The organism is Streptomyces varsoviensis (assembly GCF_000718635.1).
In the GTDB taxonomy this organism is placed as follows: Bacteria; Actinomycetota; Actinomycetes; order Streptomycetales; family Streptomycetaceae; genus Streptomyces; species Streptomyces varsoviensis.
The window spans coordinates 167,553-225,223 of sequence record NZ_JOBF01000006.1; the positions used below are offsets into that span (position 1 = coordinate 167,553).

The following is a 57,671-nucleotide window of genomic DNA, read 5'->3' on the forward strand; positions in this document are numbered from 1 at the left end:
GCATGTGCGAGGAGATGGCGCCGATGCGCCCGCCACGGACCGTTGCCGCCCGGAGGGCCTCCCGCTCCCAACGAACACGGGACAGGTCCTTGGGCCGGGTCAGCGCCGTCATGGAACGGGGAACGAGAAGCAGGTCCATGGTCGGCGACGTGTAGGGCGCCAGCCCAAGGAACGGGATGTCGAGGCCGATGAGGAGGCACCGGCTCGCTCGCTCAGCGATGCGTACGGCCGCCTCGCCCGCCAAGTCGCACAACTGAATGGAACCTTGGATCGACTCCGGCGCCGCCTGGACCTCCGGGGACGTGATGACGTCGGCCTCCGCCTGCCGAAGCATCTGCTGGACCTCGGCGGCCCACCGCCGGTCGTGCGCTCCCGCTGTCTCCGGCACGTGCGGGGTGATGACGGAGAGGCGGCCTGGCGGCAGGATGCGGGCGAGCGCCGTAAGGAAGGAACGGTTACTGAATCCAGTGCCCGACGCTGCGCCGTAGAAGCCCTCGTGGAGGGCGACGATGACGCGGGGCCGCCGGACAGCCTCCGACACGACCGTGGGCGGGGGTGGTGAAGTTGCATGGTGCATGCGCACTGGGTGGTGCCTCCTTCGAAGAGGGGTGTCACGGGCGAGGGCATCAGGCGCTGGCAGTCGAGGTCCGAACCTCACGGGTGAGCCGACACCAGGCGCGGGTGCCGCAGGTGCCGGTCGTCAGCGACCAGGCGTCGGCCAGGGCCTCGACGATGACCAGACCTCGTCCCGATTCGGCCTCCTCGCCCGGAGCCTGAGGGGAAGACGACGCCCGTTGAGAGCAGCCGCCGTCGGTGACGGTGATCTCGACCTCCAGACTGCCGGTGGTCGGGTTTGCGCGATCGACGCACAGGACCAGGGGCGGGCTGCCCGAGGCGAAAGCGTTCGTCGCGAGCTCCGACGTGATGAGACGTGCGTCATCGAGGAGGGTCTCCTCGGCTCCGTGGAGCGCAACGGCCACAGCCTCCCTGGCGACTTCGGCCGCCTTCGGCCCGTACGGCAGATCCGTGATCAGCGTGGTCCCGCCGGCGCCGTCGGTATGTCCGGACGCCGGGCCGCACGCCGGACGCTCGGTGTCGTGGTCCAGCACACCGCCGAGACGGCTTCGCGCGGCGCTCGTGCGGTATCTCAAGGCCCACCTCTTTCCGTCGGCACCGAGGACGGCGCCTTCCGCCGGGGTCCAAGAACACCGGAGGAGCGGGGTCGTGCAGGACCCGATCAACGGGTCAACTCGGTCAACTTCGTTAAGAGGCAGGTGAACCAGCGGCCCGAGGGCGGCACCATGAGGGAGCGCGAGAAGTGATGGACGAACCACTGGGGCAAGAGGTGGTCGCACGTGGCACTGCAGGCAGGGGAGCCCAACGCCGTACTGGCGGGGTGCCTCGACGAACTCGGGTGGAGCCCGAAGGCTCTCGCTCGCAAGCTCAACAGGGTGTTCGGAGCTGGGACGGTTGCTGAGTCGGCGCCTTACCACTGGCGGGACGCTGGCTCGTTGCCGCGCTCGCCAATACCGATGATGACGGCCTACGTGCTCTCCCAGGAGCTGGGTAGACCTATGTCGGTGGTCGAACTCTGGCAGGGCCGCGTGGGCGACTCTTCGGCGCTCGTTCCGGCCGACACGGATCTCGCACGGCCCTGGACCGTGCAGGGCATGGAGGCGACCGTGGAGGATTGGGTGATGGGAGGGCTCGTCGACCGACGCCGGTTCCTCGCGATCTCAGGTGCGGGGCTCCTCGCGATCGTCGCCCAGTACCTCGTCGGCACCGCGGGGCGCGGCCAGTACACGCATCGGATCACACCGTCCGTGGGTGCCGATCCGCTCGTGGACCAAGTCGAACAGCACCTGCCTATGCTCTCCGCGCTCGATGACGAGCACGGTGGGGCACGGCACCTCCCTTACGTAGGTGCCCAGTTCCGTGCGGTCGGCCTCCTGATCCGCGAAGGCGGTCACGCTCCCGCCGTCGCGAGCCGTCTCATTCGCGCGCTCGCGGAGATCGGCCAGCTGGCCGGCTGGATGGCGTTCGACGCTGCCGATCACGGTCTGGCGCAGCGCTACTTCGCCACGGCGCTACGCGCGGCGCATCAGGTCAACGACCTGCCCCTGTGCGCCCACATCCTCGGCGACCTCTCGTTCCAGGCCGCGAGCCGGGGCCACCCGGCCGACGCCATCGCACTCGGCGAAGCCGCCCGCCGCGCCAGCGACGCCGCACCGCCGGCCGTACGGGCATCCGTCCTGTCCCGGCTCGCGTACGCGTACGCCACCGCCGACCGTGACAACGACTTCGCCCACACCCGTGGGGCCGCACGCGAACTGATCACCAGCCGGGGCGGCGCCCAGGAGGAACCCCGCTGGATGTACTTCCTCACCGACAACCACCTCGACTGCCAGGCCGGCTACGGCCTTGTCCAGATGGGCCGCGCCCAGCTGAAGACGGACGGTGGTACGCGGTGCCGACGCTTCCTCGCCCAGGGTGCGGAGATGCTCCGGTCCGGGGCGTACGACGTCCCGCGCGGTGACCCCAGCCAGCGCAGGGCCATGTTCGAGGGGGCCTGGCTGGCCCTGGGCTACAGCGCCCATGGTGATCTGGAGGCCGCCTGCGAGGTCGGCCAGATCGTCACCGACCGCCTCGACGTCGTGCGCTCGCCACGCAGCGCGGCCCTGCTCCACCAGCTCGCCGCAGACCTGCGCCGCCGACAGCGCAACGCCCACGTGCGCAGCTTCCTGCCGACCCTGGAGCACGCCCTCGCTCAACATGCTCCATCGACACCGCCCGGCCGTTAGGGTCAGGATCATGGCCGCAGGGGAGCGTGTTGTCGTTGTCGGGGCTGGGGTGGCAGGGCTCACCACCGCCGTCGTTCTCGCCGAGGCCGGCGTTTCGGTGCGTGTCATCGCCGAGGACGTGCCGGGCGTCACGTCGCTGGCGGCTGGAGCGATGTGGGGTCCGTACTTGGTCGAACCGAAAGACAAGGTCGACCAGTGGGGACAACGGTCGCTGGAGATCTTCCGGAGGCTGGCCGAGGTTCCGGCCACGGGCGTCCGGCTCACCAGCGGCATCGAGGCATCCCGCACAGCCGAGGCGCCACCGGCCTGGGCAACCGCCCTACCCGGCTTCCGGCCGTGCGGGCCGGCTGAACTACCGGCCAGTTTCTCGGCCGGCTACCGGTTCACCGTGCCGCTGATCGACATGCCCACCTACCTCAACTACCTTCTGCATCGGCTTGGTGCCGCTGGTGGAACAGTCGAGCGGCGACGCCTGGCGTCACTCTCGGACGCCGGCCCGGCCACCGTGATCGTCAACTGCACGGGCCTCGGTGCCAAGGATCTACTCCCTGACCCTGACCTGCGGCCCATCCGCGGCCAGCACCTCGTCGTCACCAACCCAGGGTTGACCGAGTTCTTTTCCGAGGACACCGGCCTCTCACCGGACCTGCTGTGCTTCTACCCACACGGCGACACCGTCGTCCTGGGCGGCACGGCCATCGACGGTGAGGGTGGCCTAGCCTCCGACGACACGGCGGCGGCCAGCATCCTGGCCCGCTGCGCCGAGGTCGAACCCCGTCTCGCCACAGCCCGCGTTCTGGAGCATCGGATCGGTGCCCGGCCCACCCGGGCTACGGTCCGGGTGGGCGCTGACCGACAGGAGGACGGCACCTTGGTCGTGCACAACTATGGGCACGGAGGCGCTGGCGTCACGCTGTCATGGGGTTGTGCCGGGGAAGCTTATGAGCTGCTCGCAAGCGAGTGAGGCACAGCTTCCAGGACCCAAGTCCGAATCCCTGCCCTCGGATACTCCCAACCGGGCTGCGATAGGAGCCCGCTCCTTCTGAAGTGGGTTCGCTATCAGTTGGCGTCCTTCGAGCGCAGACGCTCGTTCTCCATCTCCGTAACGGCCACCCGTTTTCCCAGCTCACGGCCGGGTTCGGCATCGGGTCCACGAACTCGTACCGGTACATCACCTCAGCCGTCGAGATTCTGGCCGCCCTTGACCGCGACTTCCCTCGACGACTCGATGACCACATGGAGGCTTACGTCTCGCCTGAGACGTAAGCGACCCCGGTCGCTCCTGCAAGGCCCTGGCCGAGGAGGTACCCAGTGAGTCACCCCGCCAGGTGAAAGGGCGCATTCTACGCACCAATTACGCGAAGAGGACCTAGTCCGGCCTGGTCCCCTCGAACGGGACAGCTCCCTCGACCACCGTTCGGCAGGGCGCGTATCACCAAAGCAAGGGTCCCGGCCGACGGGTTCGACACCGGAGGTGGGGCCATAGCCCGACTCCCGTAACGGAGGAGACAAAGCATGAAAGACACGCCAACGGCCACCAGTGGCGACGGCCACGAGGGCCACACCAGCCAGCCCCTCGGGAGTGCTGGCCAGGCTGCCCGGCTCCAGCCCGTCCCCGCAGCCCCGTCCGACAGCGAGCCCGCCGTGGGAGGGTCCCCTGTCCAGCGGACATTCACCTTCACCAGCACCGTCACGGGCGAAAAAGTGACCGTGACCTGCATGCCCGGCTGCATGGTCGACCACAAGGCAGACAGCGACACGCCCACGCACCCACACGACATCTACTGCGATATACCCGGCACAGCCGACGAACTGCCCCTCTACGGCCCGCTGTGCACCACGCGAGGCCCGGAGGACTTCCGCTTCCTCAGCTGGCAGATCCAGTCCCACCCCTTCTCGGGCCGGCCAGCGGAGAGGCTGCCCTTCGTGGCCATTGAGGTCTTCGATGACCACTACATCGAGTACCTCAAACCGGACACACTGCAGGTGATCATCGGCTGCCTGCAGAAGCGGGTCGATTCCCTGCGCGAGGCCCACGCCCAGCTCGTCAACCTCCGCACCGAGTACGTCAACCTTCCGGGGGTGGCAGCATGAAGGACACGTCCGTCACCGAACGCGCCATCGCCGAGGTGGAAGCGTTCCGTACCAAGATGCGGGAAATCGGCTCGTGCTCTCCTGCCGTGGAGAAGTTCGCCGACGACGTGATCGTCCGCATCATCGTCTGCGGATCCCCGAGGGCCGCCGTCGAAGCGGCGATGCGTAACGTCCTCAGCGAGTCGACGGAGGTGACGGTATGACGACGTTGGCCACACGTGCTGGCTTCGACGCCTTCCGTAACCGCATGTGCGACCACTTCGGACGGCTGCCCAACGGGCTCGGCAGCCAGCACCTCCACATCGAGCAGGCCCCGCTCGGCCCGGATGAGTATTTCACTCACCGGCTCGACAACGACGGCCACCACGTCGTCTACGACCCGCGGCAGACCAGCGGGCTCGTGACGCGCCAGTTCCTCGGTATTTACGCGACCTTCACCGAGGACTCGATCCGCGAGGGCGTCCGGGACGCCTACTACAAGGAAGATGTGGCGGGCGTTCGGGAAATTTGGGAGATCGTCCTCAGCGAAATCGACCGCACCCAGGATTCTGCGGGTGTGATGAGCTGGCTACTGGAGCTGCTGCAACAGGCCCGCACGAAAACCAAGCCAACGGCCGCGTGAGCGCGACCGCGAAGACCGCGGTGGTCGGGGGTGTGCAGTTCCTGGACAGCCCCGGCCGCGTCGCCCAGCCCGCACCTGACAGCAAGCCTCTCAGGGAAAAGTGCGCGGACCGGGCTTGATGGCTGAGCCCGCGCCCTCACCGCCGTGGACGGTTGTTCGGGTGCACGGACTTCCGCCGATCCGTCTGCACGACCTCCGCCACGGCGCCGCCACCCTGATGCTCGCCGCGGACATCGACATCAAGATCGTGTCGGACACCCTCGGTCACAGTGATACCCGGATCACTCGGGACATCTACCAGAGCGTCCTGCCCCAGGTCGGCAGGAGCGCCGCCGAGGCGACCGCGAAGCTGGTCCCCCTTCAGCGCAAGGCCGAGGCCGAGAAGGCGGCACGCAAGGCCGCGAAGAAGGATAAGGCCAAGAAGGCTGCGGCCAAGAACGCCGGCAAGGCGAAAGGCGACAAGCCGAAGACCAAGGCGAACGCCCCAGGCAAGGGCGCCAAGAAGCCCAAGCACGGCAAGTCCCAGAAGTAGGTTCCCGGGCGGCTCCGCTCACGCATCGCTCACGCAGGCAAAGTCACGGCAACCCGGCCGTGAGACCCGTCATGCCCCGAGCAACAAAAAACCCCAGGTCACGGGCTATATGACCTGGGGTTCAATGGAGCCGCCTTCGGGATTCGAACCCGAGACCTACGCATTACGAGTGCGTTGCTCTGGCCAACTGAGCTAAGGCGGCGCGCCGCGTCGCCGGAGGGCGTTTGCGGCGTTTCTAAGTCTACACAGGTCCGAGGGGTGCTCTGTACGGGGGCCGGGGCGGGGTCAGGTGCAGGTTTTGTGGGGGGTGGGGGGTGTGGCTTTGAGGAGGTAGGTGTTGATGGCGGTGTCGATGCAGGCGCTGCCGCGGCCGTAGGCGGTGTGGCCGTCGCCGTTGTAGGTGAGGAGGCGGCCGGAGGTGAGCTGGGCGGCGAGGCCACGGGCCCAGCGGTAGGGGGTGGCGGGGTCGCGGGTGGTGCCGACCACGACGATGGGGGCGGCGCCCTTGGCCTCGATGCGGTGGGGGCGGCCGGTGGCGGGGCGGGGCCAGTAGGCGCAGTTCAGGGCGGACCAGGCCAGGCCCCGGCCGAAGACGGGGGATGCCTTCTCGAAGGCGGGGACCGCCTCGCGGACGTCGGCCGGGCCGTGGAAGGCGGCGGGGAGGTCCAGGCAGTTGACGGCGGGGTTGGCGTACATGAGGTTCTGGTAGCCGCCCTTGCTGTTCCGTTCGTAGTAGCGGTCCGAGAGGGCCAGCAGGGCACTGCCGTCGCCCTTGCGCGCGGATTTCAGGGCCGTACGGAGCTGGGGCCAGCCGCTCTGGTCGTACATGACGGCGATCACGCCCGTCGTCGCCAGGCTCTCGGTGAGGCGGCGGGGGCCGGGGGTGCGCAGGGGGTGCTGGTCGATGCGGTTGAAGAGCGCTTTGAGGCGGCGGCCCGCGTCCGCCGGGTTCTTGGTGCCCAGGGGGCAGTCCTTGCGGCCCACGCAGTCCTTGGCGAAGGAGGTGAAGGCGGTCTCGAAGCCCGCGGTCTGCTCGCGGTTCATGCGCTTGGCGTCCAGCGAGGGGTCCATCGCCCCGTCGAGGACCACGCGGCCGACGCGGCTCGGGTACAGGCCGGCGTAGGTGGCGCCGAGGAGCGTGCCGTACGACGCGCCGACGTAGTTGAGCTTCCCGTCGCCGAGTACGGCCCGCAGTACGTCCATGTCGCGGGCGGCCTCGATGGTGGAGACGTGGCCCAGGATGCGGCCGGAGCGGGACGCGCAGCCGCGGCCGAACTTCTTGTACGCCGCCACCAGGCGCCCGACCTCCGCCTCGTCGTCCGGGGTCTGGTCGGTCGCCGTGAATTCGTCCATCTGCCGGTTGGACAGGCAAGTGACGGGTTCGCTGGCCGCCACTCCGCGCGGGTCCACCGCGACCATGTCGTAGCGGGCCCGGACGGCCGCCGGGTAGCCGATGCCCGCGTACTGCTGGAGGTAGCCGATGGCCGAGCCGCCGGGGCCGCCCGGGTTGACCAGCAGCGACCCGATCCGCTTCGTCGAATCCCCTGCGGCCCCTGTGGCTCCCGCGGTCCCTGCGGCCCTTGCGCCCCCTGTGGCTCCCGCGGTCCCTGCGTCCCCCGCCCCCGAGCCTGTCGCCTTCTTACGAGCCACAGCGAGCTTCACGTCCTCGCCGGCGTCCGGGCGGGCGTAGTCGAGCGGAACCTTCATCGTGGCGCACTCGAACCCGCGCGCCCGGCACGCGTGCCAGGTCAGCCGCTGCCCGTAATACGGCTTCAGGGCGGCCGGCGGGCTCGCCGGCAGCGGCTGGAGCGACTGGGGCGGCGCGGCCTCGTCCCGCGCGTAGCCGACGTCCTTGCTGTGCTGGAACGCGGAGCTGCCCGCCGCGCAGCCGGAGATCAGGAGGGCGGCGGCGACCACCGCGGCGGTACCGGAGGTGCGGAGCAGGCGGCTGCTGGTCATCGGCTGATCCCTTGCCCTAGCCATGATCGATTCGAACGCGAATGGTGACCAAACGCATTCGGAGCGTATCGGGATAAGTGCGGTGCCCCTCTACTCCTGCGGCGTTTACGCCTCGTTCGAGTGAGGCTCGGAGGCTCGCAGGAATGGCAGGAACGGCAGGGACGGCAGGGACGGCAGGAATCTTCAGCCGGCTCGCAACGCCATCGTCATGGACTCCACCGCCAGGAGCGGCGCCACGTTGCGGTCCAGGGCCTGGCGGCACGCGATCACCGACTCGATACGGCGCAGCGTCTGCTCCGGCTTCGTGCCCGACGCTATGCGCTCGACCGCGGCCCGTACGTCCGCATTGGCCAAGGCCACCCGCGAACCGAGCTGCAGCGCCAGCACATCGCGGTAGAAGCTCATGAGGTCGATCAGCGCGAGATCGAGGCTGTCGCGCTGGGTACGGGTCGACCGGCGCTTCTGGCGGTCCTGCAGCTCCTTCATCGCGCCCGCCGTGCCACGCGGGAGGCGGCCGCCGGTACCCGCCGCCGCGCCGAGGGCCGCGCGCAGCTCTTCCGTCTCCTTCGCGTCGACCTCCTCGGCCACCTGCTTGGCGTCCTCCCCCGCCGCGTCCAGCAGCTCCTGCGCGGCCTTGAGGCAGCCGCCGACGTCGTCCACCCGCATCGGCAGTTTCAGCACGGCCGCGCGGCGGGCGCGGGCCCGCTCGTCCGTGGCCAGGCGACGGGCGCGGCCGATGTGGCCCTGGGTGGCACGGGCCGACTGCGCCGCCAGCTCGGGCTCGATGCCATCGCGCCGCACCAGGACGTCCGCCACCGCGTCGACCGGCGGCGTACGGAGGGTGAGGAGGCGGCAGCGGGAGCGGATGGTGGGCAGCACGTCCTCCAGGGAGGGCGCGCACAGCAGCCATACGGTGCGGGGCGCGGGCTCCTCGATGGCCTTCAGGAGTACGTTGCCGGCGCCCTCGGTCAGCCGGTCCGCGTCCTCCAGGACGATGACCTGCCAGCGTCCGCCGGCGGGCGACAACTGGGCACGGCGCACCAGGTCACGGGTCTCCTTGACGCCGATGGACAGGAGGTCCGTACGGACGATCTCGACATCGGCGTGCGTGCCCACGGTCGTGGTGTGGCAGCCGTCGCAGAACCCGCAGCCCGGCGCCCCGCCCAGCTTCCGGTCAGGGCTCACACACTGCAGCGACGCCGCGAAGGCGCGGGCCGCGGTGGAGCGCCCGGAGCCCGGCGGGCCGGTGAAGAGCCACGCATGGGTCATCTTGGACGCCGTGATCTCCTCCGCGGAACCCTCGGCCGCGGCGGTGACGAACCGGTCCGCGTCGCGGGAGGCATCGACGAGCTGCGCCGTCACTTGGTCCTGGCCGACCAGGTCGTCCCACACCGCCATGCTGTCCTCCGCGCTGTTTGCCCTGCGGCTCCCCATTGTGGGTCATGGGTCCGACAATCCCGTCCGCGACGACGTGAGCGGCGAGGGGGCGGCGGGGCGGGATGAGCAGCGGGGCGGAGCGGCGCGGAACGGGCAGCGGGGCGGGGCGACCAGCGGAGCGGAACGGGCAGCGGAGCGGAACGGGCAGCGGGGCATACGTAAGGGGCGAAGCTCCATGGGCTCCGCCCCTTACACCCATCACCGGCCTACCAGCGCACCACCGACTCAGCCGTACAAGACCGACTCAACGGCACCTCTCAGCTCACTGGCCCCTGCGCCGGTCCTCGTCCTGCCTGCCCAGGAGTTCGTCCGCGAGGGTGGGCAGGTCGTCGAGCGGGGTCTCCTCCGCCCACTCCGGCCGCCGCCGCTTCCGGCCACCGGCATGCTCCTCCTGCGACGACCGGTCCCCCTGCCCCTGCGGCTGCCCCTGCCAGCCCCAGCCCTGCTGCCTCTGCTGCGGCTGCGGGTGCTGCTGGGCCAGCCTGGCCGGGTCCACCTGCGGAAGCTCACGCGTCCGCTCGTTCTCCGACTCCGACGACGGGGCAGCGGGCCGCGTCTTGTCCTCCTCCGGCCGGAAGAGCCACGGCGGCACCCGGTCGGCAGGGTCCGCCGGCCGCTCCGCGCGGATCGGCGGGAGCACCGCCGTCTCGTCCATCGCCCCCTGCGGCACCTGCGGCATCTGCGGCATCTGCGGCATCTGCGGCAGAACCGCCGTCTCCTCCGAATCCGACGCAGCGTCGGAAGTACGCGCACCAGAGGTACCGCCAGAAGCACCGGAGGAGCCCGAAGCCCCGCCTTCCTCCGGGCGTACGGGCGGCAGCACCGCCGTCTCGTCCATCGACCGCGCGTCGTCACGGGAGCCCGAGTCCGTACGGCCACCAGCGCCCGCGTCCGTACGGGACCCCGTACGCGAACCCGCCCGCGGGTCCACCCGTGGGTCCACGCGCGGGTCCATCCGCGGCGTTTCCACCGTCTGCGTCTTCTCGGAATCCGAGCCCGCGTCAGCCTCCGAGCCAGAGCCAGAGCGCGAAGCCGAACCCGAACCCGGACCCGAGCCGGAATCCGCTCGCGAGCCCGAATCCGGCCCAGGCCCCGCGCCCGCCCCCGACCCGGAATCCGAGCCCCACGTCACCCGCACAGCCGGCGTCTCAACAGTCGGAGCATCCGTCCCCGAAGCGGCCCCCTCCGAAGCACCCGACCCCGCCGAAGCCTCCGGCACCTTCCGAGCCGCCGCCTCCGCGGCAGCCACCCGGGCCTGCTCCGCCCGGAGCAGCGCTTCCTCGGCCCGGCGCTGCTTCTCCAGCCGCCGCGCCTCCGCCTCGGCGCGCAGCCGCGCCTCTTCCTCGTGCTGTTTGCGCAGCCGCTCCTGCTCGGCGGCGCGGGCGCGCTCCTCCGCCTCGCGGCGCTTGCGCTCCTCCTCGGCCTTGCGGGCGGCCTCTTCCTCGGCCTTCCGGGCCTCCTCGGCCTTGCGCTCGGCTTCGAGGCGGCGGGCCTCTTCGAGTTCGCGGCGCTTGCGCTCTTCCTCCTCGGCACGGAGCTTGGCGAGCTGCTCCTGGCGCTCGCGCTCCAGCCGTTCTTCCTCTGCCTTGCGGGCCGCCTCTTCCTCCGCCTTGCGCCGGGCCTCCTCCTCCGCGGCCTTCCTGGCCTCTTCCTGGGCCTTGAGCTCGGACTCGGAGAGCGGGAGGAGGTGGTCGAGCCGGTGCCGTACGACCGTGGTGACGGCCTCCGGTTCCTGCCCGGCGTCCACGACGAGGTACCGCGTGGGGTCGGCGGCGGCCAGGGTGAGGAATCCGGCCCGTACCCGCTGGTGGAACTCGGGCGGCTCGGACTCCAGCCGGTCCGGCGCCTCCGTGAACCGCTCGCGCGCCGTCTCCGGCGACACGTCCAGCAGCACGGTCAGGTGCGGCACGAGCCCGTCGGTGGCCCAGCGGGAGATGCGGGCGATCTCCGTCGGGGACAGGTCGCGCCCGGCGCCCTGGTAGGCGACGGAGGAGTCGATGTAGCGGTCGGTGATGACGACGGCGCCGCGCTCCAGGGCGGGCCGGACGAGGCTGTCGACGTGTTCGGCGCGGTCGGCCGCGTACAGGAGCGCTTCGGCCCGGTCCGAGATGCCGGCGGAGGAGACGTCGAGGAGGATCGAACGCAGCCGCTTGCCCATCGCGGTCGCGCCCGGCTCGCGCGTGACGACCACCTCGTGGCCCTTGCCGCGGATCCACTCGGCGAGCGCCTCGACCTGCGTGGACTTGCCCGCGCCGTCGCCGCCTTCGAGGGCGAGGAAGAAACCGGTGCCGGACGGGGCCTGCACCGGGTCGCCGCCGCGCAGCACGTCGAGCAGGTCGCGCCGGAACCGTACGCCGTGCCGGTCGTCGGTCTTGCCGAGCACCAGCGCGGCCACGGGCAGCAGCAGCGCGCCCACGAGCATCAGCGTGAACGCGGCGCCGCCGTGCGCGAAGACGAAGTTGCCGCTGATGAGCCGGTGCGGGCCGATGGCGGCGGCCAGCACGGGGGCGATGACGGCGCTGAGCGCCATGGCCACCCGGACCACGGCCTGCAGGTGCTCGGTCGTACGGGCCCGCCGCGCCTCCTCGGTCTCCTGGTCGAGGAGGGCGTGGCCGGTGGCGGCGGCGACGCCGGACGCGATGCCCGCCAGCAGGATCAGCAGCAGGACCGTCGTCGTGTCGGGCACCAGGCCCGCGACGAGCATGGCGAGGCCGGTCAGCGCGACGGCGAGCGCCAGCAGCCGGCGGCGGGAGAAGCCCGGCAGGATCTTCGTCGCGCCCCGGATGCCGATGACGGGGCCGCCGGAGAGCGCGAGGATGAGCAGCCCGTACGCGACAGGGCCGCCGCCGAGGTCGATGGCCTGGAGCGCGGCGACGGCGACGGCCGCGGCGACCGCGCCCGCGATGGCCGCGCACGCCAGCACCAGCACCGGGATCGCGCCCGTACGCCCCCGGTCGGGGCCCTCGGGCGTCTTGGGGCGGCGCATCCCCTCCAGCGGGGAGCGCGCGCGGGGGGTCTGCGCGCCGGGGAGGTGCAGGAGGTAGAGGATCGATACGGAGGCCGCGAAGAGCCCCGCGGCCACGTACGAGCTGATGGCCGCCTGATGGGTGTCGAACCAGTCGACGCCCGTACCAATCAGCTTCCCGATGAGCGAGACGACGGCGAGCGCCACCGCGGCGACGGGCAGCGAGACGAAGGTCGTACGGAGCGACAGCCGCCGCAGCGCGTCGTAGTGGTCCGGCAGCGGGCGTACCGCCGCGCCCTCGGGGGGCGGGGCCGGCAGCAGCGCGGGGGCCGCGCCGTCCTTGGCGACGGTCCAGAAGCGCTCGGCGACTCCGGCGAGGAAGGCCGTGACCAGCAGCCACGCGAACGCGCTGTTCGGGGTCAGATCGGCCCACAGGGGCGCGACGATCAGCAGGGCGAGCCGGACGCCGTCGGCGCCGATCATGGTCCAGCGGCGATCGAGCGGGCCGCTCGGGGAGATCAGCGCGGAGAGCGGTCCGAGCAGGACCGCGCCGAAGAGCAGCGTCGCGAGCAGCCGCGCGCCGAAGACGGCGGCGACCGCGAACGCCGCGCCCCGATAGCCGCCTCCGAAGGAACCGTTGGTGACGGCCGCCTGGAGCGACAGAAGAACAAGGACGAGAAGGGCGAGTGAGTCCCCGACACCGCCGACGAACTGGGCGCTCCACAACCGCTTCAGCGGGGGGATGCGCAGCAGTGCCCGCACGGCCCGCTCGCGGGAGTCCGCTGCTAGGGCGCCGGATGTGGGGGTCACGACCGTTGGCTGCTCGGCACGCGTCATCCTGCCAGCCTATCCGCAGGACGCGGATCTACACGGCTCACCCGAACAAATGACCGAGATAGGTGAACCGGCCAGTTTGACGAGCATGAGGCCGAAACCACCCGCTTATCCCCGCCTCAAGACCCCCACCCGCCTCACGCCCCACCCGCCCAGCTCAGCCCCCGCCTCGGCGGTGACACCCGCCCCAAGCGGCGGCACACCCGCCTCGCGCGGCGACACACCGCCCCAAGCGGCGGCCACCCGCCCACAGCGGCCCACTCGCCCCCCGCGGCGACACACCCGCCCCACGCGGCACACCCGGCGAAGCGGACCTCACTCCTCCGCAGCCGCCGCCTTGACCGTGGCCTTCGACGCGGCGGCCTTCGTGGCGGTCGCCTTCTTCGCGGGGGCCTTCTTCGCGCTCGCCGCCGTCTTCGCGGCCGTCGTCTTCTTGGCGGCCGTCTTCTTCGCCGGAGAGGCCGCCTTCTTCGCCGGAGCCGCCTTCTTCGCGGTCGTCGCCTTCTTGGCCGGGGCCTTCTTCGCCGTCTTCTTGGCGGCCTTCTTCGCGGTCTTCTTGGCCGGGCCCTTGGCGCGCTTCTCCGCCAGCAGCTCGTACCCGCGCTCGGGCGTGATCGTCTCGACGTCGTCGTCGCGGCGCAGCGTCGCGTTCGTCTCGCCGTCCGTCACGTACGCGCCGAAGCGGCCGTCCTTGACCACCACCGGCTTCTCGCTGACCGGGTCGGTGCCCAGCTCCTTGAGCGGCGGCTTGGCGGCGGCCCGCCCGCGCTGCTTGGGCTGCGCGTAGATCGCGAGCGCCTCTTCGATGGTGATGGTGAAGATCTGCTCCTCGCGCTCCAGGGACCGCGAGTCCGTGCCCTTCTTCAGGTACGGGCCGTAGCGGCCGTTCTGCGCGGTGACCTCCACGCCCTCGGCGTCCTTGCCGACGACGCGCGGCAGCGACATCAGCTTGAGCGCGTCGTCCAGGGTCACCGTGTCGAGTGACATGGACTTGAAGAGCGAGGCGGTGCGCGGCTTGACCGCGTTCTTGCCGGTCTTCGGCGTGCCCTCGGGCAGCACCTCGGTCACATACGGACCGTACCGGCCGTCCTTGGCGATGATCTGACGCCCCGTCTCCGGGTCCGTGCCCAGCTCGAAGTCGCCGCTCGGCTTCGCCAGCAGCTCCTCCGCGTACTCGACGCTCAGCTCGTCGGGCGCCAGGTCCTCGGGGACATCCGCCCGCTGGTGGCCCTCGGCGTCCTTCTCACCGCGCTCCACGTACGGGCCGTACCGCCCGACGCGCAGCATGATGCCGTCGCCGACCGGGAAGGAGGAGATCCCCCGGGCGTCGATCGCCCCGAGGTCGCTGACGAGTTCCTTGAGGCCGCCGAGGTGGTCGCCGTCGCCGTTGCCCGCGTCGGCCGCGCCGCCCCGGCCGGTGTCCTCGCCCTCGCCCTCGCCGAAGTAGAAGCGCTTGAGCCACGGCACGGCCTGCGCCTCGCCGCGCGCGATGCGGTCGAGGTCGTCCTCCATGGAGGCGGTGAAGTCGTAGTCGACGAGCCGGCCGAAGTGCTTCTCCAGCAGGTTGACCACGGCGAAGCTCAGGAAGGACGGGACGAGCGCCGTGCCCTTCTTGAAGACGTAGCCGCGGTCGAGGATGGTCCCGATGATCGAGGCGTACGTGGAGGGGCGGCCGATCTCCCGCTCCTCCAGCTCCTTGACGAGCGACGCCTCGGTGTAGCGGGCCGGGGGCTTGGTGGCGTGGCCGTCGGCCGTGATCTCCTCGGCGCTCAGCGCGTCGCCCTCGGCGACCTGCGGCAGCCGGCGCTCGCGGTCGTCGAGTTCGGCGTTGGGGTCGTCGGCGCCTTCGACGTAGGCCTTCATGAAGCCGTGGAAGGTGATCGTCTTGCCGGAGGCGCTGAACTCGGCGTCCCGGCCGTCGGAGCTGGTGCCGCCGATCCGCACGGTGACGGAGTCACCGACCGCGTCCTTCATCTGGGAGGCCACGGTCCGCTTCCAGATCAGTTCGTACAGCTTGAACTGATCACCGGTCAGGCCCGTCTCGGCCGGGGTGCGGAAACGATCACCCGAAGGGCGGATCGCCTCGTGCGCCTCCTGGGCGTTCTTGACCTTCCCGGCGTACGTGCGCGGCTTGTCCGGCAGGTAAGAGGAGCCGTACAACTGCGTGACCTGGGCCCGCGCGGCCTGCACGGCTGTGTCGGAGAGGGTGGTGGAGTCCGTACGCATATAGGTGATGAAGCCGTTCTCGTACAGCTTCTGGGCCACCTGCATGGTGGACTTCGCGCCGAAGCCGAGCTTGCGCGACGCCTCCTGCTGGAGGGTCGTCGTGCGGAACGGCGCGTACGGCGAGCGGCGGTACGGCTTCGACTCGACGGACCGCACCGTGAACGAGGTGTCCGCGAGGGCCGCGGCCAGCGCGCGGGCGTTCGCCTCGTCGAGGTGCAGGACCTGCGAGCCGTCCTTGAGCGCGCCGGTCGACCCGAAGTCGCGGCCCTGGGCGACGCGCCGGCCGTCGACGGTGGCGAGGCGGGCGGCCAGGGTGCTCGGGTCGCTCGCGTCGCCGGGCCGGCCGGTGGCGAACGTACCGGTCAGGTCCCAGTACTCGGCGGAGCGGAAGGCGATGCGCTCGCGCTCCCGCTCGACGACGAGTCTCGTGGCGACCGACTGGACGCGGCCCGCGGAGAGCCGCGGCATGACCTTCTTCCACAGGACCGGGGAGACCTCGTAGCCGTAGAGGCGGTCGAGGATGCGGCGGGTCTCCTGGGCGTCGACGAGCTTCTTGTTGAGCTCGCGCGGGTGGGCGACGGCGTCGCGGATCGCGTCCTTGGTGATCTCGTGGAAGACCATCCGGCGGACGGGAACCTTGGGCTTGAGCACCTCCTGGAGGTGCCAGGCGATGGCCTCGCCCTCCCGGTCCTCATCGGTGGCGAGGAAGAGTTCGTCGGACTCGGCCAGCAGCTCCTTGAGCTTCTTGACCTGGTCCTTTTTGTCGTGGTTCACGACATAGATGGGCTGGAACTCGGCGTCCACGTTCACACCGAGGCGCGCCCATGACTCGCCCTTGTACTTGGCCGGGACCTCGGCGGCCCCGTTCGGCAGGTCGCGGATGTGCCCGACGCTCGCCTCGACGACATAGCCGGGGCCGAGGTAACCCTTGATCGTCTTCGCCTTGGCAGGCGACTCGACGATGACGAGTCGGCGGCCGCCGTGTGCGGTCTCGCTGGTCGGGGACAACTTCGCTCTTCTCTCCGGTCGACACTCGGTGTAGGCGCTGCGGTGACGCTGCGGAGTGTGACGGTACATCCCGCCCCCGTGTCAAACGGAAAAAGCCCGCAACGCCACTCGAACGGTAACCCGACAAGCGTCCTGTCTGCCGCCCGGACCGGCACACGGCTGACGAGACGGGTCCGGCGGCAGCGGCCCGTATCGGCCAGGGCCCGGAGCCCCCGCCTGACCAGGCATCGCGGACCGGCCCCCTCCGGTTCGGCCGGCGGCGACGACCGGGCGGCCGGGCGTACGGCCAGGTCAGCCCGTACGGCCGTAGGTACGGCCAGGCGTACGAGCGGAGGCCCGGCCGGGGCTCCGGCCGGCGGGTGGCCCGCCCTCTCCGGGGCCGCGCCCGGGCCGCTCCCAACCGGCGAACGTTCGCGTCCGTACGTGTTCATGTCCGTACGCGCGTCCGCCGGGACCCGGCCGACGCGCGAGCGGCAGGCGGCATCGCGCGCTGGCTGGATCAGCCGGACCGAAATGCCCGGCGAACCGTCGACCGCGCGTCCACACCTCCCGGCACGGTGGCGTAACTCATATCGCCCACCGGCGATACCCGCCCTTCCCGGGCTTCCGCCGGGCGCTCGGGACTTCCGCCGGGCACCCCGCGCTCGCCGCCTCGCGGAGCGGAGCACCCGCCCGCAGGCTCAGTCCGACGAGTCGGCCGGCGTCAAGAACCCCTGTTCGACCAGGAGTCGGATGGATTCCGGCGTACGGTCCCGGAGCAACACCGGATCCTCCTCCATGAGTTGCGCGATGGCATCGAGAATGCGCCCCGCGGTGAGTGTTCCGTCACACACCCCCGCGAACCCGGCGCCCACCGTGTCCACCTTCGTCGCCCGCCGCATACCGCGGTTCTGACGGAGCACCACATGCTCGGGGTCCTCCGCGCCGGGCGCGCCGACCTGCTCCTGAGCGACCTCCGCCGCGAGGTGGAACCGCGCGGCGAGCAGCGCCGCGTCGTCGTGCGAGCGCAGGAAGTCCTGCCGCTCGAAATGCGCCCGCACGGCGTCCCCGAGCGGCTGCTCGACCGGGTGCGGCCACTCCTCGGCGACGATGGACGGCTGGTCGGCGCCCGACTTGCGCAGCGTGATCCAGCCGAAGCCGACCGCCTTGGTCTTACGGGACTCGAACTCGTCCAGCCAGGCGTCGTACCGCGCGGCGTACTCGGCGGGGTCCGCGCGGTGGTCGCCCCCGTCCCGCAGCCACAGCTCCGCGTACTGCGTGACGTCCTGCACCTCGCGCTGCACGATCCACGCGTCGCAGCCCCGCGGCACCCAGGAGGACAGCCGCTCGCGCCAGTCCTCCCCCTCCACGTGCTGCCAGTTGGCGAGCAGTTGGCAGTAGCCGCCGTCGTTGAGGTGGTCGGCCGACCACTGCACGAGCGTGCGGCACAGATCGTCCCCGGCCATGCCGCCGTCGCGGTAGGTGAGCCGCGCCCCGGGCGAGATGACGAAGGGCGGGTTGGAGACGATCAGGTCGAACGACTCGTCGGCGACCGGCTCGAACAGCGAGCCCGCGCGCAGGTCGGCGGCGGCCACGCCGGACAGCGCGAGGGTGAGCCGCGCCACGTGCAGGGCACGGGGGTTGAGATCCGTGGCGGTGACCCGGGTGGCGTGCCGGGCGGCGTGCAGGGCCTGGATGCCGGAGCCCGTGCCGAGGTCGAGGGCGCTCTCGACGGGCGTACGGACCGTGATCCCGGCGAGCGTGGTGGACGCGCCGCCCACGCCCAGCACCAGTCGCGGACGGTCCACACCGGACGTCCCGGCGAGCCCGCCGGCCCCGCCCACCGCGCACCCCAGGTCGGCGACGACCCACCAGTCCTGCCCCTCCGGCCCGCCGTACGGACGCACGTCGACCGTCGCCCGTACCTCGGCGCCCTCGCGGACCAGCCAGCCATCGGCCAGGCAGTCCTCGACGGGGAGGGACGCGGCGGCCCGCTCGTACGGCACGGGGCGCTGCAGGAGGAAGAGTCTGACCAGCGTCTCCAGCGGGCTCTCGCCTCGGGTGGCCCGCAGCGCGGGCACGGTCTCGCTGCGGGCGAGCGCGGCGTAGGCGGGCGCGCCGAGCAGGTCGAGGAGGCCGTCGGCGGTGAAGGCGGCGGCGAGAAGCGCCTCGCGCAGGCGGTCGGTGCGCGCGAGGTCGGCGGCGGGAAGGCGGTGCGTACTCACGGAACCCATTGTCGGGGGCGGCACTGACAATTGGCGACAGCCCGGCGCCACGCCCGCGCGGAGCGGTGCGGCCGGGCCGCCGACGGCCGGCCGCACGGGGGGTGAGGCGTCTCCGCAGCGGGGCGCGAGGGGCACGTCCGCACCAGGCACCGAGACGCCGCCCCGCGCCCGCGCGGCCCGCCGCTACTTCTGCGAACCGGAGGGCGATACGGAACCGGAGGGCGTCGCGGACGTCGACGTCCTGCGGCAGCCGGGCTGCTTCTTCATGGACTCGCCCACGTTGCCCGCCTGGAGCTTCTTCAGCGCGTTCTCGCTCTTGCTGTTGAGCTTGTTCAGGCCCGCGACGATGTTGTTGAGGCCGTCGGAGAACTTCTGCTTGTCCGACGTGTTCATACCGTCTATCTGCTTCTTCAGCCCCTCGTAGGCCCCGGAGAGGTCGTTGAGCGCCTTGACGGCGTTCTTCTGGGTGGTCTCGCCCTCCTTGACGGGCGGCGCCCCCGCGCTGTCGATCGACGTGGCGAGCGACTTGTAGGCGTCGGCGTTGTCCTGGAAGGCGGCCGAGTCCGTCTGCTGGACCTTCTTGGAGTCCTGCTCCAGTTGCACGGAGGCGATGGCGCTGTTGGCGTCCAGGACCTTCTTGACCTGGGGCTGCATCTGACCGCAGACCTTCTTGGCCCAGTCGTCGAGCTTCTTGTCCCCGTCATCGCCGCCGCAGCCGGTCAGCATCAGTACGAGTGCCGCACCGCCGGACAGCGCGGCCACAAGTTTCTTGTTCACCGGATCGGTCCCTTCCATGGCCTTCGGCCCCGGAACTTACACGTCCCAGGTGTGCGGGCCATGAGGCGGCCATCCGTTGTGACGCCTTTTGTAGCCATTTGCATCAAGCTGGCCGTGGCGTTCGCCGCACCTGACGAGCCGGCGTGTCCGCCGCACCAGCCGGTCGACGAGGCGGACAGCCGAACATACAGACGGACAATCGGACGGACAGGCAACCGGACAGACGGGCGGTCAGGGCGACAGGCGGACGGGCGGACAGGCAACCGGACAGACGGACGATCAGGCTGACAGGCGGACGGGCGGACGGTGCGCCCGCGCGCACCACCCGCCCGTCCCCCCGCGAGGAGATTCCGCCGTCAGGAGACCACCGCGGGGTCGGCCGCGTTCGCCACCCGTCCGGCGCCGTCCTCCTCCTCGCCCACGGTGATGCTGCGCCGCTTGGACACATACACCGCGGCGACGATCACCACGATGGCCAGCACCGCGACGCCGGCCCGCAGCCCCGCGTTGGCGTCGGCGCCGTAGCTGAACTTCACCACCGCCGGCGCGATCAGCAGCGCCACCAGGTTCATCACCTTCAGCAGCGGGTTGATCGCCGGTCCGGCCGTGTCCTTGAACGGGTCACCGACCGTGTCGCCGATCACCGTCGCCGCATGCGCCTCGCTGCCCTTGCCGCCGTGGTGACCGTCCTCGACCAGCTTCTTGGCGTTGTCCCACGCGCCGCCGGAGTTGGCGAGGAAGACCGCCATCAGCGTGCCGGTGCCGATCGCGCCCGCGAGGTACGAGCCGAGCGCGCCGACGCCGAGCGAGAAGCCGACGGCGATCGGGGCCATCACGGCGAGCAGTCCGGGCGTGGCGAGCTCGCGCAGCGCGTCCTTGGTACAGATGTCGACGACGCGCCCGTACTCCGGCTTCTCGGTGTAGTCCATGATCCCGGGATGCTCGCGGAACTGCCGCCGCACCTCGTAGACCACGGAGCCCGCCGACCGCGACACCGCGTTGATCGCCAGCCCCGAGAACAGGAAGACGACCGCGGCCCCGAGCACCAGGCCGACAAGGTTGTTGGGCTGCGAGATGTCCAGGCTCAGGCCCATCGAGTCGGCCTTCGCGTGCACGTCGCCGACGGCCGTGGCGATCGCGTCCCGGTACGAGCCGAAGAGCGCGGAGGCCGCGAGCACCGCCGTGGCGATCGCGATGCCCTTGGTGATCGCCTTGGTGGTGTTGCCCACCGCGTCGAGGTCGGTCAGCACCTGCGCGCCCGCGCCCTCGACGTCGCCGGACATCTCGGCGATGCCCTGCGCGTTGTCGGCGACCGGGCCGAAGGTGTCCATCGCGACGATGACGCCGACGGTGGTCAGCAGGCCTGTACCGGCGAGCGCGACCGCGAACAGCGCCAGCATGATCGAGGTACCGCCCAGCAGGAACGCGCCGTACACGCTCAGGCCGATCAGCAGCGCCGTGTAGACCGCGGACTCCAGGCCCAGCGAGATCCCGGAGAGCACGACGGTGGCGGGCCCGGTCAGCGAGGACTTGCCGATGTCCCGCACGGGACGCCGGCTGGTCTCGGTGAAGTACCCCGTGAGCTGCTGGATGAGGGCCGCGAGCACGATGCCGATGGCGACGGCCACGAGCGCCAGGATGCGCGGGTTGCCCTCATGGGAGCGGATCGCGGCATCGGAGATGCCCTTGAGGTCCGCGTAGGTGGACGGCAGATAGGCGAAGACCGCGACCGCCACCAGCACCAGGGAGACGACGGCCGAGATGAAGAAGCCACGGTTGATCGCCGTCATGCCGCTGCGGTCGGTGCGGCGCGGCGCCACCGCGAAGATCCCGATCATCGCGGTGAGCACGCCGATCGCGGGGACCAGCAGCGGGAAGGCGAGACCGGCGTCGCCGAAGGCGACCTTGCCGAGGATGAGGGCGGCCACGAGGGTCACGGCGTAGGACTCGAAGAGGTCCGCCGCCATGCCCGCGCAGTCGCCGACGTTGTCGCCCACGTTGTCCGCGATGGTCGCGGCGTTGCGCGGGTCGTCCTCGGGGATGCCCTGTTCGACCTTGCCCACGAGGTCCGCGCCGACGTCCGCGGCCTTGGTGAAGATGCCGCCGCCGACGCGCATGAACATCGCCAGCAGCGCCGCGCCGAAGCCGAAGCCCTCCAGGACCTTGGGCGCGTCGGCCGCGTAGACGAGCACGACGCAGGACGCGCCGAGCAGGCCCAGCCCCACGGTGAACATGCCGACGACGCCGCCCGTGCGGAAAGCGATCTTCGTGGCCTTGTGCGCGACCTGGGTGAGGTCCTTGGCCGGCTCGCCCTCGGCGGGCGTCGCCTCACGGGCGGCCGCCGCGACTCGCACATTGCTGCGCACCGCGAGCCACATGCCGATATAACCGGTGGCCGCCGAGAAGAGCGCGCCGATCAGGAAAAAGACCGAGCGCCCGATGCGCTGTGACCAGTTGTCCGCCGGCAACAGCATGAGCAGGAAGAACACGGCCACGGCGAAAATGCCGAGGGTGCGCAACTGCCGGGCCAGATAGGCATTGGCGCCTTCCTGCACGGCCGCGGCGATCTTCTTCATGCTGTCCGTGCCCTGACCGGCGGCGAGCACTTGGCGCACCAGCACCACCGCGAGCGCCAGCGCCGCGATCGCGACCGCCGCGATCACCATCACCAGCGTGCGATTGTCGTCGGTCAGTTCCGCGGCCAGTTGGGTGGTGAAGCCGAGCTGATGAGGGGTGATAGGCCCCGCCATTCGTCCTCCTTGACGTTTGGCACATGGGCGCGCGACTGTTCCGCGACCGTAGAGAACGACCGCAGAACAGCCGCCACGCTCAGGCGTCCTGAGCTCAAGATGTGGACGGATTGTAGGGAGCCGGGCGAGATCAAAACAGAGCGCCGTGGAGGGAAGTGGAGGAAATTAGCCTGCACCAGCGAAGATCAAAAGGAGTACGCCCGCGAATTCGCCCGGACGAAGGAGATCACGTAATTCACTGACGCACCGAAAATGATCTATAAAAGGATCTCAGAATCCTATGAACGCCCCAGATCAGAGGGGGCGAGCAACACCCGGGCCAAGGGGCTCACCCACCTGCCGCGCGGCTACGGTCACCCCGCCGGCCCGGCTCCCGGGCGGGGACGGATTCCGGACACCCGCCGCTGTCGGGCACGTACAACTACCGGACCCGCTCAGCCGCCGCACAAGTACGGCCGCCGGGCACCCACGACCACCGCACGGCCCCGTCGGCCCTTGCCCCGGCGTACGGCCCTCGCTCCGGCGCGCTACGGGCGTACGGGCGCGCCCAGCGGCTCTCGGTGGCCACGGCAGGAGTACGGGACGTAGTGGTGGGACGGCTTACCGTGGCGCACCCAGTAGGCGCGCCGCACCGGACGCGCACCGCCGCCACGGCGGTTCTACGGCAGCTCTACGGAAGTACGGAAGCCGGCGTCGTCGGCCAGGTCATCCGAATGAGGCCGCCGTTCTCGTCCGACGTCACCTCGACGTCATCGACGAGACCGCTGATCACGGCCAGACCCATCTCGTCGTCGGCCTCGGCGCCAGGCTCCTCCGGCGCCCCGGAGGGCGGCAGCGCACCGGCATCGGCGCTCTCCCCGCGGGCCCCCGGCACGAGACCGGCGGAGGCACGGGGCGCGTCATCGCCGACCTCGATGGAGAACTTCTTCTCATCCTCGATGAGCACGACCCGGACCGGACTGGCCACCCCATAGGCGACATGCAGCCCGACCGCTCGCGTGCACGCCTCGCCGACCGCGAGGCGCACCTCGTCCAGCACGGCCTCGTCGACCCCGGCCCGGCGCGCCACCGCGGCCGCCACGAGACGGGCGGTGCGGACGTGCTCGGGCAGGGCACTGAAGAGCAGTTCGACGGTGGCCATGCCATCCCCCTCGGTCGTACGTGCCCTCTTCCCGCCTACCGGAACAGGGCGAACTCGCAGGGGCACCGGGCCTCAGCCCGGAACCCCGGCGCGGCGGTCTTCCTACGGCAACCGTCAGTCGGTCGCCGACACCGCGTCATCCACCGAGGTGTGAATCGGGAACACCTTGGTCAGACCGGTGATACGGAAGATCTTCAGAATGCGCTCCTGATTGCACACCAGGCGCAGCGAGCCCTCATGGGCACGCACTCGCTTCAAGCCACCGACCAGCACGCCGAGCCCGGTGGAGTCGAGGAAGTCGACGCCCTCCATGTCCACGACCAGGTGGTAACTACCGTCGTTGACAAGCTCGACCAGCTGCTCACGCAGCTTGGGCGCGGTGTATACATCAATCTCGCCACCGACCCGGACAACCGTGCGGTCGCCTACGGTCTCGGTCGACAGGGACAGGTCCACGGATCCTCCAGCACCTTGCATCGAGCGGTCGCCCCCCATGGATCGGCAGCCGCGATGGCATTCAATCACTTACCGGCAGGCGAGCACGACGCCTTGGCACCATTGTCCGTCATGCCGGTGACACACTCGATGTCGATGGCCGCCGACCAACTCCCGCCGCGCGCGGGCGCACGCCCCTCTCCCCGCACGGTCCTGGACCGCCTCGCCGCCGGGGCGGGCCGTGCTGCACGCATCACTCATACGGAGCACTTGCCCCCGCGCGTGGGGCGTCATGCCCCCTGGCCTTCGCAGATCCGGCCGGAAGTGATCGATGCCATCCGGGCCGCCGGCATCGACCGCCCCTGGGCCCACCAGGCGCGCACCGCCGAACACGCGCTGCGCGGCGAATCCGTCGTGGTGGCCACCGGCACCGCCTCCGGCAAGTCCCTCGCCTACCTCGCGCCGGTCCTCAGCGCGCTCCTCGACGGGTCCGAGGCGCCCAACGGGCGGGGCGCGACCGCGCTGTACCTCTCGCCCACCAAAGCGCTCGCGCACGACCAGCGGCGCGCCGTCCGCGAACTCGCCGCCCCCCTCGGCAACCGCGTCCGCCCCGCCGTGTACGACGGCGACACCCCCGTCGAGGAGCGCGAGTGGGTCCGCCAGTACGCGAACTACGCGCTCACCAACCCGGACATGCTCCACCGGTCCGTGCTCCCCGCCCACCCCCGCTGGGCCTCCTTCCTGCGCGCCCTGCGCTACGTCGTCATCGACGAGTGCCACACCTACCGGGGCGTGTTCGGCTCCCACGTCGCCCAGGTCCTGCGCCGGCTGCGTCGCCTGTGCGCCCGCTACGGTTCACACCCCGTCTTCCTCCTCGCCTCCGCCACCGCCGCCGACCCGGCCCGCGCGGCGACCCGGCTGACCGGCCTGACAGTGGCGGAAATCACCGAGGACACCTCCCCCCGCGGCGAACTCGTCTTCGCCCTGTGGGAGCCACCGCTCACCGAACTCCACGGCGAACAGGGCGCCCCCGTCCGCCGCACCGCCACCGCCGAGACCGCGGACCTGCTCACGGACCTCGCCGTCCAGGGCGTCCGCACGGTCGCCTTCGTACGGTCCCGGCGCGGAGCCGAGCTCATCGCCGTCATCGCCCAGGAACGGCTCGCGGAAATCGACCGCTCCCTCCCCCGACGCGTCGCCGCCTACCGCGGCGGCTACCTCCCCGAAGAGCGCCGCGCCCTCGAACGGGCCCTGCACACCGGCGACCTCCTCGGCCTCGCCGCCACCACCGCCCTCGAACTCGGCGTGGACGTCGCCGGCCTCGACACCGTCCTGATCACCGGCTACCCCGGCACCCGCGCCTCCCTCTGGCAGCAGGCCGGCCGCGCCGGACGTACGGGCCAAGGAGCGCTCGCCGTCCTCGTCGCCCGCGACGACCCGCTGGACACCTACCTCGTCCACCACCCCGAGGCGCTGTTCCGGCAGCCCGTCGAGTCGACCGTCCTCGACCCGGACAACCCCTACGTACTCGCCCCCCACCTCTGCGCCGCGGCCGCCGAACTCCCCCTCACCGAAGACGACCTGGACCTCTTCGGCCCCGCCACCGCCGACCTCCTCCCCCAGCTCGAAGCCCGCAAGCTGCTCCGGCGCCGCGCCACCGCCTGGCACTGGACCCGCCGCGAGCGCGCCGCCGACCTCACCGACATCCGCGGCGAGGGCGGCAGCCCCGTCCAGGTCGTCGAGGCCGGCACCGGACGGCTGCTCGGCACGGTGGACGCCTCCGCCGCCCACACCGCCGTCCACGACGGCGCCGTCCACCTCCACCAGGGCCGTACGTACCTGGTGAAACACCTGGACCTGGACGACTCGGTCGCCCTCGTCGAGGAAGCCGCCCCGCCCTACTCCACGACCGCCCGCGACACCACCGCGATCTCCATCCTGGAGACCACCACCGAGGTCCCCTGGGGGGACGCGCGGCTCTGCTTCGGCTCGGTCGAGGTCACCAACCAGGTCGTCTCCTTCCTCCGCCGCAGACTCATCACCGGCGAGGTCCTCGGCGAGACCAAACTGGACCTGCCGCCCCGCACCCTGCGCACCCGCGCCGTGTGGTGGACGGTCACCGAGGACCAGCTCGACGACGCCCGCGTCCACCCCGAAGCCCTCGGCGGCGCCCTGCACGCCGCCGAACACGCCTCCATCGGCATCCTCCCGCTCTTCGCCACCTGCGACCGCTGGGACATCGGCGGCGTCTCCGTGCCCCTCCACCCGGACACCCTGCTGCCGACGGTGTTCGTCTACGACGGCCACCCCGGCGGCGCCGGCTTCGCGGAACGCGCCTTCCACACGGCCGCCCGCTGGCTCACTGCCACGCGCGAGGCCATCGCCTCCTGCGAGTGCGACTCCGGCTGCCCGTCCTGCATCCAGTCCCCCAAGTGCGGCAACGGCAACGACCCCCTGGACAAGAGAGCCGCCATCCGCCTCCTCGCCACCCTCCTGAAGTCCGCACCTCCTCAGCCGGATTAACCCCGTCAGGGCCGCGGAACCGAGCCCGGCCACGCTCCGGCCCCCGGGGCCGAACCCGCCGCCGGTGAGGCCGGGCCTTCCTCACGGCCCCGCGGCGCCATCGCCGGCCTCGGCCGTCACGTGCCCCGCGCGGGCCCGTGCTCGCGGGGCACCGGCGGCGAGGGCGTCACGAGGCCGGTGCGGGTCCCGCGCGGCTCCGTACCCGCGGCGCGTACGGCCCCGCGCGGGCCTCGGCCACCACGTCCGACACCTCCCCCCGCACCACACACCGCACGAGCCTCGTGACCTGAGCCCCGGCCACCCGCCCGGCGAGGGCGCAAGCCGCCGCCTGCCCCTCCAGGGCGTGGTCCGCGGCGGCCAGGGCCGCCAGGTCCGCCGCGCCGCCGGCCCGGTGGCGGGCGATCATCGCCTCGCCCACGAGCAGCATCCCGGCGAACAGCGCGCACAACGTGGTGACAGCCACCGTCACCCACACCGTCGCCGTCCCCCTGTCATCCCACCGCCTCCTCCGCAAGGGCCACCGCCTCCCCGCTCAGCCGCAGCGCCAGCGGTCCGGGCCCCGTCGCGCGGGCCTCCACCCGCACCCGCACCAGATCTCCGTCCCGGCCCAGCACGACCTTGGCGCCGCGCGGGGCCGCGGACCGGGCGGCGCTCTCCGCCGCGGCGGCGGGCTCGGAGCGGGCCACCGCCCGGGCTCCGGCGCGCGCCGCGTCCACGCACTGCATCTGCGCGGCGACGGCCGTCAGGCCCCACACCAGCGCCACCACGAAGACCGTCAGAGCCGGCAGCACCACGGCGGCCTCAGCCGTGGTCTGCCCGGCGTCCGAGTCAGAACTGCGCATGGAGCGCCTTCTCGATCAGCGACTGAAGCGCCGCGCCGACGGCGCCGCTGGTGACCACTTTGTAGAGCACCGCGGCGAACCCGCACGCCGCCAGCGTCCCCATCGCGTACTCCGCGGTCGTCATCCCGGCCTCGGCCCTCTCCCTCGCCGCGGCACAGCGCCGCGCACACCACCGCATGACCATCACGCCCGTACTCCCCTCGTTCCGTTTGCCATCTCGCTTGTCATCTCGCTTGTCATCCCGTTTGTGCTCAGGCATCTCGGGCCTCATCGGCCCGTCAGCCCCTCGGCCCGTCAGCCGCCGCTCGACAGCCCGGCGGCCAGCCCGATCAGCACCGGCGCCACGCCGACCATCAAGAACGCCGGCAGGAAGCACAGGCCCAGCGGGGCGGTCGCCAAGACCCCCGCGCGCCGGGCCCGTATGCCCGCCGCCCGACCGTGCGCCGCCCGCAACTCGCCCGCGAGCCGGGCCATCGGCCGTACCCCCGGCGCCCCTGTCGCCTGGGCGCGCTCCAGAGCCCGCGCCATGCCGTACGCGCCGGGCAACGCACCCACACGCCCCCAGGCGACGGAGGGCTCGCCGCCGAGCCGGACCTCGGCGGCGGCCTGGGCCAGCCGGTCGCCGACCGGGCCGCCGAGGGAGGAGCCGACCGCTTCGGCCGCCGCCCGCGGGCCCGCACCGGCAGCCAGACACGCGGCCAACAGGTCGGCTGCCAACGGCAGTTGCCGCTCCACCTCCGCGGCGCACAGCGCGTCCTCGACGGCCCGGCGACGCCGCTGCCAGCGCCGGACGCCATACGCCGCGGCGAGTCCCGCCACACAGCCGACGACTCCGCCGAGGAGAATGAACGCGGCAAGTCCCGCTCCGACCGCCGGCAGGTGAGCCGAGATCCGCTCCGTGGGCACAGACCTCTCCCGCAGCCGGCCCCACACCCCAGCCGTCCCAGCCTCCGCGCTCTCCGCGAGCCCCAGCGCCGCGGGCCTTCGCCGCACCGCCCGTCGGTGCCTCGCTTCCAGCACCCAGATCACGCCACACAGCCCCACGACCAATAGCGCGACACTTATCCCCAACCTGTGGATAACCTCGCCGTTCATGCCCGCGCCTCCCCACTGATCCCACGCGCGGCCCGTACGATCCGCGCCGTCCACCACAGCCCGGCACACTCCAGGAGCCCGCCGACGGCGAGCGCGCCCAGTCCGGCCGGGCTGTGCAGCAGCACCCACAGCGGCGAAGCGCCGAGCGCGCTGCCCATCAACAGGCCGAACACCGGCAGCAGGGCGAGCATCACAGCCGTCGTCCGCGTGCCCGCCAATTGCGCGTACAGCTCCTCGCGCTGGTCCCGGTCGGCCCGCAGGGCGCCGGCCACCCGTTCGAGGCCGTCCGCCAGCCCGGCCCCGCCGTCCACGGCGACCCGCCAGCACGCGGCCACCCCGTTCAACCCCTCGGCGCCCGGCTGCCGCCCCACCGCGCGCAGGGCCCCCGGCACGTCGCCGCCGAACCGCGCTGCCGCGGCCACCTCCGGCCACGACGGCCCCAGGTCTGGCTGGGCGAGCCCCGCAAGCACCTCAGCGGGCTGCCGCCCCGCCCTCAGCTCGCCGGCCAGGACCCCGCAGAACTCGATCACCGCGGCCTCCCGCCGCTCCCGCTCACGGCCCAGCCGCCGGGCCCGCAGCCATCGCCGTACGAGCGGCATAGCCGCGACCGCGATCAGCAAGGGCAACAGCGAGGCCCCCAGCAGCGCCACTACGCATCCGATCGGCACACACACCGCCTCACGCCTCGTCCGCCACAGCCTCCGCAGCCGGGTGAGCCATTCGTCCACCCATGGCGGCACGGCCCCCGCGACCGGTGCGGTCGCCGGGCCGCCCGCGAGCAGCAGCCGGGCCCGCCGCGCCCCGTCGGCGCGCCCCGCCGACCACCACAGGGCCGCCCCCGCGCAGAGCGCGGCCGCACACACCGGCACAGCCTCGGGCGTCGTCACCATCCCCGTCATGACACGCCCCCGCCCCGCTCGCACAGCGCCGCGAGCCGGTCCCAGCCCCGCGCCCGCCGGAAGCCGTCCGGGCCCCACAGCGCCGCGGGCACGGTCGTGACGAACCCCGCCGCGTCACGGTCGAGGACATGCACCTCGGCGATCCGCCGCCGGCCCGAGCGGTTCCGTACCAGATGGATCACCACCGCGAGCGCCGCCGCCAACTGGCTGTGCAGCGCGGCCCGGTCGAGGCCCGCCGACGACCCCAGCGCCTCCAACCGCGCCGGAACATCGCTCGCGGCGTTCGCGTGCACCGTTCCGCAACCGCCCTCGTGCCCCGTGTTCAGCGCCGCCAGCAGGTCGGTGACCTCGGGTCCGCGGACCTCTCCGACCACGAGGCGGTCCGGGCGCATCCGCAGCGCCTGCCGCACCAGATCCCGGAGGGTGACCAGCCCCGTGCCCTCCTGGTTCGCGGGCCGCGTCTCCAGTCGCACCACATGCGGATGATCCGGCCTCAACTCGGCGGAGTCCTCGGCCAGTACGATCCGCTCGCCGGGCCCGACGAGGCCGAGGAGCGAACTCAAGAGCGTCGTCTTTCCCGAGCCCGTACCGCCGCTGATGAGGTACGAGAGCCGGGCCGCCAGGATCGCGCGGAGCAGCCGCTCCCCGCCCGGCGGCACCGTCCCCGCCTCGACCAGCTCCGACAGCGTGAAGGCTCTCGGTCGCACCACGCGCAGCGACAGGCACGTACAGCCCACGACGACGGGCGGCAGCACCGCGTGCAGCCGGGTGCCGTCCGGGAGCCTGGCGTCCACCCAGGGGCGGGCGTCGTCCAGCCTGCGCCCGGCCACCGCCGCGAGGCGCTGGGCGAGCCGGCGCACCGCGGCGGCGTCGGTGAACGCCACGTCCGTACGCTCCAGCCCCGATCCGCGGTCGACCCACACCTCGTCCGCCGCGGTGACCAGCACATCGGTGACCTCGGCCTCGGCCAGCAGCGGCTCCAAGGGCCCCGTGCCCACCAACTCGGACCGCAGGCGCGCGACGATCTGGAGCACTTCGGCATCGCCCAGCAGCCGCCCCTCCTGGCGCAATGCCTCGGCGACCCGCGCGGGCGTCGGCTCCGCACCGCTCTCCGCGAGCCTGAGCCGCACCGCGTCCAGCAGCTCGGCGCTCATGCGGCCACGCTCCCGCCGTCGGCGAGCGCCTGTGCCCAGAACTCCTCGCAGAACAGCGCCAACGGCCCCCGCTCGCCGCTGCCGGGCGGCGCGCCGGCCGTCAAGGCGTCCCGCAGTCCGGGCTCCGGCGGCAGCTCCCCGGCCAGCGGCAGCCCGAGCAGCCGCGCGATCTCCTCGTCGTCCAGCCCCGGGGCGTACGGGGTGCGCACCACCGCCCTCAGGTCGTCCAGGACCATGCCCGCCATGGAAGCGACCCGGTGCGCCGCGGCGACGGCCCGCAGCTCGCCCGGCACCACCAGCAGCCCCACGTCCACCTGCCGGAGCGCTTCCATGGTCGCCTCGTCGCCGCGCCGCGGCAGATCCACCACCACCGTGCCGCCGCGCCGCCGGGCGGCCGCCAGCACGGCGCGCATCGCCTCGGGCTGTACGAGCGTGGCATCGCCGCGGTCCCAACTGAGCACGCGAAGGGAGTGCAGTTCGGGCAGCGACTCCTCCAGCGCCCCACCGGCCACCCGGCCGCGGGAGCGGGCGAAGGCGGGCCAGCGCAGGCCCTCGGCGTTCTCGCCGCCGAGCAGGACATCGAGGCCGCCGCCGAGCGGATCGCCGTCGATGAGCATGGCGCGCTGCCCCGCGCGGGCCGCGGTCACGGCGAGGGCGCAGGCGAGGGTGCTCGCCCCTGCTCCGCCGCGCCCTCCGATGACTCCGACGGTGAGGGCCGGGCGCCCGACGCCTTCCACGACATCGGCGATACGGTCCACGAGCCAGCCCTCGCCGTCGGGCAGCAGCACCACATTGCGGGCGCCGGCCAGCACGGCCCGGCGCCATACCTCGGGGTCGTCGAGGTCGCGCCCGACGAGGACGACGCCCTCCCGCCGCACGCAGCCGGCCAGCCTCGGGGCACAGTCGTCGCCGACGAGAATCAGCGGCGCGTCTTCCCAGCTCCCGCGCCGCGCGGGCGTCCCGTGCGCCACCTCGGGCACGGCTCCGGCGGCCGCGCACAGGCGCAGCAGATCGTCGAGGAGCTGCTCGTCCTCGGTGATGATCAGTGGTGCGCCCGGCTCCGCACCGCTTCCCGCCCATTGATCGGACGCGTTGGTTCCGGCCACGATCCTCCCCCTCTCACTACGCGTACTCGCATCCGCGAACTCCGCGGAACGCCGCGAGGAATCACCGTGCAGCGAAGTGGGAAATTGTGTGGATCTTGCTCCAAAACTGTGGACAACTCAGCCGTTGTGAATATCCCGGTCACCTATACCAGTGACTTCCGGAGTGCAGCCTGGCGATTACGGTCCGTGACGGGTATGACTGGAGAGCGGCACACGAGCGCCGGGCTCGGAGCCTGGCGAGAAGGGGTGGGACGAGGCGGCGCGGACGGCAAAAACACGTCCGGACATGCGACGACCCCCGCCGGGGGGGAGAGCGGGGGTCGTCCCCACGGCCGACTCGGGGGGGGAGGAGTCGGGCCGGGTTAGACACGGTCGCGAACGATCCGTGACTTCCATGGTGTACCCGAGACCCTTCTCAGGCAAACCCACACGCCCCAGCTTACGCCGAATGGAGGGCCTCTATGCTCAGCCTCGTGGAAAACCACTCGCTGCCCCGGACAGCCGCCTTCTTTGATCTGGACAAGACGGTCATTGCGAAGTCAAGCACTCTCACCTTCAGCAAGTCCTTCTACCAAGGTGGCTTGATCAACAGGCGTGCTGTGCTGCGTACCGCCTATGCCCAGTTCGTCTTCCTGGCCGGCGGGGCCGATCACGATCAGATGGAGCGGATGCGGGAGTACCTCTCCGCGCTCTGCCGGGGTTGGAACGTCCAGCAAGTCCGGGAAATCGTCGCCGAGACCCTGCACGAACTCATCGACCCGATCATTTATGACGAGGCCGCCTCCCTCATTGAGTCGCACCACGCCGCCGGGCGCGATGTCGTGATCGTCAGCACCTCCGGCGCGGAGGTCGTCGAGCCGATCGGCGAGCTGCTCGGCGCCGACCGGGTGGTGGCCACCCGGATGGTCGTGGCCGACGGCGTCTTCACCGGCGAGATCGCCTACTACGCCTACGGCCCGACCAAGGCCGAGGCCATCCGGGAGCTGGCGGAGACGGAGGGGTACGACCTCTCGCGCTGCTACGCCTACAGCGACTCGGCGACCGACGTGCCGATGCTCGAATCCGTCGGCCATCCGCACGCCGTCAATCCGGACCGCGCGCTGCGCCGCGAGGCGCTGGCCCGCGACTGGCCGGTCCTTTCCTTCAACCGCCCGGTCCGGCTGAAGAAGCGGGTGCCCGCGCTGTCGGTGCCCGCGCGCCCGGCGCTCGCCACGGCGGTCGCGGTCGGCGCTGCCGCCGCCACCGCGGGACTGGTCTGGTATGCCAGCCGCCGCAAGGCGCCCAGCGCCCGTATCCATAGCATTTGAATCCAATTGCAGATATCTGCGGCGAGGGGTTCCACTTGCCTCACGGGAGGAGTAGAAAGGACTTACGGCCCGCGAGACCAGGGACATCCGAGAGGAAGCCCTCAACGCACCAAGGCCCCACGGACCGAGCACGAATTCCGGGCACCCACGCGACGCCGACCCGTCGATTACGGGCCAGCCGCACCAGGTAACGGGCGAAGTTCTCCGACCTGATGGGCAAATATCGAGCACGCACTGGTAACCCGGCGGACGTGCCAGCGGCGGTACCAGAGTTTTACGGGTGCCGCCGCAACCCTGTGCGCCAGTCCATTCGGAGCGCAGCGGAGGCTCAGGCCGCGCCGCGCTGCAGCGCCTCGCATACGGCCGTACTCTCCCGCACCCCGAGTTCGACAGCACGGCCGCAGTGCGCGATCCACGCCGCCATGCCCCGCGGGGTGCCGGACACATAGCCGTCGAGCGCCGCCGCGTACGCCGCGCGCCCCAGCTCCGCGTGGCCCACCTCGGCCGGGCAGATCGACTTCGGGTCCAGACCGCTGCCGACGAGCACGATCCGTTCGGCCGCCCGGGCGACGAGGCCGTTGCACGAGCCGAAGGGTCGCAGCGCGAGCAGTTCGCCGTGCACTACGGCGGCCGTCACCAGCGCCGGAGCCTCGCTCCCCGCGATCAGCAGCTCGGCCAGGCCGTCGAGCCGCCCCGCCACCTCGTCGGCGTCGGGCAGCTCCACCTCGATCAGCGGCTCCGCGACCGGTTCGCCCGCGAGCCGGGGCCGCCCCACCGCGTCGTCCGGCTGCGCGCCGCCGGCGGCCACCAGGTGCAGCCGGGCGAGTACCCGCAGCGGCGACTGGCGCCAGACGCTCAGCAGCGTGCCGGCCTCGGCGGTCAGCCGCAGCGCCGCGCCGACCGTGCGCGCCTCGCCCTCGACCCCGAAGTCCGTGCGGCGGCGCACCTCTTCGAGCGCCCAGTCGGCGTCGGACAGCGCCGCGGAGCCGCGCGCTCCGCGGAGCGCCGCCTCCGAGGTGACCTCGTTGCTGCGGCGGCGCATCACACGGTGGCCGTAGACGCGGTCCACGGCCGTGCGGACGGCGCCCACGGCCTCGGCTACGCCCGGCAGGGAGCCCAGGGCGGCGAGCGGGTCGACTGTCGTACTCATGGGTACGACCCTACGCACTTCGGGTCCACACCCCCCGAACGAGTGGTCTTCTTCACTCGGCGCTCTCACTTTCCGCAAAGCCGCACCTACTGTTGGTGAACATGAAGATCGCTTTCGTAGGCAAGGGCGGCAGCGGCAAGACCACGCTGTCCTCGCTGTTCATCCGCCACCTCGCCGCCGGTGGTACGCCCGTACTGGCCGTGGACGCCGACATCAACCAGCACCTGGGGGCGGCCCTGGGGCTGGACGAGGCGGAGGCCGCCGCGCTGCCCGCGATGGGCGCGCAGCTACCGCTGATCAAGGACTATCTGCGCGGCACGAACCCGCGCATCGCCTCCGCCGCCACGATGATCAAGACAACGCCGCCGGGCGGGGGGTCGCGGCTGCTGCGCGTCGGCGAGGACAACCCGGTGTACGCGGCGTGCGCGAGGACCGTCCGGCTGGACGACGACGCCGAGATCCAGCTCATGGCGACGGGGCCGTTCACCGAGTCCGACCTCGGCGTGGCCTGCTACCACTCCAAGGTCGGGGCGGTGGAGCTGTGCCTCAACCATCTCGTCGACGGTCGCGACGAGTTCGTCGTCGTCGACATGACGGCGGGCAGCGACTCCTTCGCCTCCGGGATGTTCACCCGCTTCGACATGACGTTCCTGATCGCCGAGCCGACCCGTAAAGGCGTCTCGGTCTACCGCCAGTACCGGGAGTACGCGCGGGACTTCGGGGTCCGCCTCAAGGTCGTCGGCAACAAGGTGCAGGGCCCGGACGACCTCGCCTTCCTGCGGGAGGAGGTCGGGGACGACCTGCTCGTCACGGTCGGCCACTCCGACTGGGTGCGCGCCATGGAGAAGGGCCGGCCGCCCCGCTTCGAGTTCCTGGAGGAGCCCAACCGGCTCGCGCTGCGGTCCCTGCGGGAGGCGGCGGACGCGTCGTACGAGGGGCGCGACTGGGAGCAGTACACGCGCCAGATGGTGCACTTCCACCTGAAGAACGCCGAGAGTTGGGGGAACGAGCGGACCGGGGCCGACCTGGCTGCGCAGGTCGACCCCTCCTTCGTGCTCGGCGAGGAGCGTTCGGCTACCCCGCAGCCTGCTTGAGCGGCCGCTGCGACTGGGCGTCGGGGAACCGCGACCAGCCGGACTTGGGCCGCTCCCCCACGTCCAGCTTCCGCAGTTGGGCGAGGAGCTTCGGGTCCTGTACGTCCAGCCAGTCGGCGAGCTGCTTGAAGGAGACGCAGCGCACGCCTTCCTTCGGGCAGACCGTCTTGATCGTGTCTTCGACGGCCTTCATGTAGACGCCGCCGTTCCAGGACTCGAAGTGGTCGCCGATGAACATCGGCGCCCGGTTGCCGTTGTAGGCGCGGTTGAACCCCTGGAGCAGTCCGTCGCGCATCTGCTTGCCCCAGGCCGCGTGGTGCGCGGGGTCGCCGCGCGTCGTACCGGACTGGTTGGCGAGGAAGTTGTAGTCCATCGAGAGGGTCTCGAAGGCGCGGCCGGGCACGGGGATTTCCTGGAGGGGGAAGTCCCAGACCCCGTCGATCTGTCGGGGCCAGACCTGACGGCCGCCGACGGAACTGGAGTCGTAGCGGAACCCCATGGCCTTGGCGGCCGGGATCAGGTTGCGCTGCCCCTCAAGGCAGGGGGCCCGGCCGCCGACAAGGGCCTTGCTGTAGTCGAAGGGCAGCGGTTGTCCGCCCTTGAGACCGGAGTTGGTCTTCCAGTTCCGGACGAACGACTCGGCTTGGCGGATCTCGCTCTTCCACTCCTCGGGCGACCAGGTGCCGACGCCCCGGTCCGGGCCGCAGAAGTGGCCGTTGAAGTGGGTGCCGATCTCGTTGCCGTCGCGCCAGGCCCCGCCGAGCTGTTCGGCGGTGTCCTTGATCCCCTTGATGTCGTTGAAGCCGATGTCGGAGGCGCCCGGCGCGTGCTTGGGCGGGTGGTACAGCTCTTTCTTGGCCCCGGGCAGCAGATACACGCCGCTGAGGAAGTACGTCATGGTCGCGTCGTACTTCTTGCCGACCTCCCGAAAATGGGAGAACAGCCGCTGCTTGTCCTGGCCGGCGCCGTCCCACGAGAAGACGACGAACTGCGGGGGCTTTTCACCGGGCTTGAGCCGCCGGGGTGTGGGCTGGTGCGGTTGGGACCCGGTGTAGGCGGTCGATCCGTCGCCGATGAGCCGGGCCGGGCGCGGGGCGGCCTTGGGGGCGGCCGGTCCCTTGCGTGGCGCGTCGTCCTTGGTGCCCGGGTCTCCCGAGCAGCCGACCGCCCCCGCGGCCAGCGTCGATGTCACGAGAACCCCTACTGCGGCTCTCCAAGATGCCGCCATCGGTTCACCTCTTCCTTTGTCGCTCAGGTGAGCAGAGGGGTTAAAAATCACATATATGACAAAAGGAAAAGATGACGACAAGCTGCAAGGAAGGGAACTTCACTCGATAGGAGGAATAGACGCGCCGAAGCACTTGCGAGACTTCCGCCCGTCTTTACTCTCCATTACTGTTTGTTTACCAAGCGTTGAGGATCACCCAGCCTCGCAGCCGCTCCCGCCGCTGCACGCCGTGACACACGGCCGCGCCCACGCGCGGCCGCGCCGCCCCGACGAAGACGGGAACGACCATGCAGCCTCCGCCGTCCCAACCAAGCCGCCCCGCCCCGGACCACGCTCCCCCGGGCTCCAACCCACCGGTCGCCCACGCCCCTCCGCCCCCGGAGACCCCACAGCGGCAACACGAGCCATCAGCGGTCCGTTGGCGCCGTGATCTGTCCGCCTCGGTCACCATCTTCCTGATCGCCGTTCCGCTCTCCCTCGGCATCGCGCTCGCCACCGGCGCGCCGCTCCGCTCCGGGCTCATCGCCGCCGCGGTGGGCGGCATCGTCGCCGGACTGCTCGGCGGGGCTCCGCTCCAGGTCAGCGGGGCGGCGACCGGGCTCGTCGTGGTGACCGCCGAGCTGGTCCAGCAGTACGGCTGGCGCGCCACCTGCGCGATCACCGTCCTCGCCGGCCTGACCCAACTCGCTCTGGGGGCGCTGCGAGTGGCCCGGGCGGCCCTCGCCGTCAGCCCGGCGATCATGCACGCGATGCTCGCGGGCATCGGCGTCACGATCGCCATCGGCCAGCTCCATGTCGTGCTCGGCGACAGCCCCAACAGTTCGGCGCTGAGCAACCTCGCGGCGCTCCCCGGGGAGTTGGCACATCCGCAGGCGGCCACCCTGCTGATCGGCGCGGTGACCGTGGCCGTGCTCGTCGCCTGGCCGCGGCTGCCCGGTCGGTACGGCCGATGGGCCCGTACGGTCCCGGCGCCGCTCGCCGCCATCGCCGTAGCCACGTCCGCGAGCGCCGGGACGACGCTGCCCCGCGTCTCACTGCCCGGCTGGGAGCTTCAAGCGCTGCCCGCGCTGCCCTCGGGGCCGCTGCTGGGGGTGGCCGCGGCCGTCCTCACGGTCACGATCGTCGCGAGCATGGAATCGCTGCTGTCGGCCGTCGCGGTCGACAAGCTCGCGGCCGAGCGCCCAGGGCCGGCGGTGCGCCGCGCCGGGCTGAACCGCGAATTGGCCGGGCAGGGCACGGCGAATGTGGTGTCCGGCTTGCTCGGCGGGTTGCCGATCGCGGGCGGCGCTATCCGGGGGTCGGCCAACGTCAAGGCCGGGGCCGCCTCCCGTAACTCCACGGTGCTGCACGGCGTCTGGGTGGTATTGGGCGCGGGGCTGGCGGCTGCGGCGCTGGAGCTGGTCCCCCTCGCCGCGCTGGCCGCGCTGGTCATGGTCGTCGGCGTGCAGATGGTGAGCTTCGCGCACATCAGGCATGTGCAGCGGCACCGGGAGTTCCCGGTCTACGCGACCACACTCGGAGCGGTGGTCGTCTGCGGAGTCCTGCAGGGTGTGGCGGCCGGGATCGCCGTGGCCGCCCTGACCTCGCTGCGGAGACTGACCCACACGCGTATCACGGTCACGCCGGAGCCCGACCGCCATCGGGTGCTGGTCGACGGCCAGTTGACGTTCCTGGCGGTTCCCAGGCTGACCCGGGCGCTCGCGCAGGTGCCACCGGGCGCCGACACCGTGATCGAACTGAGCGGGTCGTTCATGGACCACGCCGCGTACGACGCGTTGCAGTCCTGGTCCAGCGGGCATACGGCGCGCGGCGGCTGGGTGCGGCTGAGCGGCCGGGCCGGGCAGCCGATCGCGGAACCGGCCGGGGCCCACGTCTGCCGGCCCTGGACGCCGTGGCACAACCACCACTGCGTACGGCCGACGGGGGCGCCGCCCGTGAAGGGGAGCGGTCGGCAACTGCTGGGCGGGGTCAGCGCGTTCCAGCGCCATACGGCCGCGCTCGTACGGCCCGAACTGGAGCGGCTGGCCCGTGAGGGGCAGCGGCCCACCCAGCTCTTTCTCACCTGCGCCGATTCCCGCCTGGTGACCAGCATGATCACTTCCAGTGGGCCGGGCGACCTGTTCACCGTGCGCAATGTCGGCAATCTGATGCCGCCGCCTGGGAGCGACGCCTCCTGTGACTCCGTCGCGGCCGCCGTGGAGTACGCGGTCGACGTGCTGGAGGTCGACAGCATCACCGTGTGCGGCCACTCCGGGTGCGGTGCGATGCAGGCGCTCCTCGCCGCCTCGGGGACCGCCGCCGCGCCCTCCGCCCCTCTCACCGCGCCTGCCGCCCCTGCCATCCCTGCCACTTCCACCACTGGCACCACGGCAGCCCCGGCCGTACCAACCGCGCCACGCCGTGGGGTCGCCGCGACGCGCCCCGGAGCGGCTACGGCTCCCTCCGTACCCGCCGAGGAGCCCGTACGAGCGGCGCAGCGCCCCGTACCCGCCGACGGACCCGTACCAGCGAGACAGACCGGGCCAGGAGGGCGGGGCGGGCCAGGAGAGCTGAGCGGGGACGCGGAAGCGACGTCGCTGGATCGCTGGCTGCGGCATGGGCGGCCGAGTCTGGCTCGGCTTCAGCGCATCGGCCGGCTGGGGCGGGGCGAAGTGGCGCTGACCGACCGACCGGTGAGCGATGACGTGGAGAGGCTCGCGCTCGTCAATGTGATGCAGCAGTTGGATCACCTGATGGCGCACGCTTGCGTCGCCCGGCGGGTGGCCGAGGGGAGGCTTCAACTGCACGGCATGTACTTCCACGTTGCCGAGGCGCAGGCCTATGTACTGGACAGACGGGAGGGGACGTTCACGGCCGTACGACCCGAGGTCCTCGACCCGGTGTGACCGAGCTGATCTGACCGAGCTGGTCAGACCACGCCCGGCGGGTCGCGCCGGGCAGGTCGCGCCAGCCAGGTCCCTCACGGCCCCGTGCCGTGCCGACCGCCCGGCCTCGGCTACGGCCGTTAGCCGGTTCATCCGTTCGCGGGACACCGGGCGGGCGCGGGCCGGGGCCGGGCGGGCCGTGGGCGGGCGGAAGGGAGCGACAGGTCTAAACCAATTTTGCCGACAACCCTTGTCAGGGGATGCCGCAGGCTGATGAGCTAGGCCCCGGGATACAACGGGCACCCTGGGAATGGGAGATGTCGTGAGCAACGAAAGCCTGGCCAACCTTCTTAAGGAGGAGCGCCGCTTTGCACCGCCTGCCGAACTGGCCGCCGCCGCCAACGTCACGGCGGAGGCGTACGAGCAGGCCAAGGCTGACCGGCTGGGTTTCTGGGCCGAGCAGGCACGCCGGCTGAGCTGGGAGACCGCGCCGACCGAGACGCTGGACTGGTCGAACCCGCCGTTCGCCAAGTGGTTCGCGGACGGCAAGCTCAACGTGGCGTACAACTGCGTCGACCGGCACGTCGAGAACGGCAACGGCGACCGCGTCGCCATCCACTTCGAGGGCGAGCCGGGCGACACCCGGTCGATCACCTACGCCGAGCTCCAGCGCGAGGTCTCCAAGGCGGCGAACGCCCTCATCGAACTGGGCGTGGAGACCGGCGACCGGGTCGCCATCTACCTGCCGATGATCCCCGAGGCCGTCATCGCGATGCTGGCGTGCGCCCGTATCGGCGCGCCGCACTCGCTCGTCTTCGGCGGCTTCTCGGCCGACGCGCTGGCCACCCGCATCCACGACGCCGACGCCCGCGTCGTCATCACCGCCGACGGCGGCTACCGGCGCGGCAAGCCCTCCGCCCTCAAGCCGGCCGTCGACGAGGCCCTGACCCGCCCCGGCACGGAGAACGTGCGCAGCGTGCTCGTCGTCCGGCGCACCGGGCAGGAGGACGTGGCGTGGACCGAGGGCCGCGACGTGTGGTGGCACGAGATCGTGGAGCGGCAGAGCGAGGCGCACACGCCGGAGGCGTTCGACGCCGAGCACCCGCTGTTCATCCTCTACACCTCCGGCACCACCGGTAAGCCGAAGGGCATCCTGCACACCACGGGCGGCTACCTCACCCAGGTGTCGTACACCCACCACGCCGTCTTCGACCTCAAGCCGGAGACCGACGTCTTCTGGTGCACGGCCGACGTCGGCTGGGTGACCGGGCACTCGTACATCGTCTACGGGCCGCTCTCCAACGGCGCCACCGAGGTTCTCTACGAGGGCACGCCGGACACCCCGCACCAGGGCCGCTGGTGGGAGATCGTCCAGAAGTACGGCGTGACGATCCTCTACACGGCCCCGACGGCGATCCGGGCCTGCATGAAGTGGGGCGACGACATCCCCGCCAAGTTCGACCTCTCCAGCCTGCGGGTGCTGGGGTCGGTGGGCGAGCCGATCAACCCGGAGGCGTGGGTCTGGTACCGCAAGCACATCGGCGCGGACCGTACGCCCGTGGTCGACACCTGGTGGCAGACGGAGACCGGCGGCATCATGATCAGCCCGCTGCCGGGCGTCACGGAGACGAAGCCCGGCTCGGCGCAGGTGGCACTGCCCGGCATCGCCGCGACGGTCGTGGACGACGACGCCAACGAGGTGCCCGACGGCTCCGGCGGCTATCTCGTGCTGACCGAGCCGTGGCCGTCGATGCTCCGCACCATCTGGGGCGACGACCAGCGCTACCTGGACACGTACTGGTCCCGCTTCGAGAACCGCTACTTCGCGGGCGACGGCGCCAAGAAGGACGAGGACGGCGACATCTGGCTGCTCGGCCGGGTGGACGACGTGATGCTGGTCTCCGGCCACAACATCTCGACCACCGAGGTCGAGTCGGCGCTCGTCTCGCACCCCAAGGTCGCCGAGGCCGCGGTGGTCGGCGCGACCGACCCGCAGACCACGCAGGCCATCTGCGCCTTCGTCATCCTGCGCGGCGGCGTCGACGCCGAGGACGCGGGGCTGGTGGAGGAGTTGCGGGCGCACGTCGGCAAGCAGCTCGGGCCGATCGCCAAGCCGAAGCGCATCCTGCCGGTCGCGGAGCTGCCGAAGACCCGTTCCGGGAAGATCATGCGCCGGCTGCTGCGCGATGTCGCCGAGAACCGCACCCTCGGTGACGTGACCACGCTGACCGACTCGTCGGTCATGGACCTCATCCAGGCCAAGCTGCCCGCGGCGGGCAGCGAGGACTAGGCAGGGCCGTACGCGGCCCAAGCGCCGTGTACGCGGCCCAAGCGCCGTACGCGGCTCAGAGGCCGTACGCGGCCCAGGACGCCGTACGCGGTTCAGGACGCCGTACGCGGTTCAGGACGCCGTACGCGGCCCAGGCGCCGTACGAGCGAGGGGCACCCGGATGTCGTCGGGTGCCCCTCGTTCGCGTTCCCGGGCGCTCCCTGTTCCCGCTCCCCGGGAGCCCGAGGGGCGCCCTGGGGGCGCTCTCGGGGTGCCCTCGTTCGCGGGCTCCGGGAGGGCCGAGCGGCCCTTATGCCCGTAAGGTGCGGATCACCGGATTCGTCCTTGCCTACACCAGGTAAAGTGTGCGGCGCGTCAACATAACGCTAAAAAATGCACTCTGGTGAGCCGGGAAGTCTGGTCGGCAACTGCCTTAGCTGTGCCCTCAGCTACCGACCCCCACCGGAGGCCGCCGACGTGACCGCGCCCAAGACCCGCCGCTCCACCTTCCTCGGACGCCTGTCCCTGCCCGAGCGGAACTACATCGCCGAGGCACTGCGCACCGAGACGGTCGGCGGCGTCCTGCTGCTCGCCGCCGCCGTGGCGGCGATCGTCTGGGCGAACACCCCGCTGCGCGAGAGCTACGAGTCGTTCCGGGGCCTGCACCTCGGCCCCTCCTCGCTCGGCCTGAACCTGTCCATCCAGCACTGGGCCGCCGACGGGCTGCTCGCCGTCTTCTTCTTCGTCGCCGGCATCGAGCTCAAACGCGAGCTCGTGGCGGGCGAGCTGCGCGAGCCGAAGGCGGCGATCCTGCCCGTGGTCGCCGCGGTCTGCGGCATGGCCATGCCCGCGCTGGTCTACTTCACCGTCAACGAGATCGGCGGCGGCTCGCTCGGCGGCTGGGCGGTGCCGACCGCCACCGACATCGCCTTCGCGCTCGCCGTACTCGCGGTCATCGGCACCTCGCTGCCCTCGGCGCTCCGCGCGTTCCTGCTCACCCTCGCCGTCGTCGACGACCTCTTCGCGATCCTGATCATCGCGGTGTTCTTCACCTCGCAGCTCAACTTCGTCGCCCTCGGCCTGTCCGTGCTGGGCCTCGCCGTCTTCTGGCTGCTACTGCGCAAGGGCGTCCGCGGCTGGTACATCTACGTGCCGCTGGCCGTGGTCAACTGGGCGCTGATGTACAACAGCGGCGTCCACGCGACGATCGCCGGCGTCGCCATGGGCCTGATGCTCCGCTGCACCACCCGCGACGGCGAGAAGTACTCCCCCGGCGAGCACATCGAACACCTCGTGCGCCCCCTGTCGGCCGGGCTCGCGGTGCCGCTGTTCGCGCTGTTCTCGGCGGGCGTCGCGGTCTCCGGCGGCGCGCTCTCGGACGTCTTCAGCAAGCCGGAGACGCTCGGCGTCGTCCTCGGGCTCGTACTCGGCAAGGCGATCGGCGTCTTCGGCGGCACCTGGTGCGCCGCCCGCTTCACCCGGGCGGAACTGAACCCGGAACTCAAATGGCCGGACGTGCTCGCCGTGGCGTCGCTGGCGGGCATCGGCTTCACGGTCTCCCTGCTGATCAGCGAGCTGGCGTTCGCCGACGACCCGCTGCTGACGGACGAGTCGAAGGCCGCCGTGCTGATCGGCTCGCTGATCGCGGCCGTACTGGCCAGCGTGCTGCTCAAGCTGCGCGACAACAAGTACAAGAAGCTCTGCGCGGAGGAGGACCGCGACGAGGACCAGGACGGCATCCCCGACGTCTACGAGCAGGACAACCCGGACTACCACCTTCGGATGGCGGCGATCCACGAGGCGAAGGCCGCCGAACACCGTCGGCTGGCCGAAGTCGCCTCCACACGCCCCGCCGGGGACGATGGTCCGGCATGATCTGAGAGGCTTTAGACCGCTGAAGATCTGCTGATGGTCCGTTGGAATGGTCCGTTGGAAACGAAGAGGGAGCAGGCGATGAGCACAGCCGACGACGGCGCGAGCCGCAGCCTCGGGCAACTGGTGGCCGCGGCCACCGCCGACCTGTCCGCGCTGGTGCACGACGAGATCGCGCTGGCCAAGGCCGAACTGCGGCAGGACGCCAAACGGGCCGGCATCGGCGGCGGTGCCATCGCGGGCGCCGGCGTACTGGCGCTCTTCGCGCTGCCCGTGCTGAGCTTCGCCGCGGCGTACGGCATCCACAACCTCGGCCTGGGCCTCGCCTGGTCGTTCCTGATCGTCGGCGGCGCGTTCCTCGTCGTGGCCGCGATCCTCGGGCTGCTGGCCGTCGCCAAGTTCAAGAAGATCACGCCGCCGGAGAAGTCCATCGCCTCGGCGAAGGAGACGGCCGCCGTGCTCGGCAGCGTCAAACCGCACCCGCGCCCCGCGGTCGAGGCCCCCCGTACGGGCTCTTCTGTGACACGCTCGGCTGTATGACGGTCCCCGACACCTCCGCGGCGCCCGCGGCCCCCGGCTCGGCCGCCGCGCTCGCCGCGCCCTCCGCGGTCGTACGTCCCGACGGGCCCTGGAGCCATCGGGACGTCGCGGCCAACGGCGCGCGGTTCCACATCGCCGAGATGGGCGAGGGCCCGCTGGTGCTGCTGCTGCACGGCTTCCCGCAGTTCTGGTGGACGTGGCGGCACCAACTGCCCGCCCTCGCCGACGCCGGGTTCCGCGCCGTGGCGATGGACCTGCGCGGCGTGGGCGGCAGCGACCGTACGCCCAGGGGTTACGACCCCGCCAACCTCGCGCTCGACATCACCGGCGTGATCCGCTCGCTCGGCGAGCCGGACGCGGCGCTGGTGGGGCACGACCTCGGCGGGTACCTGGCGTGGGTGGCGGCGGTGATGCGGCCGAAGCTGGTACGTCGGCTGGCGGTGGCCTCGATGCCGCATCCGCGCCGGTGGCGCGCGGCGATGGTCTCGGACGTCAAGCAGAGCGCCGCGAGTTCGTACATCTGGGGGTTCCAGCGGCCGTGGCTGCCCGAACGTCAGTTGGTCGCGGACGACGCGGCGGTGATCGGACGGCTGATGCGCGACTGGTCGGGGCCGCGGGTGCCGGACGACGAGGCCGTGGACGCCTACCGGCGGGCGATGACGATCCCGTCGACGGCGCACTGCTCGATCGAGCCGTACCGGTGGATGGTGCGGTCCATCGCGCGGCCGGACGGCATCCAGTTCAACCGCCGGATGCGGCGGCCGGTGCGGGTGCCGACGCTCCATCTGCACGGCTCGCTCGACCCCGTGATGCGCACCCGCAGCGCGGCGGGCTCCGGCGAGTACGTCGAGGCCCCGTACCGCTGGCGGCTCTTCGACGGCCTGGGGCACTTCCCGCACGAGGAGGACCCGGTGGCGTTCTCGACCGAGCTGGTGAACTGGCTGAAGGACCCGGAACCGGACCGGTAGGCGGCAGAATCCGGGGCCGGCCCCGGGGGCAGTAGGGCCCGCGACCGGGTCGGTGGGCGGCGCTTCGGGAGCGCTCCCACTCCGCGCGATCGGCGCGGTTCGCGCAACCCGCGCAAACCGCGCCGTCCGGTTGCGTTACGGCGCCACGATCGGGGGAATTCGGGAGAATACCGAAGGACGGCATCTCATGAGGCGGTCCGGCCCGCCCGTCGCACCCGGCCCGCCGGACGGCTCTGCGGCCCCGGTTCCGGCCGTACGCCCCAGGCGAACACACGTCCTTCGAACAGCCAATTGCCCGGCGCATAGGCCAATTGCCGGGCCCCGAGGCGGTTACGGACCACGCGAGAGGGGCACGTAGCTCGGTATGGGCTGGACGCACGACTACCGTGACCTGACTCACGAGCGCGGCGCCGCTGGCGATGCCGCGCTGAGCGTTTCCGACAGGGGCGGCTCCCCGCGAGGCGTGGGCCACGACCCCCGTATCGGCATCCCACGCATCATCCGGCGCCGCGCGCGGTGGGTGTCGGCGCGGCTGCGCCATCCCCGCAGCCGCTAGCCGAGGCCGGCCAGTCCCCTGACGCGCTCGACCGAAGCGCTCGGCTGAAGGCCCCGCCGACCCGCCTCGGAGCACCCGCCTCGGAGCACGTACCCGCCCCGGAGCACGTACGCGGCTCAGGGCGCGTGCGTGGCTCAGAGCGCCGACGCGGCTCAGAGCGCGCAGCCCTCGCTGTCGACCTGGCGCGTGGCCGTACGCCCCCGGCCGACGTCCTCGCGGACCTCGTCCGCGGTGAGGGCGTAGCCCGTGTTGGCGTCGTCGAGGGACTTGGCGAAGACCACGCCGTAGACGCGGCCGTCCGGGGTGAGCAGCGGGCCGCCGGAGTTGCCCTGCCGTACGGTCGCGAAGAGGGAGTAGACGTCGCGGCGGACCGTACCGCGGTGGTAGATGTCCGGGCCGTTGGCCTGGATGCGGCCTCGGACGCGGGCCGCGCGCACGTCGTACGCGCCGTTCTCCGGGAACCCCGCGACGATGGCGCTCTTGCCGCTCGTCGCGTCGGGCGAGGAGAAGCGCAGCGCCGGCGCGTCGAGCGTCGGGACGTCCAGGACGGCGATGTCGCGCTTCCAGTCGTAGAGGACGACCGTCGCGTCGTGCAGCTTGCCCCGGCCGCCGATCTGGACCGTGGGCTCCTTGACGCCGCCGACGACGTGGGCGTTGGTCATCACCCGGTGCGGCGCGAAGACGAAACCGGTGCCCTCCAGGACCTTCCCGCAACTGGGCGCGGTGCCCACGACCTTCGCGATGGAGCGCTGGGCGTCCCGCGCCACCGGGCCGGCCGCGAGCCTCGGGTCGGGGGCCGGGACGTCGGTGATGGGCTCGTTGGAGAAGGGGGCGAAGACCTGCGGGAAGCCGTTCTGCGCGAGGGCGGAGCTGAAGTCCGCGAACCAGGTGTCGGCCTGCGGCGGCAGCACCCTGGCGACGCCGAGCAGCACCTTGGAGTTGCGGACCTCCTTGCCGAGCGTCGGCAGGGAGGTGCCCGCGAGGGCGGAGCCGATGAGCCAGGCGACCAGCAGCATCGCGACGACGTTGACGAGCGCGCCGCCGGTGGCGTCCAGGGCGCGCGCCGGGGACCAGGTGATGTGCCGGCGGAGCTTGTTGCCCAGGTGGGTGGTGGCCGCCTGGCCGACGGAGGCGCAGACGATCACGATGACCACCGCCGCGATCGCCTCCCAGGTGCTGGGCGACGTCTCGTCGGTGACGCTGTGCCAGACGACGGGAAGCAGATAGACGGCGACGAGGCCGCCGCCGAGGAACCCGATGACCGACAGCACGCCCACGACGAAGCCCTGCCGGAAGCCGACGACCGCGAACCACACGGCGGCGAGCAACAGCACGATGTCCAGCACGTTCACCGAAAAATGCCTCGCCTTGGTGTCGTCATGTCGTCGTTGCACCGCCCCGCCGTACGAGCTCGGAGCGCCGTGCCGGGTCGCCGCCCCGCCCTACGAGCCTCGGGACGCCGTGCTGGGTCGCCGCCCCGCCGTACGGGCGACGGAGCGCCGTGCTGGGTCACCGTCTCACGCGCGCCCGTCGAGCGGCACCCGCTTCTCCCGGTCCCAGGGCAGCTCCCAGCCGGCGTAGTGCAGGATCCGGTCGATGACGCTGGCCGTGAACCCCCAGACCAGGGTGTCGGCGACATGGAAGGACGGGCCGCGGTGGCCGCTCGGGTGGACGGTCGTGGCCCGGTTGGCGGGGTCGGTGAGGTCGGCGACCGGCACCGTGAAGACCCGCGCCGTCTCGCGTGGATCGACCGGCATGACGGGGCTGGGCTCGCGCCACCAGCCGAGCACGGGTGTCACGACGAAGCCGCTCACCGGGATGTAGAGCCGCGGCAGGACGCCGAAGAGCTGGACGCCGGAGGGGTCGAGTCCGGTCTCCTCCCGCGCCTCGCGCAGGGCCGCGCGCAGCGGGCCCGCGCCGTCCGGATCGCCGTCCTCGGGGTCGAGGGAGCCGCCGGGGAACGAGGGCTGCCCGGCGTGCGAACGCAGGCTGCCCGCCCGCTCGGTGAGCAGCAGGACGGGGCCGCGGGCGCTCTGGCCGCCGGCACTCCTGTCGTGGCCGGCCCGGTCGCCACCCCGGTCGCCCGCGCCACCGCTATCGCCACCGTTCTCGCCGCCGCCACCCCCCACCGGGTTCCGGACCGCGTTCCCGGCTCCGTCCCCGCCCCCGTCCGCATCGCCGTCCCCGAAGAGGACCAGCACGGCCGACTGCCGGCCGCCCGTCTCCGGCGGCAGAAAACGGCTGAGCTGCCGCGGTTCGATCGTCTCGGCCGCCCGCGCCACGGGCAGCAGCCACCGCGGGAGCCCCTCTGTGCTGACGACGGCCGCGCCGCCGTACGTACTCGTCACTCCACCTCCACATCGGCGCCCAGCGGCGGCGCCGGCTGCCCCGGAAAGTCGGCCGGAGGCTTGAGCCGCTGCCCCGGCCGGCCGCCCATCTCGTACTTCAACAGCTTCTTGGCCTTCTCCGGGTCCGTCTCGCCCTCCCCGTACGACGGGCAGAGCGGCGCGATCGGGCAGGCTCCGCACGCGGGCCTGCGGGAGTGGCAGACGCGGCGGCCGTGGAATATGACGCGGTGCGAGAGCATCGTCCACTCGCTCTTCGGGAAGAGGTCGCAGACGACGGCCTCGATCTTCTCCGGGTCCGTCTCGTCCGTCCACTTCCAGCGCCGCACGAGCCGCCCGAAGTGCGTGTCCACGGTGATGCCCGGCACCCCGAAGGCGTTGCCCAGGACGACATTGGCGGTCTTGCGGCCGACGCCGGGCAGCGTGACCAGGTCCTTCAGGCGGCCCGGCACCTCGCCGCCGAAGTTGTCGCGCAGCGCCGCGGAGAGCCCGAGCAGCGACTTCGCCTTGGCCCGGAAGAAACCCGTCGGCCGGATCAACTGCTCCAGGGCCTCCGGGTCCGCCGCCGCCATGTCCTCCGGCGTCGGGTAGGCGGCGAAGAGGGCCGGGGTGGTCTGGTTGACCCGCAGGTCCGTGGTCTGCGCCGAGAGCACCGTGGCGACGAGGAGCTGGAAGCTGTTCTCGAAGTCGAGCTCGGGGTGGGCGTAGGGATAGACCTCGGCGAGCTCGCGGTTGATGCGGCGCGCCCGGCGCACCAGCGCGAGGTGCGACTCGCCCCCGCTCGTCTTGCCACCCCCGCCCGCGGGCGGTTTGCTGCTATTAGCCGCTCTCGTCTTCTTCTCGGGCGTACGTTCGCCCAGGGCGGAATCGCGGGACGCGGCCGCCCGCCGCGTCCCTTTGTCGGGGGGACCTCCGGGCCCCTTTCCCTGTGCTCTCACCGGCGTATTGGACACTCGGCCAGACTAAAGCCCAGCACTGACATCCGCCCCGACCGCAGCAAATCCGCAGCCCAATCGGACCCCTGCCGTACGGTCCGGGACGCCGGTGCGTCAAACTTGTGATTGATCGCACTGTTTTATCGTCCGGCATGATGGGGACCACGGTCCTCTGCGCATGTCGACAAGGAGAGATCTCGTGGACGACGTTCTGCGGCGCGCCCCGCTCTTCGCGGCGCTCGATGACGAGCAGGCCGCTGAGCTGCGCGCCTCCATGGGTGAAGTCACCCTCGCGAGGGGTGAGGCCCTGTTCCACGAGGGTGACCCCGGAGACCGGCTCTACGTGGTCACCGAGGGGAAGGTGAAGCTCCACCGGACCTCCCCCGACGGCCGGGAGAACATGCTGGCCGTCCTCGGGCCCGGCGAGCTGATCGGTGAGCTGTCCCTCTTCGATCCGGGGCCGCGCACCGCCACCGCCAGCGCGCTCACCGAGGTCAAGCTCCTCGGCCTGGGCCACGGCGACCTCCAGCCATGGCTCAACGCCCGGCCCGAGGTGGCCACGGCGCTGCTGCGCGCCGTCGCCCGCCGCCTGCGCCGGACCAATGACTCGATGTCCGACCTCGTCTTCTCCGACGTGCCCGGGCGCGTCGCGAAGGCGCTCCTCGACCTGTCGCGCCGGTTCGGCGTGCAGTCGGAGGAGGGCATCCATGTGGTGCACGACCTCACCCAGGAGGAGCTGGCACAGCTCGTCGGCGCCTCCCGGGAGACGGTCAACAAGGCCCTCGCCGACTTCGCGGGCCGCGGCTGGCTGCGCCTGGAGGCGCGCGCCGTGATCCTGCTGGACGTGGAACGGCTGGCGAAGCGCTCGCGCTGATCCTTTACGGGCCGCAGGGACGGCCCCGTACGGGCATACGGGCCGTACAGACACGCCTATGGGCACGCCGCCCGGGGTGCGGGCGCGCACATCGCATGACCCGTACGGACCAGAGCGGGCCGTACGGGCGTACGAGCCCCCAACCGCGCCGCGCGCCCCCGGAACGTACGAGAGGGCCCGCCGGAGATCGATCCGGCGGGCCCTTCGCTCGTGCGTGAACGTGCCGTACGCCCCCGTCGGCAGCGTGGCCCGCGCGCGACGCGGCCCGGCCCGGGCGTGTCGCGGCACGGGCCTCGACGGCCCACGGGGAAGGCCGGAGATCCGTGCCGCGACATGAGGAAGGTACCTGATCGCGCGAGTGCGCAACAAGAGCTTGCGTGCAATCAATCGCGGACCCCGCAGGCGAACCGGCGGCGTTCAGACGCACGCCTCTCTTCGATGAATTTTCCGTGTTTCGCACTCGCGCGCAATTTGCAGTTCCTTCACACGCCCCACACAGCACTTCAACCCCATTCCACCCTCTAACCTCAGCCGAACATTTCGCTCGCGCACGCGCGTTAGTCTGTTGCGCGGATGGAGGGAGCGGACTCACCGTGAAGGACACCCTGGAGGAATTCGCGGCCTGGATGGAGGACCTCATGAGGTTCCGTGGCTACGACATCGATCACCCCCGAGGCGGCGGCCGATCCAAGATCGCCGATGACGCGGGCGTACACCGCGCGGCCGTCACCCGGCTGCTGCAACGGCAGAGCATGCCCGACCTGACCACGATGCGCGGCCTCGCGCGAGCGCTCGCGGTCCCCGTGCGCGACGTGCTCATCCGGTCCGGAAAGCTGACCGAAGACGACCTGCCCCTGCCCGCGACGTACCCCCCGCCCGCCCCAGCGGGCACCGGCACCCCGCGCGTCACCCTGGAAGAGGCCGCCGAACTCCTCGGCGTGCCCGACGAGCGGCGGGCGCTCTTCCTGCAAGTGGCGGCGCCTTTCCTGCCGTCGGAGGAGGGCGCGGGCCGACGGCGACAGGCGGCGGGGGCCGATTGAGACACGGACAGCGGCGGAGAACCGGCGGCCGGAATGGCAGGAAGAGCCGGAACAGCCGGCACGGATCGAAAGAACCGGCTCAGATCAGCAGAACCGGCTCAGATCAGCCCATGCTCGCCGAGATAGTCGAGCTGGGCCCGTACGGACTGCTCGGCCGCGGGCCATAGCGTGCGGTCGACGTCCGCGTAGACATGGGCGACGACCTCCGAAGGCGTCCGGTAACCGTCCTCGACGGCCGTCTCCACCTGGGCGAGCCGGTTCGCGCGGTGGGCCAGATAGAACTCGATGACCCCCCGGGCGTCGTTCAGCACCGGTCCGTGCCCCGGCAGGACCGTGTCGACGCCCTCGTCGACCGCCAGCGACCGCAGCCGCCGCAGCGAGTCGAGGTAGTCGCCGAGCCGCCCGTCCGGGTGGGCCACCACGGTCGTACCGCGCCCCAGGACCGTATCGCCGGTCAGCACCGCCGAGTCGGCCGGAAGGTGGAAGCAGAGGGAGTCGGCGGTGTGGCCCGGCGTGGGCACGACGCGCAGCTCCAGGCCGCCCGTCGTGATCACGTCGCCCTCGCCCAGCCCCTCGTCGCCGAGGCGCAGCGCCTGGTCCAGGGCGCGTACGGGCGTGCCGGTCAGCTCGGCGAAGCGCGCCGCGCCGTCCGCGTGGTCGGGGTGGCCGTGGGTGAGGAGGGTGAGGGCGACGCGCTTGCCGGCGCGCTCGGCGGTGGCGATGACGTTGGTCAGGTGCCCCTCGTCCAGCGGGCCGGGATCGACGGCGACGGCGAGGTCGGAGCCGGGTTCGGAGAGCAGCCAGGTGTTGGTGCCGTCGAGCGTCATCGCGGACGGGTTGGGCGCCAGTACGCAGACGGCGCGGTCGGTGGCCGGGCCGCCGATGACGCCGCCGCGCGGCTGTCCGGGAAGTGCTGCCGCATGGGTCATGTTCAGGCCCCCGTGGAGGTGTCGTCGCCGGATTCGCCGCCGGTTTCGCCGCTCCGCTCGGCGGCAGCGGCGTACGCGTCGATGCGTTTGGTGAACTCGTCGTGCCCCGGCCAGCTCAGCACCAGTTCGCCCGCTTCGAGGCGGGCCTTGGCGAGTACGGGCGCGAGATCGCGGCCGTCCGCGGAGCCCAGCGCCTCGGCGACCGTTCCGTACGGCGCCAGGGAGCGCAGCGTGAAGATGGTGGGCGGCATCATCAACAGGTCGCCCCGGTCGTACCCGTCGGCGGCGTCGGCCGGGCGGGTCCAGACCGTACGATCCGCCTCCGTCGAGGCATTGCGGGTGCGCTGCCCTTGCGGTAGGGCGGCCACGAAGAACCAGGTGTCGTACCGGCGCGGCTCGAACTCCGGCGTGATCCACCGCGCCCACGCGCCGAGCAGGTCGGAACGGAGGACGAGGCCGCGGCGTTCGAGGAAGTCGGCGAACGAGAGGTCCCGGGCGACGAGGGCGGCGCGGTCCGCCTCCCAGTCGTCGCCCGTGATGTCGCGGACGACGGTGTCCGGAGCCGGGCCCGCGAGGAGGACGCCCGCCTCCTCGAACGTCTCCCGCACCGCGGCGCAGACGATCGCCTGCGCGGCCGCCTCGTCCGTCCCCAGCCGCGCGGCCCAGCGCGCCCGCGAGGGCCCCGCCCAGGCCACGGGCCGCTCGTCGCGCGGGTCCACGCCGCCGCCCGGGTAGGCGTACGCGCCTCCGGCGAAGGCCATGGACGCGCGTCTGCGCAACATGTAGACCGAGATCCCGCCGGGCTCCTCAGCTCCTCGGCCGGGCCCGGCGTCCCGCAGCAGCAGCACCGTCGCCGCCCGCCGCGGCACAGCAGGCGTCAACTTCCCGCTCGCGAGCGCACGAATCCGATCCGGCCACTCCGGCGGGTACCACTGTCCGTTGGTCGAGGACGACATGGCCGGATGCTATGCGCTCACGCGCTGATGTACGAGGGGGCCAAGCTCATCGGGGCCGGCCCCGATGAGCATCACACCAGCCGAAACGGCCCCCGGCCGTAGGGGGGCGGGCCTGCGGCCCGGGGCTCGCGGGCGTGCGCCCGCCAAGATCGGCCGGTCGGCCCGGCCCGCGAGCCTGGGCGGGGGGCGGGCCGGGCCAAGGGCCCGGCTCATCCGATGGACTGTTCCAGGCTCTACGGGCCGGGGCCAACCAAGATCGGCCGAGCCAGCCTCGGGGGCGTACGCCCACCACCGGCCCGTCAGGGGGCACTTTCCAGCGGTAGCCGGGGAAGGCCGGGGGCCGGGACCAACCAAGATCGGCCGAGCCAGCCTCGGGGGCGTACGCCCACCGTCGGCCCGTCAGGGGGCACGTTCCAGCGGTAGCCGGGGGAGATTGAGGACCGGGGTCCGGGGCCGAGCCCCGGGGTACGCGGCGGCGCGGGCGGGCTAGTCGCGGACCTCGACGACGATTTCGACCTCCACGGGGGCGTCGATCGGCAGGACCGCCACGCCGACGGCGCTGCGCGCGTGCACGCCGGCCTCGCCCAGCACCTCGCCGAGGAGTTCGCTGGCGCCGTTGACGACGCCCGGCTGGCCGGTGAAGTCCGGGGCCGAGGCGACGAAGCCGACGACCTTCACGACCCGCACGATCTTGTCGAGGTCGCCCGTGACCGATTTCACGGCGGCGAGCGCGTTGAGCGCGCAGGTCCGCGCCAGCTCCTTGGCCTGGTCCGCGTCGAGGTCCGCGCCGACCTTGCCGGTGCGCGGCAGCTTGCCCTCGACCATGGGGAGCTGCCCGGAGGTGTGCACGTAGTCGCCGGAGCGTACGGCCGGCTGGTACGCGGCCAGCGGCGGCACGACGTCCGGCAGGCTCAGGCCGAGCGAGCGCAGCTTGTCCTCGACGACGCTCATGCCTGCTTCTCCCGCTTGAGGTAGGCCACCAACTGCTCGGGGTTGTTCGGGCCGGGCACGACCTGGACGAGCTCCCAGCCGTCCTCGCCCCAGGTGTCCAGAATCTGCTTGGTCGCGTGTACGAGCAGCGGCACGGTCGCGTATTCCCACTTGGTCATGGTGCGACTGTAATGCCTCTCTCCCCCGGCCTCGTGCGTACTCCGGGGCCCGACTGGTTAGGCTCCAAATCATGAGCAGGTTCCACGTCGTCAGCGGCAAGGGCGGCACCGGTAAGACCACGGTCGCCGCCGCCCTCGCGCTCGCGCTCGCCGCCGAGGGGAAACGCACCCTGCTGGTCGAGGTCGAGGGCAGGCAGGGGATCGCGCAGCTCTTCGAGACGCAGGCGCTGCCCTACGCGGAACGGAAGATCGCGGTGGCCCCGGGCGGCGGGGAAGTACACGCGCTGGCCATCGACGCGGAGCTGGCGCTCCTCGACTACCTCCAGATGTTCTACAAACTGGGCGGCGCGGGCCGGGCCCTGAAGAAGCTCGGCGCGATCGACTTCGCCACGACGATCGCGCCCGGCCTGCGGGACGTGCTGCTGACCGGCAAGGCGTGCGAGGCGGTCCGCAGGAAGGACAAGGGCGGGCGGTTCGTCTACGACCACGTCGTCATGGACGCCCCGCCGACGGGCCGCATCACCCGCTTCCTCAACGTGAACGACGAGGTGGCCGGGTTGGCCAGGGTCGGCCCGATACACAATCAGGCGCAGGCCGTGATGCGCGTCCTGAAGTCCGCCGAGACCGCGGTCCACCTGGTGACGCTGCTGGAGGAGATGCCCGTCCAGGAGACCGTGGACGGCGTGGCGGAGCTGCGGGCCGCGGGGCTCCCGGTCGGCGGCGTCGTGATCAACATGGTGCGGCCCGCGCTGCTCGACGAGACGGCCGTGGACGTGGTCGCGAACGGGCAGCGGCCCGCCGTGGCCAAGGCCCTCTCGCGGGCCGGGCTCGGCGGCGCCCAGCGCGGCGGCCCCGCGGACCTCCTGATAGACCCGCTGCTGGAAGAGGCCCGCGAGCACACCGAGCGGGTGGCCCTGGAGCGCAGCGGGAGGGCCGAGATATCCGGCCTCGGCCTGCCCACGTACGAACTCGAACTGCTCGGCGACGGCGTGGACTTGGCGGGCCTCTACCGCATGGCCCGCGGACTGCGGAAGCAAGGGGTGGCCTCGTGAACGGCCTGGCGGACACCACCTACCGGCTGGAGGTGGACCCGGTCCTGGACGACCCCGCCACCCGCATCGTGGTGTGCTGCGGCTCCGGCGGCGTCGGCAAGACCACGACGGCCGCCGCCCTGGGGGTACGGGCCGCGGAGCGCGGCCGGAAGGTCGTCGTCCTCACCATCGACCCGGCGCGCAGGCTCGCGCAGTCGATGGGCATCGAGGCGCTGGACAACGTGCCGCGCCGGGTCGAGGGCGTCGACGGCGGCGCGGGCGGCGAACTGCACGCCATGATGCTGGACATGAAGCGGACCTTCGACGAGATCGTCGAGGCGCACTCCGACGAGGAGCGGGCCCGGGCCATCCTGGAGAACCCCTTCTACCAGTCCCTCTCCGCCGGGTTCGCCGGCACCCAGGAGTACATGGCCATGGAGAAACTCGGCCAGCTCCGCGCCCGCGACGAGTGGGACCTGATCGTCGTCGACACTCCTCCGAGCCGCTCCGCCCTCGACTTCCTGGACGCGCCGAGCCGCCTCGGCTCCTTCCTGGACGGCAAGTTCATCAAGGTGCTGATGGCCCCGGCCAAGATCGGCGGCCGTGCGGGGATGAAGTTCCTGGGCGTCGGCATGTCGGTGATGAGCGGGCCGCTGAACAAGCTGATGGGCGCGCAGTTGCTGCGCGACGTGCAGACGTTCGTCGCGGCGATGGACACGATGTTCGGCGGCTTCCGCACCCGCGCGGACGCCACGTACCGCCTGCTCCAGGCGCCCGGCACGGCGTTCCTCGTCGTCGCCGCGCCGGAGCGGGACGCGCTGCGCGAGGCGGCGTACTTCATCGAGCGGCTGGCCGCCGACCGGATGCCGCTGGCCGGGCTCGTACTGAACCGGGTGCACGGCAGCGGCGCCGCCGGGCTGTCGGCGGAGCGCGCGCTGGCCGCCGCCGAAGCCCTCACGGACGGCTCCGACGGCCCCGAGGGCCCCGCGGGGGCTTCGGCGGGCCAGGCGGCCGATTACGCAGAAAATCTTGCCGGTTCCGGCATTGTGGATCGCGCCGCGGGGAAACCTCACTCAAGCGGCCCGTCAGCCCCCGACAGCGGCTCCCCCACCGCCACTGAGGGCTCACAGGACAGCACCGCGCCCGTCACCACCGACCCCACCACCACCGCCGAGGCGGCCGATCCCGTCGAGGCCACCCCGGAACAGCTCGCCGCTCGCCTGCTGCGGCTGCACGCCGAGCGGATGAGGGTGCTGGCCCGTGAGCGCCGCACGCGCGACCGCTTCACCGCGCTGCACCCCGAGGTGCCGGTGGCCGAAGTAGCCGCGCTCCCCGGCGACGTACACGACCTGGCGGGCCTGCGCGCGGTCGGCGAGCGCCTGGCGGCGGCCCGGCCCAGTGGCCCGGCCGTGCCTTCGGCTGCGCCTTTGCCTTCGCCGTCACCCAAGGACGGACCGGCTTCGTAGGCGTCTGGCGGCGGGTCGCGCTTCAGCTTCTTCGTGCTTCGTACTTCGTAAGCGCTGAACGCGGGCTCCGCGGACGGTTGCCCGCCCGTACGCCCGTACAGCCCGTAGTCCCGCACCGGGCCGGCGTGTCCGCGACGCGCGTTCTCCGTACGCCGGGTACGCCATGGTGCCGTATTCGCACATCGCGTTCGTGCATCGCACTCGTCGGCACGTCTTCGTTCTCGTTCCCGCGCGAACCCGAAAGAGCACTGATCCGAAAGGACCCGGACCCGAAAGGACACGGACCCGAAAGAACGCGCGCCCCTCGCGCGAGGCGGTGCCGGTGCCGGTGCCGGCTCATCCCGCCGCGGCGTAGTTCTCGTACTCCTCGTCGTCGATGGGCAGGATGCCCGTACTGCGCTCGTATTCCGTACGTGCGGTCTCCAGAAGCCTCCGCCAGGAGGTGACCGTCGGACGGCGGCGCAGCAGCGCCCTCCGCTCCCGCTCGGTCATACCGCCCCACACGCCGAACTCGACACGGTTGTCCAGGGCGTCGGCCAGGCACTCGGTGCGCACCGGGCAACCGGTGCAGACCGCTTTGGCCCTGTTCTGTGCCGCGCCTTGAACGAATAGCTCATCCGGATCGGTGGTGCGGCATGCTGCTTGTGCACTCCAGTCGGTTACCCAGCTCATGCTGGCGCCGTCCTCTCCCGAATCGAGGCTCCCCCACGGCGGCAGCGGCATATTCACCGTTGCCAGTTGAGGACGTTACGGAAGGCAGGCAGGGCGCAACACCCCCTGCGGGCCCAATCTTGAATGGCCCGAACGGACTATGCGTATGCGGCAGATCACCCAACGGAGTGACCGGACGACATCGTCGACAAAAGCGTCAACTCGGGGTGATTCAGTCGAGACGCAGTGGGCACCATGTGACACATGGGCTGAAGTCGGGCACGGCTCGGCACTCGGCTGAGTGCTGAGGGGGATGGTCCGGAACCGCACCGCAGTGACTGGCGTGAATCAAGCGTAGGCGAACACCTGGGCGTCTGTCCGGCAAATGAGAACGTAGGCTGCCCCCCATGGCTAAGAAGCGCTCGGGCGGGGGTCTCACGACGACCCAGCAGGCCGCGAAATTCCTCGGCGTCAGCGTGCTCTCCGGAGCGGTGCTGGCAGGTCTCGCGCTGCCGGCCTTCGGCGCCTTCGGCCTGGCGGCCAAAGGCTCGGTCGAGGGCTTCGACGAGATCCCGTCCAACCTCAAGACCCCGCCGCTGAGTCAGCGCACCACGATCCTCGACAACCAGGGCGGCGAGATCGCGAAGGTCTACTCCCGCGACCGCACCGTGGTACCGCTCAAGGACATCTCGCCCTATATGCAGAAGGCGCTCGTAGCGATCGAGGACGCGCGCTTCTACGAGCACGGGGCGATCGACCTGAAGGGCGTGCTCCGCGCCCTCAACAAGAACGCGCAGTCCGGCGGCGTATCCGAGGGTGCCTCCACCCTCACGCAGCAGTATGTGAAGAACGTCTTCATCGAGGAGGCCGGCGACGACCCCGACAAGGTCGCGCAGGCCACCCAGCAGACGATCGGCCGCAAGGTCAAGGAGCTGAAGTACGCGATCCAGGTCGAGCAGGAGCTCGGCAAGAAGCGGATCCTCAACAACTACTTGAACATCACGTTCTTCGGCGAGCAGGCGTACGGCGTCGAGGCGGCGTCGCAGCGCTACTTCAGCAAGCACGCCAAGGACCTCACCCTCG

At 71.7% G+C, this 57,671-nt stretch carries 47 protein-coding genes, 1 tRNA gene and 2 pseudogenes (2 of these 50 cut by a window edge); 21 read left to right on the forward strand and 29 right to left on the reverse strand.

The annotated features are described in order from the left end of the window. Together IF55_RS12000 and IF55_RS12005 are read right to left on the reverse strand one after the other, a co-directional pair. Positions 1-583 carry the beginning of a glycosyltransferase gene (locus IF55_RS12000; RefSeq protein ID WP_030880734.1) on the reverse strand. The gene continues 728 nt to the left of window position 1, outside the view, so 583 of the gene's 1,311 nt are visible here — the first part of the coding sequence; it begins with the start codon at positions 581-583; its stop codon lies beyond the left edge, outside the window. A gap of 43 nt (positions 584-626) precedes the next feature. Beyond that, positions 627-1,151, reverse strand: a complete 525-nt coding sequence (locus IF55_RS12005; RefSeq protein ID WP_106980380.1) for an ATP-binding protein — start codon at positions 1,149-1,151, stop codon at positions 627-629. A gap of 204 nt (positions 1,152-1,355) precedes the next feature. Between IF55_RS12005 and IF55_RS12010 the strand changes: the two genes are divergently transcribed. The 7 genes and pseudogenes from IF55_RS12010 to IF55_RS12040 all read left to right on the forward strand — a co-directional run. Next, positions 1,356-2,801 carry an NsdA family TPR-like regulatory protein gene (locus IF55_RS12010; protein ID WP_030880739.1) on the forward strand — a complete coding sequence of 482 codons (1,446 nt, stop codon included), beginning with the start codon at positions 1,356-1,358 and terminating at the stop codon, positions 2,799-2,801. A 10-nt stretch (positions 2,802-2,811) separates the two neighbouring features. Beyond that, a complete protein-coding gene (locus tag IF55_RS12015; protein ID WP_030880740.1) occupies positions 2,812-3,765 on the forward strand; it encodes an FAD-dependent oxidoreductase in 954 nt (317 codons plus the stop codon). A 128-nt stretch (positions 3,766-3,893) separates the two neighbouring features. After that, a pseudogene (locus IF55_RS38460) lies at positions 3,894-4,004 on the forward strand (transposase family protein); the annotation flags it as partial. Positions 4,005-4,316: 312 nt separating this feature from the next. Next, the gene (locus IF55_RS12025) at positions 4,317-4,895 is read left to right on the forward strand and encodes a DUF6907 domain-containing protein (protein ID WP_030880745.1); all 579 of its coding nucleotides are present in this window, start codon (positions 4,317-4,319) and stop codon (positions 4,893-4,895) included. Further along, positions 4,892-5,098: a hypothetical protein gene (locus tag IF55_RS12030; RefSeq protein ID WP_030880748.1), complete on the forward strand. Its 207-nt coding sequence runs from the start codon at positions 4,892-4,894 to the stop codon at positions 5,096-5,098. Before IF55_RS12025 ends, IF55_RS12030 begins: the two co-directional genes overlap by 4 nt. Beyond that, on the forward strand, positions 5,095-5,517 hold the full coding sequence (locus tag IF55_RS12035) for a hypothetical protein (RefSeq protein ID WP_030880751.1): 423 nt from the start codon (positions 5,095-5,097) through the stop codon (positions 5,515-5,517). Before IF55_RS12030 ends, IF55_RS12035 begins: the two co-directional genes overlap by 4 nt. 151 nt (positions 5,518-5,668) lie before the next feature. Beyond that, positions 5,669-6,049 (forward strand): annotated as a pseudogene (locus tag IF55_RS12040) (tyrosine-type recombinase/integrase); the annotation flags it as partial. 125 nt (positions 6,050-6,174) lie between these two features. On the opposite strand, the gene IF55_RS12045 reads toward IF55_RS12040, so the two are convergent. The 10 genes from IF55_RS12045 to bldG form a co-directional block, all read right to left on the reverse strand. Further along, positions 6,175-6,251 (reverse strand) — tRNA-Thr (locus tag IF55_RS12045). An 83-nt stretch (positions 6,252-6,334) separates the two neighbouring features. Next, a complete protein-coding gene (locus IF55_RS12050; protein WP_030880756.1) occupies positions 6,335-8,008 on the reverse strand; it encodes an alpha/beta hydrolase in 1,674 nt (557 codons plus the stop codon). A 183-nt stretch (positions 8,009-8,191) separates the two neighbouring features. Beyond that, positions 8,192-9,406, reverse strand: coding sequence for a DNA polymerase III subunit delta' (locus IF55_RS12055; protein WP_030880759.1), 1,215 nt, complete (start codon positions 9,404-9,406; stop codon positions 8,192-8,194). Between the two features lie 301 nt (positions 9,407-9,707). Next, positions 9,708-13,247 (reverse strand): dTMP kinase, encoded by a 3,540-nt coding sequence (gene tmk / locus IF55_RS12060; RefSeq protein ID WP_030880761.1) that lies wholly within the window; start codon positions 13,245-13,247, stop codon positions 9,708-9,710. A gap of 312 nt (positions 13,248-13,559) precedes the next feature. Next, the gene (gene topA, locus IF55_RS12065) at positions 13,560-16,478 is read right to left on the reverse strand and encodes a type I DNA topoisomerase (protein ID WP_030880763.1); all 2,919 of its coding nucleotides are present in this window, start codon (positions 16,476-16,478) and stop codon (positions 13,560-13,562) included. A 680-nt stretch (positions 16,479-17,158) separates the two neighbouring features. Next, a complete protein-coding gene (locus IF55_RS12070) occupies positions 17,159-18,691 on the reverse strand; it encodes a DUF7059 domain-containing protein (RefSeq protein WP_106980373.1) in 1,533 nt (510 codons plus the stop codon). Positions 18,692-18,865: 174 nt separating this feature from the next. Next, positions 18,866-19,459, reverse strand: coding sequence for a hypothetical protein (locus IF55_RS12075; protein ID WP_030880768.1), 594 nt, complete (start codon positions 19,457-19,459; stop codon positions 18,866-18,868). A 356-nt stretch (positions 19,460-19,815) separates the two neighbouring features. Next, positions 19,816-22,209, reverse strand: a complete 2,394-nt coding sequence (locus IF55_RS12080; RefSeq protein WP_030880771.1) for a sodium-translocating pyrophosphatase — start codon at positions 22,207-22,209, stop codon at positions 19,816-19,818. 670 nt (positions 22,210-22,879) lie between these two features. Then, a complete protein-coding gene (locus IF55_RS12085; RefSeq protein ID WP_030880774.1) occupies positions 22,880-23,350 on the reverse strand; it encodes an ATP-binding protein in 471 nt (156 codons plus the stop codon). Between the two features lie 114 nt (positions 23,351-23,464). Beyond that, entirely contained in the window at positions 23,465-23,806 is a 342-nt protein-coding gene (gene bldG / locus IF55_RS12090) for an anti-sigma factor antagonist BldG (protein WP_030880775.1), read from the reverse strand. Positions 23,807-23,860: 54 nt separating this feature from the next. On the opposite strand from bldG, the gene IF55_RS12095 reads away from it, so the two are divergent. Beyond that, a complete protein-coding gene (locus tag IF55_RS12095) occupies positions 23,861-26,308 on the forward strand; it encodes a DEAD/DEAH box helicase (RefSeq protein ID WP_078644207.1) in 2,448 nt (815 codons plus the stop codon). A gap of 166 nt (positions 26,309-26,474) precedes the next feature. Here the strand turns inward: IF55_RS12095 and IF55_RS12100 are convergent, their stop codons facing one another. From IF55_RS12100 to ssd, 7 genes are all read right to left on the reverse strand, one after another. Then, on the reverse strand, positions 26,475-26,771 hold the full coding sequence (locus tag IF55_RS12100) for an Rv3654c family TadE-like protein (RefSeq protein ID WP_398243598.1): 297 nt from the start codon (positions 26,769-26,771) through the stop codon (positions 26,475-26,477). Between the two features lie 28 nt (positions 26,772-26,799). Continuing rightward, complete coding sequence (locus IF55_RS12105) at positions 26,800-27,150, reverse strand: TadE family type IV pilus minor pilin (RefSeq protein ID WP_030880785.1); 351 nt, start codon at positions 27,148-27,150, stop codon at positions 26,800-26,802. Next, complete coding sequence (locus IF55_RS41440) at positions 27,137-27,274, reverse strand: DUF4244 domain-containing protein (protein ID WP_245661165.1); 138 nt, start codon at positions 27,272-27,274, stop codon at positions 27,137-27,139. The genes IF55_RS12105 and IF55_RS41440 overlap by 14 nt, the downstream gene beginning before the upstream one ends. A gap of 170 nt (positions 27,275-27,444) precedes the next feature. Next, complete coding sequence (locus IF55_RS12115; RefSeq protein ID WP_342668297.1) at positions 27,445-28,056, reverse strand: type II secretion system F family protein; 612 nt, start codon at positions 28,054-28,056, stop codon at positions 27,445-27,447. A gap of 185 nt (positions 28,057-28,241) precedes the next feature. Next, on the reverse strand, positions 28,242-29,144 hold the full coding sequence (locus tag IF55_RS12120; RefSeq protein ID WP_030880794.1) for a type II secretion system F family protein: 903 nt from the start codon (positions 29,142-29,144) through the stop codon (positions 28,242-28,244). Then, entirely contained in the window at positions 29,141-30,298 is a 1,158-nt protein-coding gene (locus tag IF55_RS12125; protein WP_030880797.1) for a TadA family conjugal transfer-associated ATPase, read from the reverse strand. Before IF55_RS12125 ends, IF55_RS12120 begins: the two co-directional genes overlap by 4 nt. Continuing rightward, positions 30,295-31,404: a septum site-determining protein Ssd gene (ssd, locus tag IF55_RS12130; RefSeq protein WP_030880800.1), complete on the reverse strand. Its 1,110-nt coding sequence runs from the start codon at positions 31,402-31,404 to the stop codon at positions 30,295-30,297. Before ssd ends, IF55_RS12125 begins: the two co-directional genes overlap by 4 nt. 461 nt (positions 31,405-31,865) lie before the next feature. Here ssd and IF55_RS12135 point away from each other — a divergent pair, with 461 nt between their 5' ends. Continuing rightward, on the forward strand, positions 31,866-32,711 hold the full coding sequence (locus IF55_RS12135; protein ID WP_030880801.1) for an HAD family hydrolase: 846 nt from the start codon (positions 31,866-31,868) through the stop codon (positions 32,709-32,711). 328 nt (positions 32,712-33,039) lie between these two features. Here the strand turns inward: IF55_RS12135 and IF55_RS12140 are convergent, their stop codons facing one another. Beyond that, positions 33,040-33,861: a Fic family protein gene (locus tag IF55_RS12140; RefSeq protein ID WP_030880806.1), complete on the reverse strand. Its 822-nt coding sequence runs from the start codon at positions 33,859-33,861 to the stop codon at positions 33,040-33,042. Between the two features lie 101 nt (positions 33,862-33,962). Here IF55_RS12140 and IF55_RS12145 point away from each other — a divergent pair, with 101 nt between their 5' ends. Continuing rightward, the gene (locus tag IF55_RS12145) at positions 33,963-34,955 is read left to right on the forward strand and encodes an ATP-binding protein (protein WP_030880809.1); all 993 of its coding nucleotides are present in this window, start codon (positions 33,963-33,965) and stop codon (positions 34,953-34,955) included. On the opposite strand, the gene IF55_RS12150 is transcribed toward IF55_RS12145, so the two are convergent. Continuing rightward, on the reverse strand, positions 34,936-36,183 hold the full coding sequence (locus IF55_RS12150; RefSeq protein WP_048831881.1) for a polysaccharide deacetylase family protein: 1,248 nt from the start codon (positions 36,181-36,183) through the stop codon (positions 34,936-34,938). The genes IF55_RS12145 and IF55_RS12150 overlap by 20 nt on opposite strands. Positions 36,184-36,470: 287 nt before the next feature. On the opposite strand from IF55_RS12150, the gene IF55_RS12155 reads away from it, so the two are divergent. The 6 genes from IF55_RS12155 to IF55_RS40515 all read left to right on the forward strand — a co-directional run bounded on the left by IF55_RS12155 (position 36,471) and on the right by IF55_RS40515 (position 45,252). Further along, positions 36,471-39,068, forward strand: coding sequence for a SulP family inorganic anion transporter (locus IF55_RS12155; RefSeq protein WP_048831882.1), 2,598 nt, complete (start codon positions 36,471-36,473; stop codon positions 39,066-39,068). A 301-nt stretch (positions 39,069-39,369) separates the two neighbouring features. Further along, positions 39,370-41,337, forward strand: a complete 1,968-nt coding sequence (acs, locus tag IF55_RS12160; protein ID WP_030880819.1) for an acetate--CoA ligase — start codon at positions 39,370-39,372, stop codon at positions 41,335-41,337. Between the two features lie 456 nt (positions 41,338-41,793). After that, complete coding sequence (gene nhaA, locus IF55_RS12165; protein WP_030880824.1) at positions 41,794-43,191, forward strand: Na+/H+ antiporter NhaA; 1,398 nt, start codon at positions 41,794-41,796, stop codon at positions 43,189-43,191. 78 nt (positions 43,192-43,269) lie between these two features. Next, positions 43,270-43,728 carry a phage holin family protein gene (locus tag IF55_RS12170; protein ID WP_030880826.1) on the forward strand — a complete coding sequence of 153 codons (459 nt, stop codon included), beginning with the start codon at positions 43,270-43,272 and terminating at the stop codon, positions 43,726-43,728. Then, entirely contained in the window at positions 43,725-44,696 is a 972-nt protein-coding gene (locus tag IF55_RS12175) for an alpha/beta fold hydrolase (protein WP_030880831.1), read from the forward strand. The genes IF55_RS12170 and IF55_RS12175 overlap by 4 nt, the downstream gene beginning before the upstream one ends. A gap of 364 nt (positions 44,697-45,060) precedes the next feature. Next, positions 45,061-45,252 (forward strand): hypothetical protein, encoded by a 192-nt coding sequence (locus IF55_RS40515; protein ID WP_078644216.1) that lies wholly within the window; start codon positions 45,061-45,063, stop codon positions 45,250-45,252. A 152-nt stretch (positions 45,253-45,404) separates the two neighbouring features. Here IF55_RS40515 and IF55_RS12180 read toward each other — a convergent pair whose 3' ends face one another. From IF55_RS12180 to nth, 3 genes are all read right to left on the reverse strand, one after another. Beyond that, positions 45,405-46,604, reverse strand: a complete 1,200-nt coding sequence (locus IF55_RS12180; RefSeq protein WP_030880834.1) for a MarP family serine protease — start codon at positions 46,602-46,604, stop codon at positions 45,405-45,407. 165 nt (positions 46,605-46,769) lie between these two features. Then, positions 46,770-47,600 carry an NUDIX hydrolase gene (locus IF55_RS12185; RefSeq protein WP_030880837.1) on the reverse strand — a complete coding sequence of 277 codons (831 nt, stop codon included), beginning with the start codon at positions 47,598-47,600 and terminating at the stop codon, positions 46,770-46,772. Continuing rightward, positions 47,597-48,355 (reverse strand): endonuclease III, encoded by a 759-nt coding sequence (gene nth, locus IF55_RS12190; RefSeq protein WP_030880839.1) that lies wholly within the window; start codon positions 48,353-48,355, stop codon positions 47,597-47,599. The genes IF55_RS12185 and nth overlap by 4 nt, the downstream gene beginning before the upstream one ends. A gap of 376 nt (positions 48,356-48,731) precedes the next feature. Here nth and IF55_RS12195 point away from each other — a divergent pair, with 376 nt between their 5' ends. Together IF55_RS12195 and IF55_RS12200 are read left to right on the forward strand one after the other, a co-directional pair. Further along, positions 48,732-49,406, forward strand: a complete 675-nt coding sequence (locus tag IF55_RS12195; RefSeq protein ID WP_030880840.1) for a Crp/Fnr family transcriptional regulator — start codon at positions 48,732-48,734, stop codon at positions 49,404-49,406. Between the two features lie 626 nt (positions 49,407-50,032). Then, the gene (locus tag IF55_RS12200; RefSeq protein WP_048831901.1) at positions 50,033-50,446 is read left to right on the forward strand and encodes a helix-turn-helix domain-containing protein; all 414 of its coding nucleotides are present in this window, start codon (positions 50,033-50,035) and stop codon (positions 50,444-50,446) included. 98 nt (positions 50,447-50,544) lie between these two features. Here the strand turns inward: IF55_RS12200 and IF55_RS12205 are convergent, their stop codons facing one another. From IF55_RS12205 to sp36, 4 genes are all read right to left on the reverse strand, one after another. Further along, complete coding sequence (locus IF55_RS12205) at positions 50,545-51,375, reverse strand: MBL fold metallo-hydrolase (protein WP_030880846.1); 831 nt, start codon at positions 51,373-51,375, stop codon at positions 50,545-50,547. A gap of 2 nt (positions 51,376-51,377) precedes the next feature. After that, a complete protein-coding gene (locus IF55_RS12210) occupies positions 51,378-52,331 on the reverse strand; it encodes an NUDIX hydrolase (protein ID WP_030880849.1) in 954 nt (317 codons plus the stop codon). Between the two features lie 486 nt (positions 52,332-52,817). After that, the gene (locus IF55_RS12215) at positions 52,818-53,282 is read right to left on the reverse strand and encodes a RidA family protein (protein ID WP_030880852.1); all 465 of its coding nucleotides are present in this window, start codon (positions 53,280-53,282) and stop codon (positions 52,818-52,820) included. Then, positions 53,279-53,440, reverse strand: coding sequence for a Sp36 family protein (gene sp36 / locus IF55_RS38465; protein ID WP_003975360.1), 162 nt, complete (start codon positions 53,438-53,440; stop codon positions 53,279-53,281). The genes IF55_RS12215 and sp36 overlap by 4 nt, the downstream gene beginning before the upstream one ends. A gap of 71 nt (positions 53,441-53,511) precedes the next feature. Here sp36 and bagA point away from each other — a divergent pair, with 71 nt between their 5' ends. Both bagA and bagB read left to right on the forward strand, forming a co-directional pair. Next, complete coding sequence (bagA, locus tag IF55_RS12220) at positions 53,512-54,492, forward strand: ATPase BagA (RefSeq protein WP_030880855.1); 981 nt, start codon at positions 53,512-53,514, stop codon at positions 54,490-54,492. Next, on the forward strand, positions 54,489-55,937 hold the full coding sequence (bagB, locus tag IF55_RS12225; RefSeq protein ID WP_048831883.1) for an ATPase BagB: 1,449 nt from the start codon (positions 54,489-54,491) through the stop codon (positions 55,935-55,937). The genes bagA and bagB overlap by 4 nt, the downstream gene beginning before the upstream one ends. 336 nt (positions 55,938-56,273) lie before the next feature. Here bagB and IF55_RS12230 read toward each other — a convergent pair whose 3' ends face one another. Next, complete coding sequence (locus IF55_RS12230; protein ID WP_037964184.1) at positions 56,274-56,609, reverse strand: WhiB family transcriptional regulator; 336 nt, start codon at positions 56,607-56,609, stop codon at positions 56,274-56,276. Positions 56,610-56,995: 386 nt separating this feature from the next. Here IF55_RS12230 and IF55_RS12235 point away from each other — a divergent pair, with 386 nt between their 5' ends. After that, positions 56,996-57,671: the 5' end (the start) of a transglycosylase domain-containing protein gene (locus IF55_RS12235; RefSeq protein ID WP_030880863.1), read on the forward strand. The gene runs 1,499 nt beyond the window's last position; the window shows 676 of its 2,175 coding nt (coding positions 1-676); it begins with the start codon at positions 56,996-56,998; the stop codon falls past the right edge of the window.

Coding starts and splice junctions, on each gene's coding strand:
- IF55_RS12105 (WP_030880785.1), bottom strand. CDS start 27,150: ATGCGCAGTTCTGACTCGGACGCCGGGCAGACCACGGCTGAGGCCGCC.
- IF55_RS12125 (WP_030880797.1), bottom strand. CDS start 30,298: ATGAGCGCCGAGCTGCTGGACGCGGTGCGGCTCAGGCTCGCGGAGAGC.
- IF55_RS12145 (WP_030880809.1), top strand. CDS start 33,963: ATGAAGATCGCTTTCGTAGGCAAGGGCGGCAGCGGCAAGACCACGCTG.
- IF55_RS12070 (WP_106980373.1), bottom strand. CDS start 18,691: ATGGGTTCCGTGAGTACGCACCGCCTTCCCGCCGCCGACCTCGCGCGC.
- IF55_RS12230 (WP_037964184.1), bottom strand. CDS start 56,609: ATGAGCTGGGTAACCGACTGGAGTGCACAAGCAGCATGCCGCACCACC.
- IF55_RS12015 (WP_030880740.1), top strand. CDS start 2,812: ATGGCCGCAGGGGAGCGTGTTGTCGTTGTCGGGGCTGGGGTGGCAGGG.
- IF55_RS12030 (WP_030880748.1), top strand. CDS start 4,892: ATGAAGGACACGTCCGTCACCGAACGCGCCATCGCCGAGGTGGAAGCG.
- IF55_RS12135 (WP_030880801.1), top strand. CDS start 31,866: ATGCTCAGCCTCGTGGAAAACCACTCGCTGCCCCGGACAGCCGCCTTC.
- IF55_RS12175 (WP_030880831.1), top strand. CDS start 43,725: ATGACGGTCCCCGACACCTCCGCGGCGCCCGCGGCCCCCGGCTCGGCC.
- IF55_RS41440 (WP_245661165.1), bottom strand. CDS start 27,274: ATGACGACCGCGGAGTACGCGATGGGGACGCTGGCGGCGTGCGGGTTC.
- IF55_RS12050 (WP_030880756.1), bottom strand. CDS start 8,008: ATGACCAGCAGCCGCCTGCTCCGCACCTCCGGTACCGCCGCGGTGGTC.
- IF55_RS12170 (WP_030880826.1), top strand. CDS start 43,270: ATGAGCACAGCCGACGACGGCGCGAGCCGCAGCCTCGGGCAACTGGTG.
- sp36 (WP_003975360.1), bottom strand. CDS start 53,440: ATGACCAAGTGGGAATACGCGACCGTGCCGCTGCTCGTACACGCGACC.
- IF55_RS12215 (WP_030880852.1), bottom strand. CDS start 53,282: ATGAGCGTCGTCGAGGACAAGCTGCGCTCGCTCGGCCTGAGCCTGCCG.
- IF55_RS12150 (WP_048831881.1), bottom strand. CDS start 36,183: ATGGCGGCATCTTGGAGAGCCGCAGTAGGGGTTCTCGTGACATCGACG.
- IF55_RS12140 (WP_030880806.1), bottom strand. CDS start 33,861: ATGAGTACGACAGTCGACCCGCTCGCCGCCCTGGGCTCCCTGCCGGGC.
- IF55_RS12085 (WP_030880774.1), bottom strand. CDS start 23,350: ATGGCCACCGTCGAACTGCTCTTCAGTGCCCTGCCCGAGCACGTCCGC.
- IF55_RS12210 (WP_030880849.1), bottom strand. CDS start 52,331: ATGTCGTCCTCGACCAACGGACAGTGGTACCCGCCGGAGTGGCCGGAT.
- tmk (WP_030880761.1), bottom strand. CDS start 13,247: ATGACGCGTGCCGAGCAGCCAACGGTCGTGACCCCCACATCCGGCGCC.
- IF55_RS12055 (WP_030880759.1), bottom strand. CDS start 9,406: ATGGCGGTGTGGGACGACCTGGTCGGCCAGGACCAAGTGACGGCGCAG.
- IF55_RS12120 (WP_030880794.1), bottom strand. CDS start 29,144: ATGACGGGGATGGTGACGACGCCCGAGGCTGTGCCGGTGTGTGCGGCC.
- IF55_RS12155 (WP_048831882.1), top strand. CDS start 36,471: ATGCAGCCTCCGCCGTCCCAACCAAGCCGCCCCGCCCCGGACCACGCT.
- IF55_RS12095 (WP_078644207.1), top strand. CDS start 23,861: ATGGCATTCAATCACTTACCGGCAGGCGAGCACGACGCCTTGGCACCA.
- bagA (WP_030880855.1), top strand. CDS start 53,512: ATGAGCAGGTTCCACGTCGTCAGCGGCAAGGGCGGCACCGGTAAGACC.
- IF55_RS12080 (WP_030880771.1), bottom strand. CDS start 22,209: ATGGCGGGGCCTATCACCCCTCATCAGCTCGGCTTCACCACCCAACTG.
- IF55_RS12025 (WP_030880745.1), top strand. CDS start 4,317: ATGAAAGACACGCCAACGGCCACCAGTGGCGACGGCCACGAGGGCCAC.
- IF55_RS12205 (WP_030880846.1), bottom strand. CDS start 51,375: ATGACCCATGCGGCAGCACTTCCCGGACAGCCGCGCGGCGGCGTCATC.
- IF55_RS40515 (WP_078644216.1), top strand. CDS start 45,061: ATGGGCTGGACGCACGACTACCGTGACCTGACTCACGAGCGCGGCGCC.
- IF55_RS12200 (WP_048831901.1), top strand. CDS start 50,033: ATGGAGGACCTCATGAGGTTCCGTGGCTACGACATCGATCACCCCCGA.
- IF55_RS12035 (WP_030880751.1), top strand. CDS start 5,095: ATGACGACGTTGGCCACACGTGCTGGCTTCGACGCCTTCCGTAACCGC.